Consider the following 57,671-nt stretch of genomic DNA (forward strand, 5'->3'; position numbering starts at 1 on the left):
AAAAAAAGAAAGCTCAGGCGCTACCAATAGCATTCTTAGCTTTTTGCTATTGATGTTGGCACTGTTGTTTATTATTGGTTTACTGTATTTAATGGTCTAAAGGTTTGTTGCCCTAAAGGCAGGTCTTACACTACTTCACTGTGCTTCGATTGTGAGTGTGCTATTTTTGATAGCATACTTATTGATTCGTAATAGGATTGATAAGTTACTTACATATCTGACTCAAGGAAGAGGTAACGATTATGTCCAATGTCGAAAGTAATGTCCGACCAGAGTATGACGGTGAGATTGAAAAAATCGCCAATTATGTACTCAACTACTCTATAGATAACGACTCCCCAAACAGCGATAATGCTTGGAATACCGCTCGCTACTGCCTTATGGATACGCTTGGCTGCGGACTACTGGCATTGCGCTTCCCTGAATGTACCAAGCATTTAGGTCCTGATTGTCCTGATCAAATTACCCCTAATGGCGCACGTGTCCCTGGTACCTCCTACCGCCTAGACCCTATAAAAGCCGCCTTTGATATCGGCTGCATTGTACGCTGGCTTGATTATAATGATACTTGGCTCGCTGCCGAATGGGGGCACCCTTCTGATAATTTAGGGGCGATTTTGGCGGTGGCGGATTATATCAGCCAGCAAAACGTCAGTCAGGGTCGTGCGCCGCTTATGATGAAAGCCGTATTAGAGGCCATGATTATGGCACATGAGATTCAAGGCGTGCTGGCATTAGACAACTCCTTTAACCGCGTGGGACTTGATCATGTCTTTTTAGTGAAGTTGGCGTCGACTGCCGTGGTTGCTAAATTATATGACTTGCCCCATGAGCGTGTTATGGCAGCTATCTCACAAGCGATTGTCGATGGTCAAGCGCTACGTACTTATCGTCATGCCCCCAATGCTGGCAGCCGTAAATCTTGGGCTGCAGGTGATGCGACCAGTCGCGCTGTGCGTTTAGTCGATATCACGCGCCGCGGTGAAATGGGCATTCCCTCTGCATTGACAGCGCCGCAATGGGGCTTTTATGATGTGCTCTTTAGTCATACCAATAAGGATTTGGCGCTCAAGCCTGAAAACGAGCGCCGCTTTACCTTTCAGCGCGAGTTTGGCAGCTATGTGATGGAGAATATCTTATTTAAGATAAGCTTCCCTGCTGAGTTCCATGCGCAAACTGCTTGTGAGGCGGCCGTTATCTTGCATCCACGTATCGATGACCGCATGGAAGATATTGAAAAAATCATCCTAACGACTCATGAGTCTGCTATTCGCATCATCTCAAAAGAAGGCACGCTGTCCAATCCTGCCGATCGCGATCATTGCTTACAATATATGGTCGCTGTGGCTTTACTCACCGGTGATTTGATGGCTGAAAACTATGAAGATGACTATCATGCCGAGCATCATATTTTGATTGATGGTCTGCGCCATAAGATGGTCGTTGAAGAAGATGCTGGTTATTCAAAAGACTATCATGATCCAAGTAAGCGCTCGATTGCCAATGCCATTCAGGTATTCTTTAAAGATGGCAGTAGTACCGACAAGGTGGCGATTGAATACCCTATCGGTCATAAACGCCGCCGTAATGAAGGCTTGCCGATATTGGAGGCCAAGTTTCGTGCCAGTCTTGCCACGCGGTTTATCGACAGTCGCTGTACAGAGATTTTTGCATTGTGTGGCGATCAGCAGCGCTTAGAGCAAACACCGGTGAACGAATTTATGGATTTATTGGTAACCTATTAAGCAATTGATTATTATTTTTGATTGTTACTTCAGTATTTACCACGGTATCGATTCCCCTGCCCAATCCACAAAACTCCCTGATTGGGCAGCACCCATCTTGCTGAGCACTTCAAGCAAGCATTCAGCACTGTAGGCTGGCGAAAACAACTGTCCGTCAGCTACGTTGCCCTGAAACGGAGCTGAAAGTTGCGTATTGACGGTGCCGGGCTGCATCACTACCACGCAGACGTCTTTAAGAGAGCGACTCCACTCGATACTCAGATTTTTCATACCCATATTGAGTGCCGCCTTACTCATACGGTAGCTGTACCAACCGCCAAGTTGATTGTCACTGATACTACCTACCCGCGCTGATATCGTCGCAAAAATCGCCGGCTTGTCTGAGCTGCGTTCAGATTTTGCCAATAGCGGCTTGATATGCTTGGCAATAAGCAAGCTTGCTAAAGCATTGACCTGCATGTTCTGTAAAAAAAACTCACTTTCAAGCTGCTGTAGTGCTTTTTCTGGCTGCTGCGTCTTGGTGTGCAGCAGCCCAGCACAATTAATCACCCAATCTATATAGGTGGTTTGCTGCTTAATCGTCTCAGCTGCTTGTTTGATACTTTGCTCGTCACAGATATCCATGGCTATCCAGTACAGATTCTCTGCTTCAAAATCAGGCACGCTTTTATGGTACGTGGCAAAGACGCGGATGTCAGTATTGCTGTTCGTACTGTTATGCGTACCAGTGCTGGCGTGTTCATTGGTCGCAGTTTGTACCAGTTGCTCAACCATGGCTTTACCGATACCACCTGTACCGCCAATGATAAAATAATTTTTAGTATTCATAAGGCGTTCATCCTTGTGAGTATTTATAGCGGTTATGACGCAATAGTAAACTACTTCCTACTATATTGATTCAATGTAAACCTATTTACCATAGGGGGAGTGTGTCACTTATAGTTAAAATATCTCAAAAACGCTACAGCGCTGCTGGTATAAATTTTTTGCAGCCTCTGTCTGCATAGGCACAGCAAGCAAGAAAAATTGATACCAGCAGTACCTAATGTGTCGATATTACTTTTCACTGACTATATCTTGAACACTGAGCAAATAATGAATGTTTGCAGCATTATTTTTATAAAACAGGATATGCACAAGAACAAAAAAGCCGCCATAACAGGCAGCTTTTTATACGTTTATTTTAATTGTTTAGCATTGCAGCATTAGTCTTCTCAGAGACTAATGCTGAGCCGGTTCTTTTGATACAGGAATCTCTTTCCCATCGCAATCAAACAATTTGCCTTCAGTAAAATAATCGCCTTCATATAGATCAACCATCACCACAGGACGCACCGAGCGGTCTTCTGTACCAGCAACGAATACGGACTGTTGGTCTGAATTACCTATTTTTAAGTGGTTAAATAACAAGTTTAGGGCAATAGCCATAATAGCCGCAGAGCTGATACCTGAATGGAAAATCGTAGCAAACCAGTCTGGGAATTGATCATAAAATGCTGGTGCAGCAATCGGTAGCATACCAAAACCAATAGAGGTCGCAACAATGATGAGGTTCATATTATTGGTGTAGCTGACTTGCGCAAGGGTACGAATACCACTGGCTGCAACCGTACCAAACAAGACGATACCGGCGCCGCCAAGTACAGCGGTAGGAACAGTAGCGATAACACGACCCATAATCGGCATCAAGCCCAAAACAACCAAGATAATACCGGCGTAAGCGACTACAAAACGGCTTTTAACACCCGTTACTGCAACTAGACCTACGTTTTGTGCAAAAGCACTTTGAGTAAATGAGCCGAATATAGGGGCAATCATACTGGCTGCCATGTCAGCTCGTAGTCCATTACCCAGACGTTTTGAATCGATATCCGTCTCAATAATATCGCCAACCGCCAAAATATCTGCTGACGTTTCAACCAAAATAACCAATACTACGATAAACATAGAGATAATTGCCGCAATCTCAAAGGTCGGCATACCAAAATGGAACGGTGTTGGCAAAGCAAAAATAGAGCCTGTCGTAATACCAGAGAAATCCACCAAGCCTAATGCCCAAGCAACAAAAGTACCAATGACCATCGCTAATAGAATTGATAAGCGACTGATTGCCGCATTACCAAGCTTACTTAGTAATAACACCATCGCTAGCGTGAAGCCAGCCAGACCAATATTGGTCATACTACCAAAGGTAGGTAAGTTGCTGTTGCCGCCCATTGCCCAGCGAGCAGCAACTGGCATCAAGGTCAAACCAATGGTAGTAATGACGGTGCCGGTGACCAATGGCGGAAAGAACTTGATAATCTGGGAGAAAATAGGCGTAATCAAAAAGCCCAGCGCAGAGGCGGCAATGACAGCACCAAACACAGAAGGTAGTCCGCCCCCCGTCGTCACAATCGCAACCACGGTTGCAACACTCGCAAATGATACACCTTGTACAAGTGGCAGCTGACAACCAAAGAATGGCACGCCAATCGTTTGCAATAAAGTCGCAATACCACCGATAAATAATGAGGCGGCAATTAATAAGCCGATTTCAGCGGGTAATAATCCAGCCGCCTGTCCAACAATCAATGGAACTGCAATAATACCGCCATACATGGTCAGTACATGTTGAAAGCCATAAGCAATATTGGCACCAATACCCAAATTTTCGTCTTCTGGGCGGGCAACTGCCGATTGAGAAGTAGATTTAATATCCATATTAAATAGCCGTCCTTCGTGTTCTGTTTCTGTTGTTGATATGTTCTAGGCTTGTTCTTCGACAACTCCTAGAATGGGACTCAAGATTATGATGAAACCAAATACGCTGCCTATATTACTAAAAAGGCCTATCATCCTTTTATTCGTCACTCTTTATTATTATTCAGATATTACGCTACTTTTGTTTATAACGGCAGATAGCGCTGTGTATAATCTGAATTTGACATTAGAATAGGTAGCGTATTTGATGAAAACATTTAAATCAGGATTCTAATGTGTTTTTAGCATACCGCTTATTTACGATAACTACCAGTTATTATTGACCATATGGTCAGGTTTTTTGTTAGTGAAACCAATATAGTTAAAATTAACACCGATAACTATCAGAAATAAAGCAATCATTGCCTTAATTTTTAACACATTTTATATATCATTTCACCATTGATTATACGGACATCAGACCATGCTATCGACCCAAGACCAATTGACTGAGCTTGTACGCACGCTTGAGACGCAGCAGCATGTCTTTGCCACCGACCCGCTACTCATTACTGAAAAACTGCAAAGTGAATACGGCACGCCACTACAAAAACTGCATCGCCGGGCATCACGAATAGACAACAATGGCGCGCTGGCAGGCGTGCTCGGTAAAATTGATGGTCGTATCAAAGGCATTATGGTTGTTATGAGCGTGGTCTGGTGTCTCTCGGGATTCTTGGGATTGTTCACCTTGTTACAGACCAATGTGGTGAACTTCTTTTATGTGTTGGTTTGCTTGCTGGGTTTTCATACCATCATGCTAGTAGGTTGGCTGATCATGACGCTCATCAATCAAGGCAAGCAAACGTCAAATTGGTTTGCCAGTTTTGTCAGTCCCAGTTATTTGATACGTGGTAAGGATGATGTGACCAAAGCGGCAGTCACTCTGTATGAGCGTCAATTGCAACATAGTGGTATGCGTTGGTATTTGGGCAGGTTTAGCCATCAGTTATGGCTGGCAACCTTAACAGGTATGCTGCTTGCGATTATTTTTCTGTTGATTGTGCGCCAATACAGCTTTAGTTGGGAGTCAACCCTGCTATCAGATCAGGCGCTGATTACTTTGACGCAGGTACTTGGCTGGCTGCCAAGCATGGTTGGATTTGATGTTCCGGACAGTACGGCTATCGTACAGAGCCGATTGGTGACTGATGCCATGCCTTTGTCTGTCGCGCGGCAATGGGCAGGATTGTTGGTTGGTAGCTTGTTGATGTACGGTATTGTGCCGCGCGCGGTCGCATGGGTGTTTTGTGCCTTGATGTTCCGTCGCAAAAAAATGCGTTTGGACATAAAGCTACCCTATTATCAAAAGATAATAAATTTTTGGCAGCGGCATGTGGTGGATGCTGATGACTTTCAACAAGCGCCCGCGCCTATTGCTCCAAAAGCGACTGTCAGTGCTGGCAAGAAACTGCTCGCCTTACTTGAATATCCAGCAGAGCAGGATAACTGGTGGCAGACAGGTCTCAATACAGGCAGCACCAATAATAGCAATATTGAGAATTTCGGTATTGTCGATGACCGTGATGATATGGCACGGTTAAAGGCTTATTTAGATGAACATCCGGTACAGGTATTGCTCGGTATTCATTTTAAAGCGCTACCTGACCGTGGTACGTTGCGTAAACTTGATCAAATCGCCAGTCATGCCAAGCATGGGCTGATTGTTCAACTGTTAGAGGATAATAGCCCAACTGGGCAGCATAGTACGGACAATGATGTCTTAGATGCTGGTTCAGACTCGCATTTAGAAAATCAGCATGTTCGTTATCAGCAGTGGCAAACCGCCCTATCTGCCCGCAACATCGGTTTAGTCAATAATTGATTGACTCGGCATACTGAGCTTATCATTGCTGATCATTCATTTAAGTAAGATGGTCAGTATTAATACCGAAATAGCACACAATTTGTTCTACAATAAAAGCTATGGTGCTTTTGGATATGAATAACCAATATAAGATTCTATTATGAATAATGACAATAATAATCAGGGCAATAATGAGCTGCATGACCAGCACAGCCAACAAAAACTCGATAAGCCTGTTGGTCTTTTTGCTGATAAAGCTTATGAAGTCGATGCTGAAGCAGCGCCAGTAGTCACACCAGTAACGACAGTAGCCAAGCAGCCACTAAGTGAGTCAGAAGAGCGCCGCTCGATAACAAAAAAAACCATTGCCAGTGGTAAAGCACTGAAACTGGCTGTTGTTGGGCATACCAATACCGGTAAGACCTCTATACTACGCACGCTATTACGTGACGTCTATTTTGGTGAAGTAAAAAACGAAGCGGCGACCACGCGCCATGTGGAGCGTGCTCAGCTGACTGACAGCCAAACTGGTGAAGTATTGGTCTCGCTATATGACACGCCAGGTTTAGAGGATGCCTCTGGACTGATGGACTGGCTTGAGGACAATACTGCCAGTCGCCGTGATGGTATTGAGCGCCTGCAACAGTTTTTGGCAGCAGATATCGCCACCAGTGATACTAATAACAGTGGACTTAACAGTAACTACGATGATTATAGCCAAGAGGCAAAAGTTATCCGTCAATTGCTGGCAAGTGATATGGCGATTTATGTCGTTGATGCACGAGAGCCTGTACTCGGTAAATATAAAGATGAGCTGGCTATTTTGTCTTGGGCTGCGATTCCTGTGATGCCTGTATTTAACTTTACAGACGCGCAAGATGCCAATATTGACGACTGGCAGACCATGCTGGCAAGACGTAATTTGCATATATCTACTCGTTTTGACTCCGTGGCTTTTGAATTTAACGATGAGATGCGCCTGTGGCAGAATCTTGCGACCATGCTCACTCACTCAGAGATGCTTGAGCAGTTGATGGCGCGTCGAACTGAAAACTGGGCGCAGTTATATGATGATGCCAACATTATTATTGCGGATTTTTTGTTAAATGTTGCCGCTTTTGTGCGTGAGATTGGCGAAGATGATGATCCCATGCCAGTATTAGAGCAAATGCAAGAAGCTGTTAGGCAAAGTGAGCGTGCTATGCAGCACAATCTACTGAATCTGTATAAGTTTTATGATAATGCAGTGGCAGCAACACCGCTTGAGCTCAAAGCCTATCAGCAAGACCCTTTTGACCCTGAACTGCTAAAAAGCTATGGTATTCGTACTACTTCTGGTGCGGCTGCGGGCGCGTTACTAGGGCTAGGTATTGATGCAGCAGCACTTGGTACCACCTTAGGATTGGGCGCTGCCATCGGTGGTATTGCAGGTGGGCTGCTGTCCAATACTGGTAGTATCGCTGATAAGATATCAGGGATTAAGCGGTTATATATTGACCCTGCAACTTTGACCTTGCTGGCGACTCGGGCGCTTGACTTACTGAATGCGCTACGCCATCGCGGTCATGCGGCAACAGATGCTACCCAGATGATATATAACGGTGAGTCGTCAATTGATAGCGATGACAATAGTAATGCCATCACGCCATGGGCAACGCATAAATTGCCAAGCGAGCTCAAAAAAGCCCGCGGTAAACCGCAATGGTCGTCACTTAGTAGCGGCAAGTCTGAACAAGCGCAGTTGTTACGAGCAGATATGGCATGGTCGATGGCAAGTAAGTTATCGTCATATCAGCGTCAGCCATGATAATGATACATGGCCATATTTAAGAGGATATATCTGGATATTTAGCTTTATTGCGAGGCTGGGCTTACTAATGCACTCAAGGCATCTGTACCGCGCACGTCGGTTTGCTGCAGGTATATTGGATATAGCGGATAATGGGTAAAGTTTTGCTCAATATCTTGCATTAATTGCTGTTGACGCTCAGCGCGATGACGCCAAAACGCATCGGATTGGGTCGGTAATATCAATTGATTGATTACAATCGCCGCTGGCATAAGCTTACTGTCTTCTAACTGCTCTATCGCCCGCTTGGTTTCAGCCAAGGGTAATACATCAGCCGTCATTACTAATACGATGGCGGTTTTTGCATGGTCATGTAGCAGCAATCCTGACTGACGAAACAGCTGTTTGCGTTTTTCGAGTACGGATACTGCTTGCTCCCAGCGGTCGGATTTTTTTTCGGCAAATGGATTTGGCACATCCTTATTTATGTCGTTTTGACTGCTGTTTATATTGTGACTGTCTAAATGATTCGCCACTGAGCGCAGTTTTGCCTGCCTTCGCTGCTGAGCGAGCAGCCCATCTGTCCATGCTCCCATCATCTCAGGCAAAACCAATAAACGCAGTGTATGTCCTGTAGGCGCTGTATCAAAAATAATGTGCTCATAGCCAGCATCTGCTGCTGCAACTAAGTGTTGGCACATGGATTCGAGCATCGCGGCTTCTTGAGCGCCCGGTGCTGATTTTGATAACCGCAAATGCTCACGAATTTTGGGCATCATGTCTGGATTGGCATAGGAGGTAATCGTGCGCTCCACTTGAGCGAAATGCTCATCGACGATGATATCAGGATTGAGTTCAATAGCATCTAGATAAGGAGTTACGACTGTTTTTTGGTTTTTTAGCGGGACGTTTAACACATCGCCCAAGCTGTGCGCCGGATCGGTTGAGACAATCAGCGTCTTTTTACCTTGATTAGCATAATAGCTGGCAAGTGCGGCGGCAGTGGTGGTTTTACCGACGCCGCCCTTGCCACCGATAAATATAATCGGCTGTGTTGCCAGTTGTTCTACCAATGCAGGTAAAGGGTGTAATGCCATACTTTTATCTCATTTTAATTAATTTAAAGCAAACTAGCAGCAACCTACATGGTCAAAAGGGCATCTATCCATACCCATGCGCGTATGCCATTCATGAAAATTTTCTAAAAATAACGGCTGTAACTCTAGGGTATAAAAGCTGGCAGGATTATCGATACCTAAGCTTTCAGCAAACATCAGTAGCATAAAAAAGTCTTCTTCATCACGCGCCGCGCGTGCCATTGTTTGACGATAAGGCGCATGATAAAACTCATTTAACCCAGCCGTAAACCTTTGCCACCATGGCTTAAGGTTTTTTGTAGATTTTGTTATATCTGTGTTGTCCATAATGACTCTTATTTTTCGTATACTTATTATCTATCATGCCTATAGAAGACAAAAAACGCCAGCAATTGCTGCTAGCGTTTTTATCGTATTTCAGTAAGTATCTAACTAGGTATTCAACATGGCTTAGAGGTTGTTTTTGCCTTTGTGTATCGACCACTCTTTGCGCAGTACCGATAGACTCTCAAACGTCACTAAAATCGTGGCTATCAAGATGATGATATCCATAATAATAAGCAACCAGTTACCGTCATTGAAAAAGGTTTTTAGCTGAATCAATAACGCAAACACCGTCATGACCAGTAAGAACGATAATGGCGCTAAGGTATACCATACAGGTCTGCCTTTACGTAACAAAATAACGGTCACAATCATCAAGGTTAATGCAGCCATTAGCTGATTCGTTGTGCCAAATAACGGCCAAATAATCATACCGCCAGCACCATCGATGCCACCAGCACCAAAGGCTAATAACAAACAGCTACCAACGGCAAGTAATGTTGCCACCACACTCTTATTCAGTACAGGCAGTTTATAAATCTCACCGAACTCTTGGAATATATAGCGTTGCAAACGTACCCCAGTATCCATCGTAGTACCAGCAAACAATGCTGCCATCACCGTCAACATCGTCTGTGATAAAACCATATCAATGCCAACACCTGCATTTAATATGGTCGCGCCGCCATCAATAAAAGCGCCAATAGAGCCGTCGCCAAATTTTTGATACACCGCTTGCCAATCGCCAAGGGTTGCAAAGCCTGCAGTTGCCGCAAGTATCGCGCCAAGTGCCAACATACCCTCACCCATGGCACCGAAGTAACCAACGAATCGTACATCTTCTTCTTTATCAATCTGCTTAGACGTCGTACCCGTCGCCACCAAACCATGAAAGCCTGAGATGGCGCCACAAGCAATGGTCACAAATAATAAAGGCAGCATAGATGGTGTACCGATTGGCAATGCTGTGTTTATTGCTGGCGCGACAATATTCGGCGTCGCAATAAAGATGGCAGCGTACAATAAAATCAGACCGACAAATAACTGCAAGCCATTGATGTAATCGCGTGGTTGCAACAGCATCCAGACTGGTAACAGAGACGCGATCGCCGCATAGACAAACAAAATAATAATCCAAACAGCATTGTCAGGTAATCCTAAGAATGTCTCAGGTAACACAATAGGGAACATAGGACCAAGATAGATAAGCCCATATAAAGCCGTGACCCCAATGATTGATACCCAAACCAGATTCATCTTATAGCGATAAATACATTGACCGATGATAAAGGCCACTATCAAAGCACCCCAAACTGGCAACACAGCGGATGGGGTTTTTATCATCATATTAGCAATAGCAACGCCGAATACCGCATTCACCATCAGTAATAATAAAAAGATAACGATCATCATTAAGCTGCGCACACGTGTACCCATGACCGTACCGGCAATCGAGCCAATCGACTGACCTCGATTGCGCATACTTGCCCAAATAGCAGACATATCGTGGACACCCGCCATAAAAATAGTACCTAATACCACCCAAATGATAGCAGGTACCCAGCCCCAAATAACCGCAATGGCAGGACCAATAATTGGCGCCGCCCCTGCGACTGAAGTAAAATGGTGTCCCCATAACACATATTTATTGGTGGGGATATAATCTACCCCATCCTTCATCGTATGCGCTGGCGTGGGGATACTATTATCCAATGCTAGAATTTTAGTAGCGATAAATTTTGAGTAAAACACATAACCGCAAAGCATAGCGGCAACAGCAAACACTAGCACGATTGCACTATTCATCTTATCTCTCCTTAGACAAGTAATGGGTAGCCTTATAAGTTCAAGCTTTTTAATTTAGAATATAAAAAATATGTTAAATTAGTCTTCGGCTAGTGACTCAGTGCACCCGCCCGTAAGCAATTTAACAGTTGATAGAAATCTTGTCATATCATCATCCATTAATGCCGCTGAACTCTATAGTTAGCAGACGTCATCAGTCATTATATGATATGGTGAATTTTTGGTTGGCAACCCATTTAAATACTAACCGATTTAACGACGAATGTAACGTTGGTTAAACATCGACAACAACAAATAAAGGAAGCACAATGGCGCATTATTTTGGGTTTGTACCTTCAGATAAATTAAAAGTATTAATCGTTGAAGCTGAGCAAATCATTGCATCGAATGAGGAAGTAGCATACTACCCGTATCGTGATGCTTTGACACATCAGACAGCGCGCGATCTTATTGATAATTTATTGGTGGGTCTGGTTGATATTATCCCAAATCCTGAACGCCAAGCGTCCATGCGTAAAGTGGTTGCCACCGTTGAGCGCGCGACTGATACCTTGCTTAATATTTTACTGGGTAAAGAAAACAATGAAGAAGTATTGCCAAGTTTTCATTTTCTAAGAGATCGGGCAACCTTTATCGATAATGAGGGTCTAAAACGCGTGGGTTTTAAACTCACAGAACAAGATACTGCCATCATTCAAAAAGGTTTTGCAGCCATCACTCCCGAACATGTGGATACCAAGATATTTAAAACGGCGCTTGAAACCATGAATGAACAGACTTTGACTCACTTTATCAGCCGCTTTGCCGAAACCTTGAAGCTGGGTATGATTAAACGTAAATCTGTACCCGTTGCTAAGGCAGCTATCGATAAAGGTATGAACATGGCACTCAATAAGCTGTTGCCTGATTTACCAGACAGCTCATTGAATCGTTTGGCGAACTATTACCGTCCTTTTATCGTAGAAAAGCCAGAATAAGTGCCAGCATTTGATTAATTTTGCCTTAAAAGTCAGATGGTATTGGGCATATTCACTAAAATTTGCTAAAATAAGCGGCACTTTTTACCAAAGGCATATCCGATGACCCAAATCAGCAATCAAGAAATTGAAAAAACATTACGCAACTCAGAATGCCTAATCAGCAGTATTGAAGTTGCTGCTGCTTATGAGCGTCTTGCCGCGCAGCTTAATCTGCATTATGCGGGTTTAAATCCAATTGTCATGGTTGTTATGAATGGTGGACTTATCCCAGCCGGTCAACTCTTAACTCACCTGACCTTTTATCATCGTATGCACTACATCCATGCCTCACGCTACCGTGATAACGAAGGTACTAATGAGCTTGACTGGAAATTCAAGCCTGACGTCAGCATTGCCGGCGAACATGTTTTACTGATTGATGATATTTTTGATGAAGGCATTACCTTAAAAACAATCGTTGAAGAGTTGGGTAAAGAAAACCCTTTGTCTATTGAGTCTTGTGTACTGCTCAATAAAGAACATGATCGCAAAGTTGCAGATTTTGATGTAGATTTTGTTGGTATTAACGTCGCTGATCGCTATGTTTACGGCTGTGGTATGGATTTCCATGGTTATTTGCGTCATTTGCCTGGTATTTATGCTATTAAAGAAGACAAAGTTTAGTCAATTTCCTGTTGACTATGTTAAGCAATAAAAAAGCACCCATTGGGTGCTTTTTTATTGCTAATTGCTAAGTGTATTTATTTACGTATAGTCATAGAAAAGTAATATCGATACATCACGTGCCGCTGATATCAATTTTTCTTGCTAGCGTAGCTACAGCAAGCAAGAAAAATTGATATCAGCGGCATCGTAGCGATTTTAAGGTGTTTTAACTATAGTTTTTGATAATAAGCGCAATCAATACCAATTAAAACTGTAATGCCAAACCAGTATGGCGCTCAGTCGGTGTCTGGATCGCCTTCTCAAAAGCATGTTTGGTACTATATATAGTCACTTGGTTTTTAGCGCGGGTCACTGCGGTATAAATAAGCTCTTTGCTTAGCAATCTTGCATGACTATTATCAAAAGTAATCGCCACATGATCAAACTCAGACCCTTGTGATTTATGAATGGTCATGGCATACGCTGTGGCAATGACTTCTTCATTTAGTAGATTGACAGCGATTCCTTGGGTTTTATTTTCAAAGAATACCTCAAGTCGGCTCCTATCATCACTTGTTTGCAAGCAAAAACCAATATCACCATTAAACAATCCAAGCTCATAGTTATTTTGCAGAACCATAATAGGACGACCATGAAACCATGTGTTTTGACCTAACGGTAGCTTGAGCTCAGTAATATGCCACTGGGTCAAATAGTTATTAATGTAGTGATCACCCCACTCGCCATTATGACCAGCAGTCAAAACTCTAAACTGGTTAAATGTCTGCATTAATGAAGTAATTGTACCCTTTACTGATTCTGGCATGGATTTTTCTATCGGATTTTTCAGAAGAATTGTTACTTTTGCCAAGTAGTTTGAGTAGTTTTTTGAGACTTTTGAAATTATTTTATTATTGCTTAGGCTATTTTTTATCTTGTCTTTTGAAAGAGTATTCATTGTTGCTTGAAATATATTTACATATTGAAAATTCAGTGCCTTATCCTGCCTTAGTAATTGCCAAATGGCTTGAGTATCTGCCTCTGCTTTGTTGATTTGATACGCAAGTTTACCAATACCAGAATCTGCGCTAAATCGGCGGCTTTCGGTTAGCTCCACATGTATAGGCTGCAGCCGCGCAATGCGGCACAAGTCAGCCAATACTGCCCCTGCATCTACCGCTGCCAACTGGTTCGCATCTCCTAACAATATGAGCCTTGCGCCTGGCTTTACCGCACTTACCAGATAATTTGCCAATTCAACCCCTAGCATAGAAGCCTCATCAACGATGATAATGTCTTCGCCGAGTGGATTATTGGCATCGTAACGAGGTTTGCCCGTTCGACCAATGCCTAATAAGCGATGAATCGTTTTGGCTTCTTGCAACTGAATGTCAATATCCGCAGCGTCTATAGCGGCTTGTAAAGACTCCTGCATTCGCTGGGCGGCCTTACCCGTCGGTGCTGCTAGCGCTAAACTGGCACTGTCAGTACTAAATCTGACACTTTTATCTCCATCACCCCTACTCTCAACGGCTTGTTGCAGTGCAATAACTAACTGAGCCACGGTATAAGTCTTACCTGTGCCTGGGCCACCAGTGATAATGCTAAATGCGCTATTGTTAGCCACGTCAATAGCCCTTATCTGATGCTCATGAAGGTTTTCTGGTATTGCTATTGTCAAAGGTTTTATCTGCTGATTTAAAATAGTATTAATTTTCTTTGCTAAGTTAAACTCTGCTTGCCATGCGCGGTGTAACCAAAAAGTCAGGGATATTTTTGGATTTTTTTCTTTTTCGTTGTTGCTTGCTTGATAGACAATGGGTTGTTTAATTTTGCTTAGGCTATTTTTATTTTCACTATTACTAGCCTCTGTATTAGCGTCATCAGCATTGACGTTAGCGAATAAAGCATGGTTATGGATTAACTCAATGAAAGCTGCGAATTCAGTATTTTTCAGTAACTGATAGAGCGCAGCAACCGTATCAAAACGCTTGACCAGTATCTCTTTTTCATGATTGCTAAGTGCCAGCTGCGCCCATATCTGAGCGCGCTTACCAAACAAGATATGTAGCAAACCAAATAGTGATGATTCATCTGTAACATCATCCTCTTGTTGCGTATCTATTTGAGCATCAATCAGCGCTAGGATTGGCGTTGCTAGCATCACTAACAACTGCTGCTGCCAAGCATATAGCGTGACTAATTCGCCATTGATTTGACCTTGCAGTGGCTTTTCATTTTCAGCTACCTCAATGGTTAATACCGTATGCCCTTCTTCCAGATGCGTCGCCAACATAATGAATAAAGCGCTAAATAAATGGCTGCTTTCTTCTTTATCGACTTGCTTGCTATCAGTATTAGCCGTTGCGTCAATTACTTTATAGGCTGAATATGTTTGCTGACGGCGCAGCAAAAAATAATCGCTGATGTTACTGGCCCAGCTTTCCTGTAAACCAATGGCTGCCCTGCTTTTATTGTTATTATTACTCATATACGCTTGTCTCTATTTTTATTCAGTTAGTCGTTATAGTTAATCGCTATAATAGGCATTTTTGTTGAACTTGTTATTTAAAACCCACTAATCTGGTTTGCCAAATAACGTATCCAAGGCTTTAATAAAATCGATTGGTATATCCCAAGTGACCAGTCCATAGCGATTATTACTGTTTAAGTCGCTGCTGTCAGACTTATCAACACTTTGTGATACACCAGTAGCTGTTTGAGAATCAGGATCATATACTCCCCGTAAAAATACATACTCAACCGCACCCAGATACTTGTCTTCATTGCCGGCATAATCACTAATTCTCATGGCAAGAAATCGATGTAACGCCACTTGATAAATCGCTGCCTGTAGCCAATATCCTGCTTTTGACATCGCCTTTTTGAGTGTATTTTCATCATAATCACTTAGGCTATTTCCCAAATAATTGCTTTTATAGTCGACTACGTAATACTTGCCAGCATGCTCATACACTAAGTCAATTTCGCCACGCAGATAACGATATAAATGCGTTTTGTTTTGCGGAACGAGCGTGACGTGTTTGTCGGCCTCATCAGGCAGATACTTTTGAAAAAGCGTATTAATATCTTGCGCTTTAAAGCGCTCTGACAGCCCCATATTAAACTCTAATTCAGCAAATCGCTGACTTGCATTGATAGAATGTAAAGGCTGGTTTGATGCCAATAATGGCGTATATAACACCTCTTCGATCCAACCAATCAATGCCTCATGCTTGATAGCGTCTATTGAGTCATGATCGATTAGGCTATTCTCTCCTGTCTTTTTCGCTTGTGATATGCGGATTTGCTGTTCAACGCTGCTATAGACCAAAGGCAACTGATAGCTACTAATGGCTCTATCAATGACTTGAGACCACTGTGATTTATTATTAAAATCAATCTTTTCAAATATCTCATGCAAGAACGTACCGGCATTGGCGCCCTTTATAAAACTAAAACGGATATCGTCCTCTAACTTGAGGCTTAACTCACTAACTGGTTCAATAGACTCATTACCACTATTGCTATTGCTATTAGATGACGGCTTGACCGATACCGAGGCTTCTGTCATGTCGATGTCTATAGCATCATCGATACGCTCATCCACTATAGCCATCGCCTGCGTGGACTCATCAAGCTGACGAGCTAGAGCAGTGAAACTGGTCTTGGCCCATCCATAAAAGTAATTGGTTTTCATGACCTCTGAAAAAGAAGAGTACTCAATAGTCTCTGTGGCAGGCTTATTAGCGTTTAACTTAGTAGTGGCAAGCTGATTGTCGTTTACGCTTGCTGCTTTAGCATCATTATTATCATAAAAATCATTGACGTTATGCCCTCTGATCATACCTATCGTGCCTTTTAGTCGATCAGGTAACTGATACTCGGCTGGCTGAGGTTTTTGTATATCAAACCAATTAAATACAGGCTTACGCTCCATTTCTTTAGAATTATTAGGATCACTTAATACGATATACAGTTGCTCACTGGCTCGAGTAAATGCGACATAAGCTAATCTTTTTCTCTCATCAAGGTTCTCTTCAGTCTCTAATTCAGCATAATAATCGCCATTTTGTACTGTCCCTTTGACAGGAGAAAACCTACGTTGATTACTATTAGCTTTATCTACATCAGTTGAATATATGTCTGAGTCAACACTATATAAATATAGTCCATATTTTTCACGATCTCCTGCCTTGTGACTAGCAGATCCCATACCCAATACATAGACAATGGGAAACTCGAGCCCTTTTGACTTATGAATAGTCATCAGCTGCACACCAGATTCCGTGGGTAGCGGATATTGCTTAGCCCAATCGCTGTTAGGGGCCGCATCTATATTTTGTCTGAACCAAGCCAATAACTCATGCTCGCCCATGCCTAGACCATACTGCGCCAAAACATCCATCACATGACGCAGATCCATGATATGACGATCGCCTTCTGAATGAGCGGCTAATGCTTGCCAAACGCCTTGTGGCTGCACAGGACTTTTATCGAGCAAATAATGCAATGCCGATAAAATTCCAAAGTGCTGCCAGCGCTGTGTCCCTTCTTTGAGATAGGAAATAAAGTCTTGATAGCTTTTTTTGTTATCATCAACCGCGTTAACTTCTCTGCTATTTGAACCAGCATGGAACGTACTAGCATGGAACGTATTAGCATAGTTTTCTGAAAGCCCTGACTCATGGTCAGTCATCATGGATTTGATGTCTTTGATACTCAGGCCATACAGGTGACTGGTCAATACTCGATTAATCATGTCATGTCGATACGGATAGAGCATGGCACTCAGCAGCGCCGCGACATCTTCTGCCATGATGGTTTCAAAAATACTGACATCACTGGTGGTCAAGGTTGGCACATTCAGTTTAACCAACTCATCCTCAACCCGTTTTAGATCTTTTTTGGTACGTGCTAGTACGCCGATATCACTGGGCTGAATTGGTTTACTGTTTAGTGTCTGACCACTGCTGAGTAAGGTCGCAATATGACGTGCTGTGATTTCATGCTCATCGTACTCAAGCTCTTTATCTTTGTCATAAGGCAAGTGCAATACGCTTACTGGCTGAGCAGAGAGGACGTCCGTCACCAATGCACTGTTCAGCATGTCTGGCTCATTAAACCAAGACAGCTGATTTTCTTCTTTATGTGCTTTAATGTGCTGGTAATAAATACCACTACCTAGCTGTGACAGCTTATTATCATCAGTCGCTGGTGCTGGCATACCAAACCAGCAATTTAGCGCATCAATCAAACTGGCATTTGAGCGGCGATTAATATCAAGTGTCCAAAGGCTACTTTTATCAAACTGGGCTTTCATATAATTATAGTTAGCGACATCACCGCCACGAAAGCCATAAATAGCTTGTTTCGGATCACCAACCAATAATAAAAACTCATGGCTGGCTTTATTGGTTGTTGACTTTTTATCATTGTTCGATTGTTCACGTTTATTTTTTGGCAAATAGATACTTTCAATCATAGTGGCTTGCTCGCCATTGATATCTTGCGACTCATCAATGAGAGCAATCGGATAATGATGACGAATATAACGTGCCAGCTTCTCTCCTTGCCGACCCGTTAACGCTTGGTTCAGGCGCACCATCTGTAGACTAAAAGTTGTCTCACCGCGCTCTTCTAAAATCACTGGCAGCCTGTCACGCACAGCGAGCACAATATGACGATTTAGATTGGCCAAAACAGTAATGACATAGTCATTAAACTGTTGGATATAACTATATAGCTTAAGCATCATCTGAACAGATTCAGTACTGATAAACCTCACCCTTCCTTGTTCTTTATCTTCTAAGAATCCAGAATCTTCTGAGTCATCATAAGTTGCCTGAAGTTGCTTCAAAAAGTTTAATTGCGGTTTGGATAAACTTTGAGAAAAAGAGAGATGCTTACTCTGAATAAGATCTTTAAAATCTTGATAAAAACCTAAATTTTTAGCGACACTTTTACGATTATTAAATCCTTCTTTTTTTCTAAAGTCCTTATCAAAGTAGGCCTGAATGTCATTAAAATCATAATCACAGAACCGATTTAAGAATTCTTCGTAATTGTGGATATTGAAGTCACTTACTACAATCTCATCAATCGGCGCGGAAACAAAGTTAAGCGAACGAGTCACAAAATTCTTATGGTCGCTCACTGCGGTCAGCTTTCCTTGCTGATCCATGAGCGCATACAGTTTAGGCTGCTCGTGATATAACCGGCTTTGAAACTGACGCAGCTCATCATGAATGATACTATCAGTCACTTGCTCAATACTACTGTCTTCAATAATCCCCATGCCTTGCTGATGACCCGTCTCACTGCTGTATTCAGTCAACCATTTTTGCGCCAAGCTATCGAGCGTACCCACAAACAGTTTATCCAATGTAGTCAATACCAGTGCAGTGCGTCGAATGGCTTCGGTCATTGGATAGCTATAGACATGATCCAGCAAATAACCGATTAAGTGTAGGTTAATAGGATCTTGCATGGAATCTTGTAATCGAGCATATTTGGCCTGATCTACTAGCCAATTCTCACGCGCTTTTTTTGCCTGTGCACGCTTTTCAGCAGCGGCTTTTTTGTCATGAACTTTGCCATAAACAACGTCTTGATTTAGTTCATCAGCGTCTGTTTGAGCACTCTTATCAGTGCCCGCCTTATTGTCCTTATCACTTTCAGGCGTCACCTGTAGCACGTCAGGATACAAGCTATCCTTATTAATGGTATCAGCACTCAGGTTATTGACCCATTGCAATAATTGATAAAAATCTACCAAACGGTCGTGAATACGCTGACGCATCTCAGCTGCGGCAGCTCGTGTAAAGGTAGTGGCAATAATTTGCTCTGGTGCACGTCTTGCTTCAATCAGCAAACGCAGCATAATCCCAGTAAGCGTCCACGTTTTGCCAGTACCCGCCGATGCTTCAATCAGATGCTTACCTGTCAGGTCAACATCGACCGCCGGTATCACGGTCACACTCGCCTTATCTTCCATATCCTCGCTTTTAGTCATGTGAGTAGATGTATCAAGCGAGTCATCGGAGAAATGCGGCTGCGTAGAAATATCAACGGTATAGCTGGTATCGGTCATAGGGGCATACACTTTTAATTATTATTAACTGAATCAAGAGGATAAAAAAGCCAAGAACTAAGCATCCAATCCGTCTAGTGCGGCAAACATTGGCCCATATAATGGCACTGCCAAAGTGGCTAACGACGCTGTTAAGGCGTTAAACGCATCCTGATCACGTAATACGTATTGCCAAATGGCATGCTGTGAGCAAGTATCGTATACCGTATCTACGTGATAGCTGGGTCTTAACCAATTTGAGAAGTCTGCTCGTTTTGGCCAGTAGCTGCTGCCCTCACCTTCTTCAGCTTTGAGGCACTGATCAAGATAACTGAGCGCATACTCCGGCAATAACGTAATCGGTACTTGACCTACCAGCTTGGCAAAAATTGCCCACTTTATCAGCTCAATCAGCGCGTCTTCATAGACGATAGGGCTGAGTTTAAAAGCAATTTTATCTTTATATTTATCTACTTGCGAGCTGGACTTATTAAAGCGCCAAATGCTCACCCCATCATTTAATACCACTTGCTCGGCAGTGGTGCGTCTGGCCACTTGCCAATATAGATGGGACAACCAAAACTTGAGTAAATGCTTAGGACTGGCAGAATTGGGCAATATATTCAACCACTGCTTGGGTGATTGTCCAGTGTCAGCCACGCCTGATGCTGCTATTAACACTGGTACTGAGCCTTTTATCTTAATAACCTTAGGCAATAGCGTAAGCAATGAGTCAGCGTTTTTATGAGTGTCTGCCTGATAGCTTGGCGCTTTGTTAATACTATTTAGCACCGCTGCTAGTTCTATCTGAACAGGATGCTCGGTAGTCGGCGTTAGTAGCTGTAAAACGCTATCTTCTTCACCGTCATTGGTCATATTGGTCTGAACAGCATCATCAAAGCCATTGGCGATTAATTGCTCTTTAAATTCGAGACATTGCTGTTGTAGCTTTTGTTTTTGATTGGGTATCGTGGTTTGACGGGCAACACCTGCTGGTATGATGTTTTGATACATCAGAATTTGGCTGTCTGGCTCAGCTATTTTGCCCATATTCTTATCGGCGGCATCGGTAGCCATCTCATGAATCAAGTGCGCTTTAATTTGATAGCTCGTCAGGCTGTCTAGGAATAGTGGCTCTTGATGTGCCATTGCTTGCTCTCCTTGCACCACATGCACTTTTTGAGTACGCAAAAAGGCTTTGGCAGGATGACGCACTTGATAGGCGAGCCGCCCTTCAACATCTATCTCACCAATGTTAAATACGGTATCAAACACGGTTTGGCTGAGCGCCTCAGCCACGTCGTTGGCATTACTGGTATCAGTAATACTGTCTAGCGCCAACATATCGACCAATGCAGACAAGGTTTGATTGTCTACTTGTCCCAGCTGACCCAAGCCTTGACCAAGTACCTGAGCGATTGATTCATATTGTGCGTTTGTGGGTAAATCAACCAGTGGTGAATGCTGACTGAATGTCCGATCCTTTAGGGTATTAAACACGGCATGCCAAAGCGGCGCAGGCGGAAATTGTTTTTTCTGAGCCAACTTGGTTTTGCGCATAGCCTTATTTAAGATAACGTCTAATTCATCGGCAGTATCAATAGGACTATTATCTTGTGTATCGACAGCCATCACGTTCTGATCAGAGAAAACTGGCGTGACAGACTTTTGCACTCTAACATAAGCGACATCAGTATCTTCAATTTCTGTTTCAAAAAGACTGTCATGAAAAGGCAATGCGGGATGTTCAGTCACCAGCCATTGCTTAATTAATTTGGGCAAATAGCGCTTGAGACTCTCGGTGGTTGAATCAATACTATCAGGCAAAGTCTCTAATGCCTCAAGCGAGCTCACCTGCCACTGCACCTCACCTTGTAAAAACTGTAGCAATTCACTCACTGGGTTGGCTGGCAGATGCTCATGAGTGTCAGTGAGACTTTGACCATTATAAAATATCCAGCAAGCACTGCGTGCGCACAACATCGCATCCAAAAATGCGCCATTGTCATCATCTTCACTGACTCTATCACCGCGACGCGATTTAGCGGCTTTTATCAAATCATAGCGATTATCACGATCACGCCCAGGAAACTCAGAGATGTCCATATTGAGCATCACCACCAACTCAAAAGGCACGTTTCTTAATGCACCAAATCGACCAAAGGTAATCACACCAGTCGGCTCAGCACTGACCTGCTGGCTTTCAAGCTCGTCTTCGATACTGTCTAACATAAAGCTTAATTTTAGCGGTAATTGCTCAACCCCCGCCAGTTTTTGTTCCACTTCAATGTTGTCGCTCGTATCATTAGCATACTGTCTATAATGGCGGTTGGCTCGCAAACTTGATTTAAAGCCGTTCATGGCGTTATAAATAGCGCGCATCGTACGTGTTTGATCAACATCGCCAAAGTAGCAATGAATCACTTGTGTCTCAATCTGATCCAGCCAATCTTCCGCTTTCATCTTTTGCATGTGATCATCGCGTCGTTCTACCAAACCCGTATAAATACGGCAAAGGGCTTCCACAATCATGGCATCATTGAGGCTCACTTGTGGCAGCGGCAAACTCATTTCGGGCATTGCAGTAGCAGGCCAATCATCTTGATCTAAAGGATATAGACAATCGCTCAACTTAGCCTCTGGCATGACCAAACCCAAAGTCAATCTGTCTAGCGCTTGCGCAAAGCTAAAACGGTAGTCATAGTCATTACTATCGAGCGTTTGCTTAAGATGACATTCATCAAACCCACGGATAAAACCTGCCTCTACCAACAAATCACAACCACGGCTCATTTGTTCATGAGTCAGTCCAAAACTTTCAAACAAGGGCGGCAGCATTAGCCAGTCCAAGACCTCAGCCGCTTCAAAACGAGCATTATGGCTGCCTAATAGCTTATAAAAACCAATAATCGCTTCCCATAACTGACGAATATAAGCATCGACCACCCCAGTCACTTTTGCAGGCAGCGTCAAACCATCTTGACCTTTGCCGCTAACGAAAATAGAGCCAATCAGTGCATGATGACGCTCAACATCAGGTAATAAAACTACAATATCGGATATATGGCGCTTTTTCGCGCTAGATTTGATAGGTTCGTTTAGCCAGCGTCCAATCATAATACGCAGCACTTCAAGCTGACGTTGCAAACTATGACACGAATGAATGCTCAGGCTATTATCTTCAGAAGATATTGCCCAAAAGCGGTCTTTTTCAAAGCGTTTATTTTCTAATACCTCGTCTTCGTACCATGGCGTCTCTTGATTCTCTTGATTCTCTTGATCAACGCTTGACGCTATTTGTTTACTGATGGCTTGAGAGACTTTTGCCGCGGTTGCTTGTTGGGTCGATTTTTCATCAAGCATCAACACATCGTTTTGCAAACGTCTTAATAAACTTGGGCTATTTTGTGCAGTTTGAGCGCTGTTAGTATTGTCAATATCAAAACTACTGTCATCGAAACCATTGTCGTCGAAATCATTGTCATCAAAACCACCCCCAGTCTCGTTATCAAAACCATCATCAAAGTTATCTTGCCAGTCCACCAGCGCGTTTTGATATTGCTCATTGCCCGACAGGTTGGCAAGCATGGCAAAGGTATCGCGCGATTGTTTGCCCAAACGCGACAGCAAACTGTGACCATAATCCCGTAAAAACACGCTTTCAGGATTGATAATCTGTTGGCGTTGTAGCCACGATTTATCGACGATATCCGCCCAAAATAGCTTTGACGGATTATAGTGTAACAACGTGATATCCATGTATTGTGATAAGCGCTGCAAAAAGTCGAGCTCAGTCTGTGGCAACTGCTGAATGGTAAAAATACGCAGCACTTTGGGCAATTGAGCTCGCTCATTCGCTTTGTTGTCTTTTAACGCTGACCAAAAAATATTTTCAAGCCCCACACGGTATTGATGAACATCGGCAAATAAATGCGCCCACAAATATCGTTGGGCAATTTCTAACTCAACATAATGCGCCACCAACCACTCAGGCGTGCCGCGCGCATACCTATCAAAGCGCAGTGACAACGCATCTTTATCCGCTATCATTTCATCTACATTGAGCGGCTTATTATGCGACCATAGCGCCAGCCAATCCTCACGGTGAGTTAAGTAACGGTTAAATACTCTCGCCAAATCACTTGCCAGCTGCCAAATGCGCGCATCTTGTTGTGCCTTATCCTTTATAATGCTTTGTCGCAAACTGTCTTGTCTTACATTGTCTTGCTCAACCCCAGCTTGTGGATCATTAATCAAAGACGCCAGCAGCGGATTCACCGGATGTTTTTCATCGGCAACAATCAACGCTTGGTAATAAGTCAAATAACCAAACAAGCGCCACTGCATCACTGTTGGTGACAACACCGCCACTTCAGGCACATTTAAGGTTGCCGCTTCAGAATCTGTCTCTAACAAATAGGCGTTATGACGGGTTAACACATCCTGCATGAGCGTCCATTGATACTGACCCCAAAACTGAGTACGCACCAACGTACTGATCCCAGCACGGCTGGCAATGGTTTTATCTAGCCAATCACCCAATACCATTGAGGGCACAATGACAATAAAAGGTTCAAAAACAGGCTGATTCTTGGACTGATATTGCACAAGAAGCTGCTCAACAAGATTTTCGGTACGGTGCGATTGAATAATGGTAAACATAGAGGATAATCTGATTGGAATAATAGAGTAAAATAAATAATAAGTACTGCTTGTGATGGGCGTAATGACAAGTGTCGTTATTAAGGCGTTTTATTAGAGAAGATGATAGAAATAACAAACATTTTGGCAGGTATTATGAAACACCAGCTATTGCTATTAACCACCATCTGAAAATAGCAGCCTGAAAATAGTAGGCTGAATCTATGAGCCTTATTACTGTTAATGCGCATGGTATCTAAACGAAGCTACTGAAAACACTCACCAATCCATGTTTGGCGGTCGTTACTACATGACATTTCTGCTAGCATGGCGGCATGGATCAAACTGCGGTAGCAAACACTACTATAAATGAGCTTATATTTCCTGTTGTAAAGCGAATGATAATCTGGCTATTAGTTTGCCATTGTTCGTTCACGTTTACCAGTATATAAACTATCGATAAACACACGCTGCGACAACAGATGTCGCCGTATTTTTACTTCAATTTTTAGTGACGAGATACCTTAATACTATGCCCTTGCGTCCCATTGATGCCATTTTTGTTCACCCTGAACGACGATTATATGTCGTATACTATCGTGGTGAGCTTTGGCAATTGCCACGTATGAAAATTGATGGTCAATCTTGGCAAAATAGACAGCCCTATACAGACGACAGTAGTGGACTCTATCTGAGTATCCATCAAGCCATAAGCGACCCTGTTTTGGCGCAAAAGCTGCGAACGCTAAACCTACCTATGGCAGTACGTGGCAGCACCTTAGCACGCTTCGAGGCATGGTGGGAAACTCATGGTTTTGACTGGCTTAAGGATAAACTAAGCACAGGGCAATCACCATTGGCTGCGCATCAAGCTGACACAAAAATGATTGACAATCAACCCTCTTCACCTTCAAACTACCTCTCCGCTCTGGCAAGTCGCGATAATACGACTACGCATAAAAACCCAGAGCAAAAAGCCATTGCCGTTGCCGTTGCAGAAGAAGTAACCGATATTTTTGCAGATATGCTGGCAGATTTAGCAGATGAAGTACTGCATCAACAGCGCTAAACCACATATAAACCAACAATAAGAAGATCGGTACCATATGAAAGACTACAAGCTGCTACTGGCTGGGCTCATTTTATTACTGCTTATTATCTTTATCGCCATCTTTACTTGGCTGTGGAGCAGTAACCGTAAAAATACAGATCCACTGCCCATTATCTCAAATGAGAGTGAATCGACTGCCTCAGTAGAAGAAGATGGAGAGACTGTTGCCAAAAGCACTTTGCACATACAAGCAGAAGAAAAACTACGAGCGCCTTTAGACGCTGTGATTTCAAGCTTTCAATCTCGTTATCCCAATGTAGAAATCATGATAAGCTATGTCGCTTCTGCTGCGCTTTTGACGCTATCAGATAACAAAGTAGCTGATAATGAGCCATCTTCATTTGTTGTTGATACCGACATCATTATTGCTGATGGCACTCTATCGGCAGCACGCCTAGCGCCCGTACAAGAAAAATTAAAAATAGCGCAAGATAAGCAAAACCGCAACAAGGCAGAAAATGGCATGGTAGAAGATATTATCGATGCAGACAGTAGTGCTGATGAAATCGCTGCTAAAGGTAAAACTGATAACACAGACACTCGTAACCTTGTGTCGTTTAGTTATGCTTTAAAAGACACGAAAAAAGTAGATGGTGTCATCTTAACCCAAAACCCTATTGCGCTTAACTTTCGAAATTTTTTACTCTCAAGTACAGGGCAAGATATATTGAGTAGACATGATTATGAAAATATCGATGGCTATCAAAATGAGGTGTCTGACTTGTTCAAACCAAACTCTAAAGGAAAACAAGCAACAGGTGAGCTGACGGTAAATGTCGCTGACGCTATAAGCATTGCTAAATAAATATAAGACGCTCTATTTACTCAGTATTTATTGCTTTTAAGAGTGCTTTTTTTTACAATATCACTCTATTATGCGCCTATAGCTCAACAGGATAGAGCAGTTGCCTCCTAAGCGATCGATCCGAGTTCGAGTCTTGGTGGGCGCACCAATTATTATATTCTTAGTTTGTTTTAAAGCCCCACAACCTTTTGGTTGTAAGGCTTTTTATTGTTTAATATGGTGTAATGGACAAAATCCATATCTTATATAACGTTTGAATGGCTCACTGTTTTGGCAGGTGACTTATCGCTATCCATCCGATAAAGATCTCAAGCCGCTCTTACTCTATATTCAACATCGATTTCGCCACAGCTTCGGCCACTTTAATGCCATCAATCCCTGCTGATAATATGCCACCTGCGTAGCCAGCGCCTTCGCCTGCTGGGAATAAGCCTTTGGTGTTAATGCTTTGGAATTCTTTATTGCGTTTAATACTTATTGGTGACGATGTTCTGGTTTCTACGCCAGTGAGTAAACCGTCGTCAGATGAAAATCCTTGGATTTTTTTATTAAACGCTGGAATGGCTTCACGTATGGCATCCACGGCAAAGTCAGGTAACGCTTTGCTTAAATCAGTTAAGGTAATGCCTGGTGTGTAAGACGGTTTTACATCGCCTAATTCTGAGTCTGGTTTACCTTTTAAGAAGTCGCCAATGGTTTGCGCTGGTGCACTGTAGTCTTTGCCGCCTAATTCAAACGCTAAGGTTTCTAGTTGTCTTTGTAATTCGATACCAGCAAGAGGGTGGTTTGGGTAATCTCGCTCTGGGTCGATGCCTACCACAATAGCACTGTTGGCGTTACGCTCGTTCCTTGAATATTGGCTCATGCCGTTAGTGACAACACGGCCTTCTTCTGATGCTGCTGCCACTACGGTGCCGCCTGGACACATACAGAAGCTATAAACAGAACGACCATTTTTACAATGATGAACCAGTTTGTAATCCGCAGCGCCAAGTATTTCGTTTCCAGCATTGTCACCAAAGCGTGCTTTGTCTATGGCTGACTGCTTATGTTCAATCCTAAAACCAATCGAGAAAGGTTTTGCTTCAACATATACGCCTTTATCATGGATCATCTCAAACGTGTCTCGGGCGCTATGGCCAACAGCAAGAATGACATGGTTGGTTTTTAAGGTTTCGCCACTATTAAGTGTCACGCCAGTTACTTTTGAGTCAGTGATATGCAAGTCGTCTACGCGAGTAGCAAAACGGACTTCACCACCGAGTTCTATGATCTCGGCACGCATTTTTTCTACCATGGTGACTAACTTATAAGTGCCTATGTGCGGTTTACTAACAAATAAAATTTCCTCTGGTGCGCCAGCTTTTACAAATTCTGTCATGACTTTACGGCCATAATGATTGGGATCTTTCACTTGGCTATATAATTTACCGTCAGAAAAGGTACCTGCTCCACCTTCACCGAACTGTACGTTTGATTCTGTGTTTAATTTACGCTGCCGCCAAAAGCCAAAGGTGTCTTTGGTGCGTTGTCTTACTTCATTACCGCGTTCAATGATAATAGGTTTAAAACCCATTTGGGCAAGGGTGAGTCCTGCCAATAAACCACAAGGACCAAAACCAATAACAACAGGACGTTCGGTTAAATCTTTTGGCGCTTGACCAACATATTTGTAGCTGGTATCTGGTGTTGCTTTAACATGGTTGTCTGACTCAAATTGAACCAGTAAATCATTGGCTAAATCCGAGTCGGTAGGTGTGATGTCTAGCGTATAAATTAATTGGATATTTCTTTTATTACGAGCATCATAACCACGTTTGAACATCACAAATGACGCCATTTGCTCAGCAGAAATTTTAAGTTTTGTCGTTATAGCAGTCGTTAGATCTTCAGGTGCATGATTTAATGGCAATTTAATTTCAGTTAAACGTATCATTGGTTACTCATAAACTCGTGTAGAAAACTGTCTCGTATTTTACTGGTACTGATACAAATAAGCGAATAAATATTTTACTGCTGTCATACGCTTATTGATGGTCTAATCAACCAGCTCTTTAGTGTCGTCATCGAATGGGATATTAAAAACTATCAAATGGATGGTAGGGCTGGCGTGGTTGTAATGAGCTTTCTTAGAATTAACTTAATAAGCATTCATATTTGAATGACTAGATGTTTAAATAACGGTTTAACACTCTTATATGACTGATTATCCTATGAATATGAGATTCGATTTTTATACGCCAAGCGAGATTGCAGATATTTTGGGCGAACGCCTAAAAACGCAGCGATTAGCGCTAAACCTAACACAAGCTACTCTAGCAGAAAAAGCAGGTGTTGGAGTCAGTACGGTTGCTCGTATTGAGGCGGGTCAAGGCGGTACACTAGATAATATTATTAGAGTCGCTATCGCACTTGGCATGATTAATCATTTTGCCCAACTTTTTGATATCACACCGACAAGTATCGAAGATATTATCGCCAAGCAAAATCCACGCCTGCGCGCCTCCAACAAAAGCGGTGAGTAACTCTATGTATCGACCAATATCTGTTGTCAATGTTTACTATCATTGTATTTAGACATAACCTCAAACCCTTTAAAATCCTTATGCACATACACATTTGTCTTTATTGATTACTTGTCATTGCCTAATAGTTACCACTACGATAGTGTTTAATAATATTAACTCACGGTAATCAAACATTATAATATCGGTATATTCCATTAGCGCCCGTACGATAGCCAAGCGCTATTTTTCACCACCTGATAAGGTTTGTATCATCAGTCTCTCTCAACTACTTCTCAATACCACCCCACCCTGCTTCTGGATAACGCTCGCCAGCAATATTACGGGGATTAAATAATTCATCCAGCTCATCTATTTGCTCGGACTTAAGCGTAATCTTTGCTGCTTGGGCATTTTCTATGAGATATTTTTCGTGAAGCGTACCCGCGATAGGAATGACATGCGGATGTTTATTTAGTAGCCATGCCAGACAAAGCTGGGCATTACTGTATTGCCATTCGGTAGTTAGCTTACTGAACTGCTTTACTATCTGCTGATTATTAGTCAGCGCTTCTCCGTTTAAGCGCGGTACAGCATGACGAAAATCATCTGCTGCCAGACTCTCAATATCAAGCTTACCGGTTAAAAAAGCTCGTCCCAATGGACTATAAGCGACAAAACTGACACCCAACTCACGACACGTCTCTAATAGCTCCTCTTCTGGTTGCCGCGACCAAAGCGAATACTCGCTTTGTACCGCTGTGATAGGATGAACAGCATGCGCTTGACGCAAAGTCGCACTCGAGACCTCTGAGAGACCGATACCGCGTATATCTCCTTGCTCCACTAAAGCGCCTAACGTCTGCATCATGTCTTCAATCGGCGTGTTGTGGTCACGGCGATGGCATTGACTTCCTCCCCTCCCTAAAAGTGAAGGGGATTCCTACTAAAGACGGCCAAGCCCGACCGCGAGTATATTTTTTGCTCCATTAACGTCCCGTTGATGGACAGTTTGACAAGAACTGCAAAACCATACTCTGACACCAAGCCCTGATCTACCTTTCGGACTGTCTTGGCGAGAGCCGCAACACGAGCAGGTTTGGGTTGTGTACGCTTCATTAACTTCAATATAGTGGCAACCTGCGTTCGCGCATTTGTAATCCAGTTGCCGCTTTATTTCAAACCAACCAGCGTCATAGACGGATTTGGCTAGTTTGCTTGAAGTGAATGATTTTGATTTTATCTTTCCAACAACGATTAAATTATTGGCTTTGACTAATTTATTGGTGAATTTATGAATCAGGTCTTGGCGGGTGTTTTTGATTTTTGCGTGAATGGCACGAACCCGCTTTTTGTTTTTAGCACGTTGGGCAATAGCCAGTTTTTCAGCGTATTGATGAGTCAGCTTAGTGGTCAAAACATCGCCATCACTACTGACTGCCGAATCTTTGCAGCCCAAATCAATACCAACCTTACCAGTACCGCATTTAGTCGTTGGAAACTCTTTAACCGTAATACAGGCGTACCAGTTGCCGCGAGAATCTTGCACCAGCTCGCAGGTATTGATGCTATAGAGCGCTAAGTTATAGCTGTCGCATACATCAATAGTGAGCTTTTTACCCTTAGCGAGGCTTAGCTGAATGGTAGATTTAAGGCTTTTCTTGCCTGATTGACCGGTTACTAGGTGTTTGATAGCGGTATTTTTAAAAGGAATCCAACCAAGATTCTTACGCTTTGATTTAGGATTATTGGTACGCCAGTTGAGTTTGGCTTTTTTGAATTGTTTGCGGCTCTTAGCATGGGTTTCAGTTATAGCTTGCAATGTTTGGCTGTGCAGATTTAGCAGCTCACCACTACCTTTTACATAAGTTGCAATATCATAAGCTGAAAAGAATTTACCAGTACGCTGCAAGTGCTTAAAACTAAGCTCATTGACGTAATTCCAGACAAAGTTAACCGATCCCGCTAAGATATTTAGCTGATTGGCGTGTTTGTCTTTGATGCGTAATTTGAGCGTCTTCATAAGATGATTATGATCTCAATGAGCTTGGTTAACAAGCTGTGTTCAATCTTATATGACAACGGTTGACACCTGATATCCACGCCCTAAAAGTGACGTGGTTTTACGGCGGTTTTTGATAAAACGACTCAATATTTACACCGCTAACTCACCATCTACTATGTACAACGCTACTCTCAGTATGATTATCAGCGAACGTTATCTCAATCAATACCTACGAATTGTTTGGTTCGAATCTTGCTCGATCAACTTTCAAAACAGACTCGCTTGCAAACAATACTAATGCTCCAAGTAATAAAAAAAATCCAAAAGCATAAAATGCAATATCAGCGCCATATTTATCGACAATCAAACCTGTAAAGATTACCGGAATACTAAACCCCATGTAAGCCATTAAAAAATAGCCAGCACTAGCACGAGCTTGCTCATTGCCAGCAGAGCGCGTTACTCCCAATAACCCGCCTAAATATACGAAACCATAACAACTACTGCTCGCTAAAAAAGCCGCTAAAAGAATTGCTGGTAGATTGGCATGCAGCGCACCCCAAGCAAGCAAAGTATAAGCAGGAATTAAAATCAGAATACCCAGTTTACATGATACCTGCGGGTCAAGCTTTCGAGCGATAGGCTGAAACAATAATCCGCAACTGATAGCAAGCATAGAGGATATTCCAGCATATCTAGCCAGTCCATGCGTGGCTAGTACTGAAGGGATGATTGATAAAACTAATCCGGTAGTCGCCCAACAAATCAAAATTCCGCCGCCATACCATATTACTTCACGATTAAAATATGGCAGCTTGAGCATTGATCCAAGTTTGTTCGAGCGCCCGTGCGCAGTCTCCTGTAATCGCCATACTAAAACTATTGATAAAAACGCACTTATTAACATGAGGAAAAAGCTAGCAGGTTGCTCTGTCTCATAAAATAACAAAGAAACTGTCGTTAATGCAGGCCCAAGACCAAAACCTATGGTTGTACTGGCAGTCACCCAAGTGGTAGCACGCGCCGTATCGGATGAGTCAATCAACTCAATCATATATGCGGTCGCTGTTGCTGCCATTAAGGCTGTGCCCACACCAAGCAACAATCGTGCTACTGCTAACGCCCTTGTATAAGGGTAAAACATCATCAGAGCAGTTGCCGCTATTGATAAACCTAAAGAAATTAAAATCGTCTTGCGTCTCCCAATTCTATCGGAGAGTCCACCAAAAGCTAATAATACCGGTATCACCCCTAACACATAAAAAGAGAATGCGACCGTGGTTGCTAAAACACCGTAGCCGTCATTACGTGCGTAAATAGCATAAAGTGGTCCTTGTATATTAACGCTAGTTGTTATCACACATAGTGCAAATGCCAGATATTTATTATATTTTCGAGTGCTCATATATAGCTGCTTTTAAAAAATTATCATTGAATTGATTGATATTAATAGTTGTCACCACTCAGGCTTTGTAGCCATATCACATCGTTTTAGGTTCAATGATTAAAACAAAAGCGCATTAGGTTATCTATATACAATCCCGTACAATTGAACAGAACTGTTTGGCATATGAAACCCATACAGTTCTTCTATTGAATTTATATATTCACGGGTTCGCTTGAAAAATATGAAACATCAATTAACACGAATTGAAATCGTCATGGCTGACGTTAAAGAAAAGATAGCAACCGTCGTCTATATGCCCGGAACACGCTTGCCCTCCGTACGGGCCGCAGCAAACAGTTACGGGTTTTCACCCTCAACGGTAGTTGAAGCTTACGAGCGCTTGCAAACAGAAGGTATTATTTACTCGCGTCCTGGCGCAGGGTTTTATGTTGCAGAGACAACAGCGCCGCTCTCATTAATAGAGTCAGGACACAATCTTGATCGCGCGGTAGATCCACTCTGGGTGTCGCGGCAATCGCTTGAGCCATCCGATAATGTACTGAAGCCGGGCTGTGGTTGGTTGCCACCAGATTGGCTTTTTGTGGAAGGTATGCGCCGCGGTTTACGACATGCGGCAAGAGGTGACACTACCGTCATCAGCGAGTATGCAACGCCGCTAGGATTGCCCGCGTTACGCCAATTACTGATACGGCGTATGGCAGGACTGGGCATCGATGCGCAGCCTTCACAAGTCATGCTGACAGAGTCTGGCACGCAAGCGATAGATTTAATCCTTCGCTTTTTATTGACCGCAGGCGATACCGTAGTCGTCGATGACCCTTGTTATTTTAACTTTCGAGCGCTATTGCGTGCTCATAGAGTCAAAGTCATTGGCGTGCCTTATACGCCGAGTGGTCCAGATGTAGATGCCTTTGCGAAAATTTTAGAAGAACACAAACCGCGCCTATATATTACCAATGCCGCCATCCATAACCCCACCGGTGCAACCTTATCACATGCTACGGCGTACCAAATATTGCAATTGGCTCAGACTGCTGGTTTATATATTATCTAAGACGATATTTTTGCTGATTTTGAAGTCACACCTGCGCCACGTCTTGCAGCATTAGACGGCTTATCACGCGTGTTTTATATTGGCAGTTTTTCTAAAACGTTATCGGCATCCTTGCGCTGCGGTTATATAGCCGCGCCGAATGAATGGGTTGAGAGTTTGCTCGATTTAAAAATAGCGACTGGTTTTGGCGGTGGGCAGTTAGCGGCAGCCGTGGTGCTATCAGCTTTAACGGATAGTGGTTATCGCAAACATATGACTACGATTCATACGCGACTTGCAAGCGCACGTTCTCATACGCTGCCACGCTTGGCAAAATTAGGAATTGTGCCGTGGCTGATACCGCAAGCAGGGATGTTTCTTTGGTGCCAGTTACCTGATGAAAATAGTGCAACCGAACTGGCCAATCGTTGTTTGTCACAAGGTGTAGTCTTAGCGCCCGGCAATGCTTTTAGTCAATCAAAAAATGCTGAGAATTTTATGCGTTTTAATGTGGCACAAATGAGTCATCCAAAAATATTTGAGGTATTGGCTCAAGCGTTGGTATAGCCAACAATACTTAGAAGTTTTCAGATACTTGATATCTTATCCAACATAACTGCTAACCATGCATTATTGTCTCCAATATATTGGTTGCCACACTCTATTATCTCAGCAGGTGATTGGACAGATTCATGATAATTATTAAGTTCGTTTTGGATTTCATCACGCCCATGCTCTACCATCTTGACCATACTCTCTTGGGTTACTTCAAAGTGACACTGCCAGCCGATAACAAAAGATCCAAGTTCTTTATGCATCGGTGTTTGGTAAATAAACCCTTGGTTAGCCCACGCATCTGATGTTGCAATAGCAGTTGCTCCCTTCGGACAGTCAAAACCATCGCCATGCCAATGAAATACAGTGAACGCTTGCTTGGGTAGTTTTTGTAGTAAAGGGTGACTCTTTCCTTCTTCTGTCAATTCAATAGGTAACCAGCCTATCTCTTTTACGCCAGAAGGCTTAACAGTGGCACCTAAACAATGAGCAATCAGCTGTGCCCCTAAACATATACCAATGACGTTCTTACTATTATCGATACTTTGTTGAATAAACTGTTTTTCATCGGCTAACCAAGGAAACTCTTGTTCATCGTGAATATTCATCGGTCCACCCATGACTATGAGCCAATCAAAAGTGTCTTGCTCTGGCAGTGATGCCTGACTATAAAATCGAGTATAGCTGATGGTATGGCCGTGGTTATTTGCCCACTGTTTAATAAAACCAAGATCTTCAAAATCAACATGAAGTAATGCATGAATACGTAGAGTCATAAAACACCTTTTTTTTAATTCTTACACTTTTTCACAACCGCAATTATTAAGCAGTACAAAGTCAAATACGGGTTATATAATTAATAGACCTCTTGCAAAAGTCATAGATTGAGCTCGAAATTAACGATACCAGCAAACAGCTTCATTCTAAGATCATAGCGCTGACGACGGTTGCGATATTTATGAGCCACGATTTTGAACAATTTGATCAAGCCTATTTTGTGTTCAACCATAATACGGAACTTTGCCAGATAATGATTCGCCTGTTTGCATATCTCTAATAACCGACCACCACGAGGTTTCTTAAATGGCGTGAAGGTTTGGTTATGTAGTTTTGCTATACCTTGATAACCACTATCTGCTAGATAGTTAGTATTCTCAGGTAACCAGTCAGGACAAGTATCTTTATAGAGCTTAAAATCGTGGATTGACCCTTTGCAGGTTTGCACATCAAGTATCAACCCTGTTTGCCAATGAACGATAACCTGCGCTTTTAATGTGTGCTGTTTTTTCTTACCGCTGTAATAGTCGCTTTGGTTTTTTTTGGACGCTCAATTGGGGTTTCGGTCGCATCAACGATGACTACCCGCCAATTGATATCGTCATCGACGCGACAGGGCAGCTTTTTGGGCAGTTCAAACTTGCCAGAATCAACCAGTACGTCTTCTACTTTACGAATAATGCGGCTGGCAGAAGACTCATGAATACCAAAGTCCATACTGATGTGGTATAGCGTTCGGTATTCACGCCAATAGGTAAGGGACAGTAATATCTGTTCCTCAAGACTAAGCGCACTTGGTCTGCCTGATTTGGTCTTGGCGGCTTCATATTGTTGCATAGCATCCAGCATTTCATGAAAGGTGGCTTTATGAATACCGGTATAGCGTTTGAAGCCTGCGTCATTTTGTTCGAGTAGCTTATCTATGTTTGGCATGATTCCTAGCCAGTTGTGAGTGTATTAGTTATTTTAAAACACTCTGCTACTTTTGCAAGAGGTCTAATAACTAATAACTAATAACTATTGATGTTTAAACGAACAATCATTTAGTCCCTCAGCTTATTTTCACCAGCAAGCACTTTGAGCGTTTGTCCCACTTCACTGCTATAAGTTTGTTTAAGTATGTCGCTGACAAATACCCATTCTGACTGACAGGATTCAGGTTTGGCAGTGATAATCATATATCCACGCTGATTCGGATTCATGTATTGCAAATCAGTAATCAATTGTGTCAGTACCGATTGTAATGTCGCTGGTGGAGTATTAGGGAGGTACTCTTCAAAACCTGGTGAGCTGACAGAACTGGTCGCAAATTCGACACCGACTGACTCACCATTTTTATTAGTCAAGTTGCTTGCCCACGCGTTGTGCGTGTCGCCAGACAATACCACTAGGTTTTTATTTAATTTTTTAGCAGCATTTAGTAGCAACTCACGTGCTGAACCATAACCGTCCCAAGCGTCGATATTATAAGGAACAAAAGGCTGTGATAAAATTGCTTGTTCTTGAACGGTTAGCTGTTCTGGAGTGGTGTCTGCTTTATGTGCCAATCCTAAATAATCACCAATAGTTAACCCAGCATTTGGATTGGCAAGGTTTAAAATGACTGGTGCAGGTAACATCATGCGTGCCATAAGTACTTGTTGACCAAATATCTGCCATTTTGCGGCTGATTGTTGCAGTTGACTCACTAGCCAGTTGCTTTGCCTTAGTCCTAACAATTGTCTTTCGGGGTCATTAGTGGCCAATGTAAAGGCATCTGCATCGATATATGGATTTCCAGTACCATCTACTTTGATAAAATCAGCATAATTAAGTTGCTCATCACGCCCAATGACTCGTGTGTCTAGCATATGCAGGCTTAGTAAATCACCAAAATCAAAGCGTCGATAGATTTCACTCTGTACCTCATTACGTATCGGCATCCACTCGTGGTAAGCGGTGACTGCTGCCAGCTTACGATCATCCCATTTTCCTTCAGTATTAGGCTGATGATTTTCGGCGCCGCCATCATAGGCATCGTTCGCCAATTCATGATCATCCCATACCGCAATCATGGGCACAGCAGCATGCAAAGCTTGCAAGTCTGGGTCTGTTTTATATTGGGCATAACGGGTGCGATACTCATTAATACCAACGATCTCCTTCTCTGGCATTACTTCACGGTCAATAGCCGATGCGTTTACCGAAGCATAGGCTGGCATGATCGCCCCTTGAGCATCCATACTGGTACGACCATATTCGTAGATATAGTCTCCTAAATGGATACAAACATCTAAATCATTGCGTTTGGCTGCATCCGCATATACATGAAAAAACCCTGCTGGATAGTTAGCACAGCTAAATACAGCCATTTTTGCGTGATTAACATTACCAACAGGCAAGGTCTTGGTTCGACCAATACCACTGGATTTTTTGTTTACTCTAAACTGGTAGTAATAAACGGTATTGGGCTCTAAAGAATCTACATCAACCTTAACGGTATAGTCATTTTTAGCGCTCGTAGTTACCTTGCCTTGCGCAACTATATTGCTCATTTGCTCGTCACGCGCTACAATCCATTCAACCGAAAATTGATGAGAACCTGTCTGTTGGGGCGTCACTCGTGTCCACAATATAACGCGATCAGATAAAGGGTCGCCACTGGCAACGCCATGTATAAAGCTAGCAACCTCATCATTCGTATGACTGCTATTTTTAGCATCATCACCACATCCTGTTAATCCTAAACCAGTCGCTCCTACCGCCGTCACACCAATCGTGTAGCCAAAACCTTGCATAAATCGCCGTCTACCCAGGCGTGTTGCATTTTGAATATTATTGTTGGGTGGGTGGTTAGAGGAGTTGGTATTAGTAGAGGATGTAGAAATAGGAGGGTTAACAGGTTGTTCTAGTGTATCAACAAAAACATTATGAATAACTTCTTTTGTTATCCCTTCATTTGCATCAACATCTTTTTCGATGTTTGTTTTTACAGTCTTATTTTTTACAGTCTTGTTATCGTGCCGACTCATGGTTCACCCTTATCTTTATTTACAGTTGTAAAAGTTTACAAATACTTTCACTGTAGCAACTCATCATTGATAGGGCTTATTATTTCTTATAAGTGTGTCATAAATATGACGACCGAACGGTTATCCTCCCTCTACCTAAATGCTTTACTGATGCCTATTGGGCTACATCTGAAACGCTGTGCCCGTTCATAGTGATAATCGTCAGGGTGGTCCTTGATATCTTGAGCTAAGGCTTCATCCTCTATTTTGTAGGGCTTGATGTCTCGAGTGGTTTTACTATGAAGACGCTTTTTCCACTTCTGGATAGTCGTGGGACTGATATCATAGAAAACGGCAGCTCCGGCAAAGGTCATGCCCTCATCTAGGCTTTTGAGGACTTGTTTACGACAATCTAGGGAGTAAGTCATGGTCATTTATAGCAGTAATCGTTTAGTTGATTTAATTTATAACATTGAGGTCAGGTGACTATGGTAGTGATAAGCCATATTAAGAGTATCAAAAACCTTCCGTCCAAAGCTTTGACATTTTAGTCAAGATTAAACTCCATACGCCTTGCTGTCGCTTGCATAGTTTGGCGATCTATCAGCTTCTCCACACAGTACAGACTGGCATGAATACCTGCGCTTATTCCTGCTGAAGCAAGCTGATATATTTGAGGTATAAGCTCATCCATAGAGTATTTGATCTGGTGTTCTTTTATGTCAATTATGGCTATGTCTGATACCAGCATATTTTTTAGAACACCACCGAATTATTATGTCCTGTAAAGCACTTTCACCACATGCCAGCCAAATTTGGTTTTCACTAAATGTGGGGTGAGGAGTTCGCCGCTAAAGCAGATTTTATCAAATGGCGGTACCATATCGCCTTGTTTAAACTCACCTAAGCTGCCGCCTTTTTTAGCTGATGGGCAGGTTGAGTATTTCTTAGCCAACACATCAAACATGTTGCCTTTTTTAAGCTTAGCAAGGATATCTTCAGCTTGTTCTTTGTCTTTTACTAAAATGTGTAATGCGCTAGCTGTACGAGCCATAAGGTAAACCCTTTATAAAATATCGATTATCGGGGCATTATATCACTACTTACCTTGGTTGCTAACCTCACTTGTCTGCGCTACTTCATCAAAAGTCATTATCTGCCTTTTGAGTGGCAGTACAATGAATCTAGCAGACGCCCATAAACAGTTTAATCTGAGCTAAAAGTAATTGGCAGCTTATGTACCGAGTGCTTATACAGTCGATTTATTAATCGCTGCTAGCCATTGTAACTTAGTCAGTGGAAGACAATGAACTGGTAGTTGTGTAAGAGGTTTAGTATTTATAATATTTTTTAAGCATTAGCTGATTCCATAAAAAATTGCTTGGCTACTCTACGTAGCCAAGCAATTTTAAATTTTATTATTATTGTGTTGTTTCTTATCGTTATTAGCTATCAAGCACGAATGCTATTTAAACAACGGTAACATGCAAGCGCACATCAACATTGCCACGAGTGGCATTAGAGTACGGGCAAACTTGATGAGCCGTCTCGATCAGATTTTGTGCTTGCGCTTCATCAATACCAGATACTTCGATAGACAGCTCTATATCTAAGTTATAGCTATTATCAGCCTTCATGCCAATACCGACTTGAGCAGATGTTTTCGAAGCAGTTACTGGTAGTTTCATTTGTTGTGCTGTCATGTTCAGCGCACTATCAAAACACGCGGCATAACCCATCGCAAACAGCTGTTCTGGATTCACACCTTCTTTGTCTTTTTCTTGAAATGATACCAAATCAAAACCGAGCGAACCATCATCAAGACCTGTATGCCCAGAACGACCACCAGTTGCTGTTGCACGAGTTTTATAAAATATTTTCATTATGTATTCCTTATTTGGATTTATTGAATATTGTTAAAATCAGACCTAATGCGTCGTGATAGGATTATTATAGAGGCGTAACCCACAATTCGTTAGAACAGTCCTACAAAACTCTTGCCTAATCCTCCAAAAATTTATACTATCAAGCAAACCTAAAAGTAAGCAAAATATCATGCAGACAAAAACCATTGAACAATTGCTTCAACTATTACCCAAAAACCAAACCATCGAATCTACTATTCCCAACTTATTCTTCTACTGTGCTGACAGACCAAGTAAAACCGTCAGCTATATTCAAGAGCCCAGTATATGTATCGTGCTGCAAGGCGAGCGTGAGATTTACTTAGGAAAAGATTGCCAAAAATTTGACAATAGCAACTTGATGTTTTGCCCTGTCGATATCCCTTTAAGTATGCATATTAAGCATGCTTCGTCAGATCACCCTGTCATTGTCTTATCAATGAAATTAAATCTTGTGATGATTCGAGAAATACTCGCTAGAATACCGCCTAAGCAACAAGTAAAAGAAGGTTACTTGGGAATAAAATGGCAATTAGATGACGCTATAATGGAAGCATTTGAGCGATTGTTAAACTTACTTGATTATCCAAATGATACTGATTTTTTGTCTTCTTTAATACAGCAAGAAATTTATTATCGCTTGCTCTCGGCACAACAAGGTCATAAGTTGCGACAGCTGGTCATCAACGGCAGTCATACCCACCGTATTGCACAAACAACCGATTGGCTAAAAGCGCATTTAGATGAACCAGTAGTGATTGCAGACTTAGCGAGCCGATGCGGTATGAGTGTCTCAGGGTTTCACCAACACTTTAAGGAGATGACACAGTTGAGTCCGCTACAGTATCAAAAAAAATTACGATTGATGGAAGCGAGGCGTCTGATTGTAATGAATGACTCTCAAATATCACAGGTTGCCATGCAAGTAGGCTATGAAAGTCCCAGCCAATTTAGCCGAGAATATAAACGATTATTTGGCAACAGTCCAAATAGTGATTTGAGTTGAAGGGTTGAAAAAACTGGTGAAGTTATTACTGCAAATGAGCATTTTTTGAAATGGTAATTTTCCAATTTAATGTCTTCCAAGTTAATGTCTACGAATTTGACAGCAAATGTCAGTTTAAGTCCTTACTATGAACTTGAAACTTCTGCTATAACGCGATAATCAGTCCTAAATAAAAGAAAGAGAAATACAAATATTATCAATCACTACTGGGGTTAATTTTTCTTGCTTGCTGTGCCTATACAGACAGAGGCTGCGAATAATTAACCCCAGTAGTGCTGTACTCCTTTAACAGTGGATCAACTATAGTGTTTTCGGTTTTTCTTATGTTAAAACCTGCTAACCACTTTAAGGTCAGCGTTTCGGCTGCTTTGATATGACTTTTGAGGATAAGCCCTAAACTTTACACTGCTTAAACTTTAGCGCTCTCTACCCAAGCAAACTCTTCCAAAATGCGCATCCATTGATCGTCTAACGCCGCTTTTAGCAACAATGGCTCACCCGTGACCGGATGGCTGAGCGCTAAACTCTGGGCATGTAGCAGCATGCGCGTGCAACCATAGTGAGTACGAAAAAATCGTGTGTGACGTATATCGCCGTGGCTGGTATCACCTACTATATGATGGAATACATGTCTCATGTGCCGACGCAGCTGATGCTTGCGCCCAGTCTCAGGTGTCAAGCGCACGAGACTATAGCGGCTCGTATCATGCTTTTTTGACACCGCAAATGGCAGCTCAACTTGTGCCAAACGTTGCCAATGGGTCACCGCCTCTTGAGCGGGTTTGTCTAAGTCGGCAAACTTATCGGCAATGGCATCGGGCTTAAAGCTCAAGGCATAATCAACGACTCCCTGCTCTGGCATATAGCCGCGCACCACAGCTAAATATTGTTTGGTAATGTTGTGTTCAGTAAAAGCCTCGGTAAGACTGCGCGCCACGGCTGGGCTTTTGGCAAACAACAACACGCCTGACGTAGGCTTGTCTAGCCTATGTACCGGAAATACATGGCAACCTACCGCATCACGGGTAAGTTGCATGGCAAAGCGCGTCTCGTCTTTATCCAGCCAACTGCGATGTACCAGTAGACCAGCCTCTTTATTAATCGCCACCAGAAACTCATCTTCATAGATAATGTCTATTTGATTAGTGATTTGATTAGCGATTTGATTGACGGTGCCGCTTTCGATATTCATGTTTTCAGTACCCATACTTTAGTTACTACAATGATATATCCGCTACCTTCTGTCTGCTATATATAGTCAAAATACCCTAAAAACGCTACGGTACTGCTGGTACAAATTTTTTGTAGCCTCTGTCTGCATGGGCACATCAAGCAAGAAAAATTGATATCAGCAGTACATAATGTGTTGATATTACTTTTCACTGGCTATATGTTCTTTTTATCGTACCCTATCAAGTCGCGTACAAAGATCTTTTAATAATTTCACTCATGTTTGCGCTGATATTGTTTGTCTATGCCATAATTTTTTCTATACATACACACACATCGGTGAGCCTGCGACAGGATCTATAATCACTTTGGCTTGTACGTCAAATATGTCAGCTAGCATGGTCTCAGTCATTACCTCAATAGGTGTTCCCATCATTTTTAATTCGCCTGACTTTAGAACCACCAATAAATCACAATATCTTGCTGCTTGGTTGAGGTCATGAAGCACAACGATAATGCTTTTGCCTTTTTCTTTTAATTCCCGAATAAGCTTCATAAGCTCTATTTGGTAGGAGATATCTAGATAAGTCGTGGGCTCATCTAGCATGATAATATCGGTATCCTGTGCTAAAACCATCGCGAGCCAAGCACGCTGCTGTTGACCGCCTGACAAAGCTTCAAGTGGCGTCTCGGCTAAAGATTGAATAGACATCTCATGCATAACGCTATCTACTATCTGGTTATCGGTAGCGCTCAGTTTGCCCCAATGTGAGACATAGGGTGTTCTGCCATACTCAACCAACTGTCTAACACTCAAGCCCTCAGGATTGGTCTGCGCTTGCGGCAATACCGATATCTGACGGGCAATCTGACGATTATTCAATTGCGCCATATCTTGTTGTCTGAGTAAAATACTGCCCGATTGAGGTTGAATCAGTCGGCATAAGCCTTTTAGTAGCGTAGATTTTCCGCAACCATTTGGACCAATCAGTCCCACAACTTTATTTTCTGGCAACTCAAGGCACAAGTTTTTAATAACACTTTGTCCACCATGATAGCCAAGCTGTAGTTCATTCACTGATAGCATTACCACCCCTTGTAGCGCGAAAGTAAAAAGATAAAATAAGGCGCACCAATCACTGAGGTCAAGACGCCAGCCGGTAGCTCAATGGGGGCAAATAAGCTGCGTGCCAATACATCTGCGGTGACTAAAATGATGGCGCCTATCAGTGCTGACGCTGGTAATAAGATGCGGTGCTGATGCCCAAAGAGCAATCGTGCGATATGCGGCGCGAGTAAACCGATAAAACTGACCGTCCCTGCCACCGATACTGCCAAACTAGCAATCACGACTGCGATGAGCAATGTGGTAAATTCTAGGGATTTTACTGACACGCCAAGATGATACGCTGTCTGCTCGCCAAGCCCCAGCACATCCAAGCGCCACGCTAAATACATACTAACGGCCATCAGTACGGCAAATATGACCGTTAGCATGGGGATATGCTGCCAGCTGCGACCCCACAAGCTACCAGTTAACCAAATCATCGCGGTGTTAATTTCAACGGGATAAATCACCAATAAAAAATTAATCCCACTGGCTAAAAAGGCACTAATGGCGACGCCAATCAGTGCCAAGCGTGCGGGCGTGGGCTGCGATATTTGTGCCAACAGCATAATAAAACTAAACGCCAGTAGTCCGCCAAGTAAGGCTGCGACAGACAACCACCACGTTGGGGCAGCAGGAAGCATAACCAGCAACAAAGTCGCGCAGAACCCTGCGCCAGCACTGATACCCATCAAGTCAGGTGATGCTAACGGGTTACGAATGACCCCTTGTACTAATGATCCTGATAGACCAAGACTTGCTCCCACTAAAATTGATAATAGCGTGCGCGGCAATCGGTGCTGCCAAACGATAAAATCCTGCTCACCGCCAAATCCTTGCTGTAAGTGTTGCCAAATTTGCCCTAGTGTTAATTCGCTGGCACCAAAAAATATGCTGCTCACACTTAAGGTGAATAGCATCACAATAATCAAGACCATCGCCCTACTTGCCGATTTACGAGAAAATAGTGAGTTTGAGCGAGATGAAGAAGCTTTAGTTTGTATCGTCATTCTTTGCTTACTTTTATTGCTTGATAGGATTTTGAGTCGCTTTTAGTTAACATACCTACAAATTTAGCAGTATTGATAAGCTATAAACGCTTATTAACCGGCTTTTATAGTGACCAATCGCTTATCTTAAACAGTCACTTATAAAGTATTTCAATCTTGCTTTTATTAGCTATCGAGTCGTCGCCTACATGCCAGCGCGATAAAAACCGGTGTTCCAATCAGCGCCGTTAGTAGCCCCACTGGTGTCTCTGCTGGATACGCAACCGCCCGTGACAAAACATCCGCCCATACCATCAATATACTACCAAGCAGCATGGATAATGGCAAAAGCTGCTCATAAGCCATATTCGATACCTGCTTTAATAGGCGCTTGGCAACATGCGGAATAATCAAACCCACAAAGGCAATAGGACCTGCTACCGCCACACTAATCGCCGTGAGTATCGTAATCAAGGCCCCGCACGACCACTGTAATGCACGCAAGTTTATCCCAAGGCTACTTGCCACATCATCGCCCAGCACCAAGACATTTAATTTAGGTGATAACCACCATCCATAACCCAAGGTCAGCAGCGATATAACCGCTAGGGTAGGAATAGACTCCCAGCGCGTATTGGCAATAGAGCCTGCCAGCCAATACAATACCCCATACGCTTGCTCATCCGTGGTAATCAGCGCCGCTCGCGTCAGACCGACCAGCAGCGCATTGATCGCTACGCCTGATAGAATCAGACGAACAGGATGCACCGGACGACCAGAAAAGTAACCCGCCAATCCTGCAACGAGGGCACAAGAAAGCACTGCGCCGACCATCGCTTGCAAAAAGGTCGACGTTAAAAAGGCAACCCCTAAACCAATAGAAGATAAGGCAACCACACAAGCTGCCCCTGCATTGATACCCAATACCGCAGGAGATGCCAGTGAATTTCGAGTAATCACTTGCATCAGCAGTCCAGCTACCGCCAAATTGGCACCAACAATAATCGCCACGAGCACACGCGGCAGGCGAATCTCCATTAATAATTGCGCGGTTAGCGACGCATGATCATCATGCTGCGTCAATAAGGACATTAAATCCGTGAGCGACAGTGAAAATTTTGAATACGCCGTCAATCCTTGCCAGCAGCCAAGCAGTAAAATAACTAATAACCCACACCACAATAGCGCCCGTGTTATCAGGCGCTTTGCAATAGCGGGTTTTGGCAAGACGGAAGATGAGCGGCTCAGTTGCTTATCAACCATAAAAGTCGCCTTGCTTTAAAAAGACAGTAGTGCCATGTCTCATTAATTTGACTCTTTTACAGAAGGACTTGAACCTTGTTTGCTTGGGCTCGATGCAATCTCAAGCAGCTCAGCTGTCATGTATTCAGCAGACTGCATACTGCGATTGAGCGCCCAGTAATTGGGATCGACTTCGATGACCTGATTCTTTTTAACCGCCGTTAGCTGATTAAATAGCGGCGAGGACTTCCATTCATCATAAATGGTATGATCGTTATAACGTCCAATCAATAACCAATCAGGATTAGCCGCCAATAACTGCTCCAAACTGGTTGCGATATACGCCTCACCTGTTTGCTCCGGAATCGGGCTTTTGATATTCAGATGATTAAGTAAGCTACCGGCATACGAGCTTGGACCATGCATCCACATACCTTTATCACTGATAATCGCAAACTGAACACTATGGTTAGCAAGGGGGGTTGTTGCCAATTGCGACTTTAACTCTGCCATCTTTTTTAGATGCGTGTTGATGACTTGAGACATTTTTTGATCTTGATGGACAATATGCCCGACCAATTGCGCCGTCTGGATATTCTCTACATAACTCTCGCCGCGACTTTTGAGTACAACCGACGGTGCAATGCGACTAAGCTCATCAGCGATGACGGTGTGGCGCTCATCATCGGCAATGATAAGGTCGGGTTTTAAATCAGCGATGGCCTCAAGGCTTGGCTGATATCGTGAACCGACAGAGGTGTAATCCGAGAGTTGTTTGGTGAACTCGGCAATAATACTGTCAGGCTTATTATCATCAGCAATACCAACTGGCGTAAGACCTAACGCTAACGCATCCCCTAAAAATGAGTATTCAAGCACCACAATACGCTTCGGGTCACTCGGATAGTCGCTCAGATTGGGCAAACGCGCTTTGATTTGTTCATCAGTCAGCAGAACAACGCCATTATTGTCGCTCAGGTCACGACTGTCACTTGATTGAGTAATAGCAGATTGTGAGGCGTCATTATCAGCATTCAAAGATGGCGTTGTCGCAACATTGTTTTTTTGATTGATAATAAAAACAATACCGCCAACCACAATCAATACGATGACCAGTACGGGTAAAATAAGCGTGAGCTTTGGACGTTGATTCATAAATAGCTTTTCTTAATTTCATTAGATGAATTGAGCATTAAATAAATAGAGCATTAAACGGATAGAGCATTAAACGGATAGAGCACTGAATACAAAACCATGACGTCAATTAAAGGCAGCAAATGCTTAAAATCGCTAACTATAGTTGATCCACTTTTAAAAGAATATAGCCCTGCTAGGATTCATGGTTCGCAGCCTCTGTCTACATAGGCACAGCAAGCAAGAAAAATGAATCCCAGTAGCGCGTTATAAGATTGCATTTCTTTTATATAGAACAGACTATATCATGGTTAAAATTAGTCTTTTGGAAGCCATCGTTAAAACGCATAGTTATACGTTAATAGCCACGTTCTAGGCGCACCAAGACCAATTTGGTTTTTGCCCGAGGTGCCATTGGTAGCCCCTAGCGCATAGTCTTTATCTAACGCATTATTTAGATTCAATTGCAGATTGTGTTTGCCCATACTATAGGCCGTCATTAAATCTACGGTCGTATAGCCAGCGAGCTCGACTGCCTCTGCATCTCCAGCGTAGCGGTCACTGATATAATTTACCCCGCCACCAATGCGCCATTGATCAGTAGGCTGATAAGCGGTCCATAATGAAAACGTCTGTTCTGGTACATCGTTTGGTGTCAGACCCGTTTTTTTATCTTCTGCATCCAAATAGCTATAGCCTGCCGACACATCCCAGTTATCACGCAGCTTGCCTCGCGCTTCTAACTCTAGCCCTTGATGACGGAACTCATCTTTGTCCGTCACTTCTCGATTGTCATTGGTTTTTGGGTCTTCTTTATCAATTCGATATAAAGAGGCGTTAAGCATAATATCGTCATTATTTAGATAGGTTTTCACCCCAATCTCTTTTAGATCGGTCTGATAAAGTGCGCCCAGTTTTGGACTGATAAAAATTCCAGAGAAAGGCAGCTGAAATGATCGCGCTACGGTGGCATAAGCGGAGGTGGTGTCGTTAAACTTATAGACGACGCCTGTTCGATAGCTGAATTTGTCGTCGTTAAGCTCACTATCTTTACCATTAGCGCTTTGACTTAAGCGCATATTGTCATAGCGAACGTTGCCGACAAGTGACCAGTCGCCAATATGATAGACATCTTGTACAAAGACACCGACGCTTTGGGTGCTGTTTTCACGAAATGGAGGGAAACCTGGATTAGGTGTTGGACCAGCGCTCGGGTTGGTTGCTGATGTAGGCGGTACATTTTTGTCAGTCGCAAGGGTTAAGTCAATGTCGATATCATTGTAATCAGCGCCAAATAACAGCTCATGATTGCCTTTATTCCAAGCAAGCTCAGATTGTAAGGTTTTGCTGGTGCGTGGATCATAGCCAAAATTATTGACAGTTCGTTGAACCTTATCATTGACCACATCAGCAGATGATTGACGGGTGCCTTTTTGCTCTAGATTGATATGGCTGTATGAAGCTCGGTTGGTCCAGGTCATGTCGTCATTAATATCGAACTCATGATTGACATTGGCATGCCAAGTATCTGAATCTTGGTAATCATTGGTGCCGCCATAAAAAGTATTAGAGGGCACATCAACAGGCTTGCCATTTTTGGACGGAACACCGCGATAAGGCACAAGGTGTTGACGCATAAAATCAAGCGAGAAATCAAGCGTTTGCTCGTCAGTCGGCTGCCAGCGCACTGTTGGGGCGATAAAGACATCGTTTGAATCGACATGATCGACATAGGAATCACTACGTCGATACTCGGCATTGATACGGGCATTGACAGTATCAGATAATTTGTGCGAGCTATCGACGCGCGCCACAGCTAAGCCATCGCTGCCCACTTGCGCTTGTATTTTATCGAAGTCATCGCCTTCCGCTTTTTTACTGACTAAGTTGATAATGCCGCCCGCACTACCGCGACCATACAACGCGCCCGCTGGACCTTTGACCACTTCTACGCGCTCGACATTGGCGAGGCTACGATAGGACTGCAATTTGCCATCATCACGCATGCCATCGCTATAGACATCGTTTAAACCATTAAACCCGCGTATCACAAACTCGTCTCGGCTGCCCTCACCAAGCGTATTATTCAAACCGGCGACGCCTTTCATCGCGTCCATCACCCGTACCGCACCTCTATCCTCTAGCTCCGTTTTGGTGACCACCGATACCGATTGCGGCACATCTAGCCACTCGGTATTGGTTTTCGTCCCTGACGTTGGGGCGTAAGCAGCATAACCTTCATAGGTTTTAGCCGTGACCACAATCGGCGCAAGCGTTGTTGATGGCGGTATTGTTGATGGCTGTATAGATGTCTCTTGAGCGCCAACCTGCTGACTCACTGTCAGGGTTAGACCAGTCGTTATCATTGTCAGGAATAATTGGGCACGAACCGCAGTCACTAAGCGTTTAGGTTGATGGTGAAGCATAGTTAGATCCATAGAATGTTTAAGGAATGAGCAAGGTTGCCAGTTGCTGAGTATCAATAATTATTGATCAGTATTTATTAATACTTATACATACAAACGATAATAATTTTGCAAATGATAACTATTACTGTTTATAATTGCAACGCTTTAGTAACACTATTAATCTTTAACTGACACAAATAAACGCTAAATACTTGGAATTGTTATGATTATTATTTTTAAACGTTCTGCACTTTGTCTGGCGATGCTTTGTATTTATCAGCAAAGCAGTGCTGAGGTGACGCCCATTAGCAATAAAACGAGCGCTCAGGTACGCTCAGACAGTTCTATCACAAGCACTATCACAAGCACTATCACAAGCAGTGCCATTGATTCAGACAATCCCAATAATAAAGCAGCAACGCAAGCGCTTTCTGTTACCGCAGCGCCAATCGTCGTTACTGCAGAGACGTTAGGCAATTCCAGTAGTAATGAGGTAAAAGCATTTGCTGGTAATCGTACGGTTATTGACAATAAATTTATCAAAAAAACAGTGAGTAACTCCATTGACGGGGCGCTACAGTTTATCCCAGGTGTCAAAATCGATGATGAAACGGGCACTGGCGTGTTGCCTAATATCTCTATCCGCGGTTTACATGCCAGCCGTAGTGGACAGGCGCAGTTTTTGATGGATGGTATTCCTTTAACCTTGGCGCCTTACGGTCATACCGGTCAGTCTATCTTTCCGGCAACCCTTGACAACCTTGAGCGCATCGATGTTGTGCGCGGCGGGGCTGCGACCCAATATGGACCAAATAATGTCGGCGGCGTGATTAACCTGATTACCAAACCTATCGCCAAAGAGACTCAAACTGAAATTGGCACCAATTTAACGGTCTTTGAGCAAAATGGTAAGCCATTGACCAGTTTATATGCCCGTCACAGTCGCTGGTTAAATGATGATTTTGGCGTACAGCTAGAAGCCAATGGCATTAAAGGCGATAGCTTTAGAGACCACTCAGACACTGAAGTCACTAACCTGCAAGCCAAAGCGCTTTGGTATATCGATAACAATCAAGAACTAGAAGGATTTTTACAATACTATGATGCCGATACAGAAATGCCGGGTGCACTCTCGCCTTCTGCCTATGAGCAAGATATCGAACAGAGCCAGCGCCCATTTGAAGCCTATCAAGGCAAATCAACGCGCTGGCATGCTAAGTACAAAAACTACTTAGACATCGGCGACCAAGCGGTCTTAGATCTCACCACTTTTGGACATCACGCCACGCGTAACTTTGAATGGGGATTTAATTCACAAGCAAACAAACAAGGCGTACATTGGGCAGACCCTGCTATTGCAGCAGATAGCCTGCGTACCTCCCCTCGTGAGTTTGACGTCTATGGCGTAGAGCCGAAGTTTTCTATGAAGCTTGGTGATAGCAAAAATATCAAACATCATCTCATCAGTGGCGTGCGCTATGTCAATGAAGATATCGATTATAAACTGACACAAACCAAACTTGCGGATGGGACGACGACCACGCCGCGTGATTGGAACCTACAAACGGATGCGTGGGCCGCTTATCTTAGCGACGAGATGAGCTTTCTGGATGAGCGTCTAAAAGTTACTCCTGGCATACGTTATGAGAATGCAAAAATGACGTTTAATGATGCTGGTGATAACACGCAAACAGACAACACCATTACGGAATGGCTACCTGGACTAACAACGTCTTATGCCTTAAATAAATCAGATGACAAGCTATGGCTGATTTATGCCAACGCGCAGAAGTCGCTAAGAACGCCGCAAATTGCCAATATTCGCGGTAATGGTGAAGAAGGCAGCGAGCTTGCATGGAACTATGAAGTGGGCACACGCTATACCACCGACAATCTGCAAGCAAATTTGGGACTGTACCGCATAGATTTCAAAGATCAGCTGCAATGGAACAGTCGCGATCAAAGCTTTGATAATGTGGGACGTACGCTGCATCAAGGCTTAGAGACTGCGATTACTTATAGCCCAGAAACCTTCAAAAATATAGATGTAGGTCTTAGTTACAACTATCTAGACGCCACGTTGCAAGAAGGAAAAGATAAAGGCAATCAGTTGCCATACAGCTCGCCGCATCAGTTGGGCTGGCATGCCAGTTATAAACATCAAGATTACAACACCACTTTATCGGGTGTGTACTATGACAAAGCCTATGCTGATAATGCCAATACGGTAGCAGAAAGCAAAGACGGCGGTAACGGAGAGACACCTGCTTATCAAGTTTGGAACTTGAGTCTACAAAAAACACTACAAGACACGAAGAACGAAAAGCTATCTGTTCAATTTGGGATTAATAACTTATTTGATGAACAGTATTATTTCCGAGGTATCGATACCAGTCCTGTCGGTCGCTATCCTGCACCAGGGCGTTCATACAAGTTAGGGCTAAACTATCAGTTTTAGGCAGTAACAAATTCTGAATACTGAGACCCTCAGCAAATCACAACGAGAAAAGTAAATCTGAAATAGATTTACTTTTCTCTCATCAATTTTTATGTCTTAAAAATATTAGCCAGCCGCTATGTTAGATATAGAGAATCGCTTAACCCCTAACTCAAAACACTCTATGACAAGCTTTTGTTATTTTTTAGTAACTAAAAGGGCAACATCTTAATTATACACTTGTAATGATTCTCATTATCATTACAATCGGGTAAATATTAAAAACCCTACTGCTATTTATCTTCAAGTATAAGAGAAAAATCTTTATGTATGATTCTACGGTTCTAATTTCTCATGTCGTTAACGATGCAGTCATTGAGGGCTTCATCCCCGCCTTACTAGAGTTGATGAATACACCTGCCAGCCAATTGATTATCATGACCGATCATAAAGACAGCCACATGGATGCATTAATAAATATGCCTTTTGGGGCGCAAATCAGTATCCTTGAATGCGATGTATTTAATCCTTTAGCTATCATTGATACCTTGAATAACTATCATATCCTGCCCAATCTGGTCTTTAGCAATAGCGACCATCTACAAGCCTCAACGGCTGTCGTCGCTGACTTCTTTAATCTGCCGAGTAAAGACTGGCGTCACTGCATTGTATTCAAAGACAAACATTTAACTAGAAAACAGCTAGATTCTGCTGATTTGTACAAACCTACCTATCAATTACTAAGCGCCAAAGATTTAAACCTTGATACTCTCACGATTGGTTTTCCTGTCGTCGCCAAGCCCAAGCAAGGCGTCGCCAGTATGCACGTTCAACTCTGTATGGACAAAAATGAACTCATCACTTATTGCCAAGATTTTTGGCAATCCACAACAATACCTATTCTGCTTGAGTCCTACATTTCTGGAACCTTGATTACTTTAGAGACACTTGGCGATGGCGAGACATTGGTGGCTGTGGGCGGCTTTGAGGTAACGTTGACTGAGCCGCCGCATTTCGTAGAGCTAGACGCTGTGTGGAATACGCCGTTATGTCTGCAATACCGTGATACTTGTTTGTCGATTCTGCAAGATATTGGCGTTGGGCTTGGTGTCTGTCATAGTGAATTTATTGTCACTCCCAAAGGAGAGGTGCATTTAGTAGAAATCAATTATCGCAGCATCGGTGATGGTAGAGAGTTTTTATTGAATGATATGGCGCACTATTCTTGGTTTGATACCATTGTTAGATTGCATCAAGGTGTAAAAATTGCTGAGTTAGAGGCAGAGTTCGGTCAGCTTGCCATTAATACTCATGCACGCATTCATTACATTACTACCCCTCAATCAGGCACGATTCGCTCTGCGCCTGCCTCATTTAAGAAACAAACCCAACAAAGTGTCATTATCCATCAACCCCTAAAAAAAAAGCATCAAACCATCCAGCGGACTCACTCTAACAAAGACTATTTGAGCCGGCTACTGGCTTATTCAGACTGCGCTAACACAGTGGATGCAGTGCTAAAAGATGCCATAAAAGATTTGCAGTGGCAGTTTGAATCATAAGCGCTGTAATGATGTGCTACTGGTATAAATGTTTTCTGCTTGCTGTGCCTACGCAGACAGAGGCTACAAAAAATTTATACCAGTAGCACTGAATCGCTTTTAAATTGAATCGACTATCAACACCCCCTTTACACATTTGAATCATTTATATTTTGAGAGTTTATGATGGATAAACAATATATTACTAAGCGCTTTATCAACACTTGTATCCGTGAAGATGTCTATGGACTGCTGTCCAATAATTCGATTATCGAAACAGAGTTTGATATTCCTGATCTGCCAGAAGAGCTTAAAGCCCAAAAGTTCTGGCTTCAAATAACCGCCCCTGAGCAAACAGACTGGTTGCCTATTACACCTAGTGATTGTATGCAGTATTGGCAACTTGTAACCCCAATTTGGCTTCAGAAAACGATTCAAAAACCGTTAAACAGTTACGCTATAAAGAGTGATTATAATGATTTTATAGCCGTCCTCAAACAGTCCCCAAATGCCTCCGATACGGCGCTCGATAGTTATCTATTTGAGCTTGATTGTGCCACGGAACACCGAGCTTTGGCCCGCCAAGGTTTTGCATCTCAACGTCGCTATCTTGAGCGCAATATTAATGAATACCCAAGTTGGTCTGAGCGTTTGCTGTATGCCGATCAAGTCGCCTCGTATTTAGACCATCCTTATTACCCCACTGCTCGAGCCAAGCTCGGTCTTGATGAGGCGGATATCGCATCTTATAGTCCAGAGTTTGCGCCGACATTTACCCTATATTGGGTCGCTGTCTCTAAAGCGCTAGCTACCGTATGCGCTGAGCTGCCTAGTATTTGGCCAAGCTTTGCAGACGTGGGTCTCGATAGCAACCTGCAACAGACGCACCAACTGTTCCCCGTCCATCCTTTAACCCTCCCTTTACTCCAACAAAATGCACTCAAGAACGACGCCCCTCAAATTATATTTGCACCCAAGCCTGCTGTGAGAGTGCAACCGACTTTATCTGTTCGCACTGTGGCTTGCTGTGATGCCCCAAATATTCATATCAAAGTACCGCTCATAGTCCGAACATTAGGTAATAAGAACGTTCGCTTGATTAAATCCTCAACCATTTATGATGGCTATTGGTTTCAACAAACATTAGAGGCGATTGAGAAAAACGACAACGCGCTTCGAGGATATTACTCTCATTGCGATGAAGCAATCGGGGGACATATGGGCGACGATAGAACCCTAGCCTTTATCGTCAGACGCTATGATGATACTAAATTAGCCAACAAAACACCTGTACCAGTAGCGGCATTGGGTAGCATCATGCCTGATGGTCGTCCCTTCATTAACCACTTAATTGAACAGTTTTATGAAGGAGATAGTCAGGTTTGGCTAAAGAATTATATTCAATTGTTATGCCATGTCCATTTGAATTTATGGATTAAATATGGCATTGCATTAGAGTCTAATCAGCAAAATGCCATTATTTTATTTGACAGCAATGCCCGCAATGACAGCAACATGACTTTACTAATGAAAGATAATGATGCCGCTCGAATTTATCCAAAACTATTTAATGACGCCATGCTGCAATCAGGTTTAGCCAGCCTTATAGACATTGGAGATATCAAAGACCCACGCATAGTAGTCGATGACGAGTTGGCTTTGGCTCAAATGTTTTTGACCATTACCATACAGCTAGACATTGTTGCCATTATCGAGATGATGAGCAAACATGACATTATTAATCGTCATGAGGCGTATCAAACCCTAACAGCGTGCATTAATGCGACATTACAAAGCCTATCAGCGCAAGGGTATGATACCCATCTTGCCAGACAAGTCTTGCTAGAAGACAAGAACTGGTATATCAAATACCTATTGTATGCCGGTAGCCTATTATCAAAGGAACAATCTGGTGCCACAGATATCAATAAGTTCTATGGCAAATCAGCGCCCAACACCCTAAGACTTATGCAGCTACACAAGCAGGATTCCTAATGAGCTATCGGATTATGGTGACTATTGTCCTGTTTTGTCACTACATGTCAGCTTTTTCTGCTTTAGGCATGCCTCTGTTTTTACCTCTCATGCTTCAAGAGCTGGATGCGCCACTGCAATCGAGCTGGGTTGGTTTGCTATTTATACTACCAACACTGATGACCGCTATCGCTGCCAGATTCTGGGGTCATTTTGCCGATACCTATGGTCGCAAGACGTCGCTGTTGCGAGCGGAGCTGGGATTGGCTATTGGCTTCTTGATATGCGGATTTTCTCAGTCTTTATGGCAGCTCATTATAGGGCTGAGTATTCAGGGACTATTTGGCGGAACGATGGCTGCCTCAAACGCGTATTTGGCAACCAGCATTACTGATAAAAATGCCTTAAAGCAAGTCTTAAACTTCACCCAATTTTCAGCACGGCTTGCCTTAATCACGGCTCCTATTGGGCTAGGATTTTTGGTATACCATTACGAGGTGCTGAGTTTATATCGCGTTTTGGCCATACTGCCTTTATTGGCATTCCTATTAAGCTGTTGGCTAAAAAAAGACGTCGTTTCAGCAGTCAATGTCGTCAAAAAAGCAAATACTATTGAGTTAGCAAAAACAGCCGCAAATACTCAGGTTCATAGACCTATCGATATACCAACTCCGACATCTAACGCTTATACAGAAACGACAAGCGGTAAGAAAGTTAAAAGCTATAAACAAGAGGCGCATCACTCGGTGCAAAGGATAACGGGCGCTACTTTTTTTACCAATCCTTATCTATTTCTATCGTTACTGCAGTTTTTCTTAGCCTTTTGTATGGTAGCCACTTTCCCTTACTTTCTACCCTTTGCAAAAACGTTCGGGCTTAGCACCTCTCAAATAGGTCAGTTATATGCCATGCCTCATGTCATTTATCTTATCTGCCAACTGCTGAGTGGACGCTTAAGGATTCAAATGCCAACCCCATCGCTCACACTTGGGTTTGCGGTACTAGCCGTCGCCGCTTTGTTACATTTAAGTGATTATCTGGCCTTGATTTGGTTGGCTAGGGTGCTATTTGGCGCAGGTATGTTTATGTGTTACCAAAGCCTTCATGCTCAAATGGCCAGCACTAACCAATCTAAGCATAGCGGCAAAATATTCTCCAGGTACGATGCGCTATCGAAATGGGGCGGCGTGTTAGCAGGTTTGTCTGTCACTTTATTTGTCCCAATGTTTGGCCTGTTATTTCCTTTTGTCATCTCAGCGGTGATGGCGGTTATTGCGATGATAACCATCAAAATGCATCAGGATTATGCAACGAGCGCGAAAAACCATACCTACTCTAAAAACATCTAAAAAAAGATATAACTTATGAAACCAAATAACTTATTATCAATTAAGCCAATACCAAATTGCTTACTACATAGCGAACCAGTAGCAACTAACCCAGTACCAAATCTGCTGTCACAGTACCACCAGTACAAATCTGAGCAGCACGCTATCATGAACATCATCAATTGCTATCTTCGTGAATTTGCGATTCCCAATCAAGACATGAGTATCGATGAGGCTCATGACGACTTGTCGCTTTGTTTACTTTATGACCGAGCTTGCCCTAATGAGCGACTACTGACTATTAGATTTCCGGTGGCTAACGACCCCTCTCACTCTGCCAGAATCGTATTGCCAGTGGCTTATTTTAGTCGCTTAGGGAAATGTCAGCTGAGTGGATCTCCTTGGTTAAAAACAGACAACCAACCTTGGGTGTGTCTAAATATTTATCAATTAATCGACTATATCCATAACTATATTGCGACTCGTTATCAATTAGACATCAATCAAGAGATAAAAGATCAGATTGTTAATAGCATTAATATGACAACCGCTTTTCTACACTCTTCTACTCACAACTGTCAGAGTATTCAGCGTGACAAACTTAGTCATAGCCACATTCCTAATGCCCACATTCCTAATGCCCACATCCCTAATAACTATATCTACAGCGAGCAAGCATTACTTTGGGGTCATGCTTACCATCCGTCTCCTAAGAGCCGACAAGGAGTCAACATGACTGCTTTATTGGCGCACTCGCCCGAAACCCAAAGTCAATTTGCCTTATTTTGGTTTAAAATTGATCCCTCTTTAGTTACGTATATCGGTGAACACGCCAAGACAGTACTTAGCGATATTGCTCATGCCTTATTAAGTGAGTCTGCTGACTCGTTAGACCCTATAAGTCAAGACGATTGGGTTTACTATCCCTGTCATCCATGGGAAGCAGCAGGCATCTTGGCGAACCTAATCATCAAACGGGCAATGGCATCAGGCTATGTGGTGCCGCTTGGTATCGCTGGCAAGTCCGTCTCCCCAACGTCATCAGTACGTACTTTATATCATGACCAGCTGTCACATTTTATCAAATGCTCTATCCACGTTCGTTTGACCAACTGCATCCGCAAAAATGCATGGTATGAGCTACATAGCGCCGTTTATCTAAACGGTATTTTAGAAAAAATTTATCACAGCAAACGCCTGACTGACCCCACTTTTAAGCTGATGTTAGAACCAGCTGCCGCGACTGTTGATATGGCGTCCAAGTTCCCTGATGAAGATGCTAAATCCATTCAATTTATCACAGAAGCCTTTGGGATTTTGTTTCGAGAATCTTTTACTGCGGATGAAATCAAGTATCTGACGCCCCAAGTTGCTGCGGCCTTATTTACTGAGGACAGGTTTGGAGACAGTGTCATTGAGCGGCAATTACAGCAGCGTCGCTCCCACACCGGTCAAATTAAAGGTGAAATACCATCTTACGATACCTTAGCCTGTTTATGGTTAGATCGTTATGCCCACATTTTAATTGACGGTACCTTTGATTATTTTTTTAACCACGGCATTGTGTTCGAACCACATTTACAAAACACCGTTA

Annotated in this window: 38 protein-coding genes, 1 tRNA gene and 3 pseudogenes (2 of these 42 running past the window's edge); 17 read left to right on the forward strand and 25 right to left on the reverse strand. The window is 42.9% G+C overall.

The window, feature by feature from the left end; all coding sequences use genetic code 11:
* Window positions 1-100 carry the final stretch of a GNAT family N-acetyltransferase gene (locus JMW90_RS00645; protein ID WP_201561196.1) on the forward strand. Its footprint begins 491 nt before the window's first position, so the window shows 100 of its 591 coding nt (coding positions 492-591); its start codon lies off the left edge, out of view; its stop codon occupies window positions 98-100.
* A 142-nt stretch (window positions 101-242) separates the two neighbouring features.
* Window positions 243-1,745, forward strand: coding sequence for a bifunctional 2-methylcitrate dehydratase/aconitate hydratase (locus JMW90_RS00650; protein WP_201561197.1), 1,503 nt, complete (start codon window positions 243-245; stop codon window positions 1,743-1,745).
* 36 nt (window positions 1,746-1,781) lie between these two features.
* Here the strand turns inward: JMW90_RS00650 and JMW90_RS00655 are convergent, their stop codons facing one another.
* Window positions 1,782-2,573 (reverse strand): SDR family oxidoreductase, encoded by a 792-nt coding sequence (locus tag JMW90_RS00655; RefSeq protein WP_201561198.1) that lies wholly within the window; start codon window positions 2,571-2,573, stop codon window positions 1,782-1,784.
* A gap of 393 nt (window positions 2,574-2,966) precedes the next feature.
* On the reverse strand, window positions 2,967-4,448 hold the full coding sequence (locus JMW90_RS00660) for a nucleobase:cation symporter-2 family protein (protein WP_201561199.1): 1,482 nt from the start codon (window positions 4,446-4,448) through the stop codon (window positions 2,967-2,969).
* Window positions 4,449-4,911: 463 nt separating this feature from the next.
* On the opposite strand from JMW90_RS00660, the gene JMW90_RS00665 reads away from it, so the two are divergent.
* Both JMW90_RS00665 and JMW90_RS00670 read left to right on the forward strand, forming a co-directional pair.
* Window positions 4,912-6,312 (forward strand): DUF2868 domain-containing protein, encoded by a 1,401-nt coding sequence (locus JMW90_RS00665; protein ID WP_201561200.1) that lies wholly within the window; start codon window positions 4,912-4,914, stop codon window positions 6,310-6,312.
* A 142-nt stretch (window positions 6,313-6,454) separates the two neighbouring features.
* On the forward strand, window positions 6,455-8,101 hold the full coding sequence (locus JMW90_RS00670) for a DUF3482 domain-containing protein (protein ID WP_201561201.1): 1,647 nt from the start codon (window positions 6,455-6,457) through the stop codon (window positions 8,099-8,101).
* Window positions 8,102-8,148: 47 nt separating this feature from the next.
* Here JMW90_RS00670 and JMW90_RS00675 read toward each other — a convergent pair whose 3' ends face one another.
* The 3 genes from JMW90_RS00675 to JMW90_RS00685 form a co-directional block, all read right to left on the reverse strand.
* The gene (locus JMW90_RS00675) at window positions 8,149-9,180 is read right to left on the reverse strand and encodes an ArsA family ATPase (protein WP_201561202.1); all 1,032 of its coding nucleotides are present in this window, start codon (window positions 9,178-9,180) and stop codon (window positions 8,149-8,151) included.
* A gap of 33 nt (window positions 9,181-9,213) precedes the next feature.
* The gene (locus JMW90_RS00680) at window positions 9,214-9,507 is read right to left on the reverse strand and encodes a cory-CC-star protein (RefSeq protein WP_201561203.1); all 294 of its coding nucleotides are present in this window, start codon (window positions 9,505-9,507) and stop codon (window positions 9,214-9,216) included.
* 123 nt (window positions 9,508-9,630) lie between these two features.
* Window positions 9,631-11,310, reverse strand: coding sequence for a carbon starvation CstA family protein (locus JMW90_RS00685; protein WP_201561204.1), 1,680 nt, complete (start codon window positions 11,308-11,310; stop codon window positions 9,631-9,633).
* Between the two features lie 308 nt (window positions 11,311-11,618).
* Here JMW90_RS00685 and JMW90_RS00690 point away from each other — a divergent pair, with 308 nt between their 5' ends.
* Both JMW90_RS00690 and JMW90_RS00695 read left to right on the forward strand, forming a co-directional pair.
* Window positions 11,619-12,287 (forward strand): hypothetical protein, encoded by a 669-nt coding sequence (locus JMW90_RS00690; RefSeq protein WP_201561205.1) that lies wholly within the window; start codon window positions 11,619-11,621, stop codon window positions 12,285-12,287.
* A 102-nt stretch (window positions 12,288-12,389) separates the two neighbouring features.
* A complete protein-coding gene (locus JMW90_RS00695) occupies window positions 12,390-12,953 on the forward strand; it encodes a hypoxanthine-guanine phosphoribosyltransferase (RefSeq protein ID WP_201561206.1) in 564 nt (187 codons plus the stop codon).
* 247 nt (window positions 12,954-13,200) lie between these two features.
* Here JMW90_RS00695 and recD read toward each other — a convergent pair whose 3' ends face one another.
* From recD to JMW90_RS00710, 3 genes are all read right to left on the reverse strand, one after another.
* On the reverse strand, window positions 13,201-15,426 hold the full coding sequence (recD, locus tag JMW90_RS00700) for an exodeoxyribonuclease V subunit alpha (RefSeq protein WP_201561207.1): 2,226 nt from the start codon (window positions 15,424-15,426) through the stop codon (window positions 13,201-13,203).
* Between the two features lie 87 nt (window positions 15,427-15,513).
* On the reverse strand, window positions 15,514-19,950 hold the full coding sequence (locus tag JMW90_RS00705; protein WP_417715097.1) for a UvrD-helicase domain-containing protein: 4,437 nt from the start codon (window positions 19,948-19,950) through the stop codon (window positions 15,514-15,516).
* A gap of 135 nt (window positions 19,951-20,085) precedes the next feature.
* Window positions 20,086-24,669 (reverse strand): exodeoxyribonuclease V subunit gamma, encoded by a 4,584-nt coding sequence (locus JMW90_RS00710; protein WP_201561209.1) that lies wholly within the window; start codon window positions 24,667-24,669, stop codon window positions 20,086-20,088.
* Window positions 24,670-25,180: 511 nt separating this feature from the next.
* On the opposite strand from JMW90_RS00710, the gene JMW90_RS00715 reads away from it, so the two are divergent.
* The 3 genes from JMW90_RS00715 to JMW90_RS00725 all read left to right on the forward strand — a co-directional run bounded on the left by JMW90_RS00715 (window position 25,181) and on the right by JMW90_RS00725 (window position 26,712).
* On the forward strand, window positions 25,181-25,717 hold the full coding sequence (locus JMW90_RS00715) for a hypothetical protein (RefSeq protein ID WP_201561210.1): 537 nt from the start codon (window positions 25,181-25,183) through the stop codon (window positions 25,715-25,717).
* A 37-nt stretch (window positions 25,718-25,754) separates the two neighbouring features.
* Window positions 25,755-26,564 (forward strand): hypothetical protein, encoded by an 810-nt coding sequence (locus JMW90_RS00720; protein ID WP_201561211.1) that lies wholly within the window; start codon window positions 25,755-25,757, stop codon window positions 26,562-26,564.
* Between the two features lie 72 nt (window positions 26,565-26,636).
* Window positions 26,637-26,712, forward strand: a tRNA-Arg gene (locus JMW90_RS00725).
* A gap of 171 nt (window positions 26,713-26,883) precedes the next feature.
* Here the strand turns inward: JMW90_RS00725 and JMW90_RS00730 are convergent.
* Window positions 26,884-28,500, reverse strand: a complete 1,617-nt coding sequence (locus JMW90_RS00730; protein WP_201561212.1) for an NAD(P)/FAD-dependent oxidoreductase — start codon at window positions 28,498-28,500, stop codon at window positions 26,884-26,886.
* Window positions 28,501-28,762: 262 nt separating this feature from the next.
* Between JMW90_RS00730 and JMW90_RS00735 the strand changes: the two genes are divergently transcribed.
* Window positions 28,763-29,089, forward strand: coding sequence for a helix-turn-helix domain-containing protein (locus JMW90_RS00735; RefSeq protein WP_201561213.1), 327 nt, complete (start codon window positions 28,763-28,765; stop codon window positions 29,087-29,089).
* Window positions 29,090-29,357: 268 nt separating this feature from the next.
* Here JMW90_RS00735 and JMW90_RS00740 read toward each other — a convergent pair whose 3' ends face one another.
* From JMW90_RS00740 to JMW90_RS00750, 3 genes and pseudogenes are all read right to left on the reverse strand, one after another.
* On the reverse strand, window positions 29,358-29,939 hold the full coding sequence (locus tag JMW90_RS00740) for an aldo/keto reductase (protein ID WP_201561214.1): 582 nt from the start codon (window positions 29,937-29,939) through the stop codon (window positions 29,358-29,360).
* A gap of 22 nt (window positions 29,940-29,961) precedes the next feature.
* Window positions 29,962-31,091, reverse strand: a pseudogene (locus tag JMW90_RS00745) (RNA-guided endonuclease InsQ/TnpB family protein).
* A 211-nt stretch (window positions 31,092-31,302) separates the two neighbouring features.
* A complete protein-coding gene (locus JMW90_RS00750) occupies window positions 31,303-32,478 on the reverse strand; it encodes an MFS transporter (RefSeq protein ID WP_201561216.1) in 1,176 nt (391 codons plus the stop codon).
* A 223-nt stretch (window positions 32,479-32,701) separates the two neighbouring features.
* Between JMW90_RS00750 and JMW90_RS00755 the strand changes: the two are divergent.
* Window positions 32,702-34,081: pseudogene (locus tag JMW90_RS00755) on the forward strand (aminotransferase-like domain-containing protein).
* 20 nt (window positions 34,082-34,101) lie between these two features.
* Here the strand turns inward: JMW90_RS00755 and JMW90_RS00760 are convergent.
* The 7 genes and pseudogenes from JMW90_RS00760 to JMW90_RS00790 all read right to left on the reverse strand — a co-directional run bounded on the left by JMW90_RS00760 (window position 34,102) and on the right by JMW90_RS00790 (window position 39,719).
* The gene (locus tag JMW90_RS00760) at window positions 34,102-34,845 is read right to left on the reverse strand and encodes a type 1 glutamine amidotransferase (protein ID WP_201561217.1); all 744 of its coding nucleotides are present in this window, start codon (window positions 34,843-34,845) and stop codon (window positions 34,102-34,104) included.
* A gap of 101 nt (window positions 34,846-34,946) precedes the next feature.
* Window positions 34,947-35,330: pseudogene (locus tag JMW90_RS00765) on the reverse strand (transposase family protein); the annotation flags it as partial.
* 8 nt (window positions 35,331-35,338) lie between these two features.
* Window positions 35,339-35,779 carry a transposase family protein gene (locus tag JMW90_RS00770; protein ID WP_201561218.1) on the reverse strand — a complete coding sequence of 147 codons (441 nt, stop codon included), beginning with the start codon at window positions 35,777-35,779 and terminating at the stop codon, window positions 35,339-35,341.
* Between the two features lie 110 nt (window positions 35,780-35,889).
* Window positions 35,890-37,857: an alkaline phosphatase D family protein gene (locus JMW90_RS00775; protein WP_201561219.1), complete on the reverse strand. Its 1,968-nt coding sequence runs from the start codon at window positions 37,855-37,857 to the stop codon at window positions 35,890-35,892.
* A 131-nt stretch (window positions 37,858-37,988) separates the two neighbouring features.
* Window positions 37,989-38,270, reverse strand: coding sequence for an IS630 transposase-related protein (locus JMW90_RS00780; protein ID WP_338103756.1), 282 nt, complete (start codon window positions 38,268-38,270; stop codon window positions 37,989-37,991).
* A gap of 341 nt (window positions 38,271-38,611) precedes the next feature.
* Window positions 38,612-38,890: a peptidylprolyl isomerase gene (locus JMW90_RS00785; RefSeq protein ID WP_011514138.1), complete on the reverse strand. Its 279-nt coding sequence runs from the start codon at window positions 38,888-38,890 to the stop codon at window positions 38,612-38,614.
* Between the two features lie 415 nt (window positions 38,891-39,305).
* Complete coding sequence (locus JMW90_RS00790) at window positions 39,306-39,719, reverse strand: organic hydroperoxide resistance protein (protein ID WP_201561220.1); 414 nt, start codon at window positions 39,717-39,719, stop codon at window positions 39,306-39,308.
* Window positions 39,720-39,891: 172 nt separating this feature from the next.
* Between JMW90_RS00790 and JMW90_RS00795 the strand changes: the two genes are divergently transcribed.
* Window positions 39,892-40,746: an AraC family transcriptional regulator gene (locus JMW90_RS00795; protein WP_201561221.1), complete on the forward strand. Its 855-nt coding sequence runs from the start codon at window positions 39,892-39,894 to the stop codon at window positions 40,744-40,746.
* Between the two features lie 409 nt (window positions 40,747-41,155).
* On the opposite strand, the gene truC is transcribed toward JMW90_RS00795, so the two are convergent.
* The 6 genes from truC to JMW90_RS00825 all read right to left on the reverse strand — a co-directional run bounded on the left by truC (window position 41,156) and on the right by JMW90_RS00825 (window position 48,815).
* Window positions 41,156-41,938, reverse strand: a complete 783-nt coding sequence (truC, locus tag JMW90_RS00800) for a tRNA pseudouridine(65) synthase TruC (protein ID WP_201561292.1) — start codon at window positions 41,936-41,938, stop codon at window positions 41,156-41,158.
* Between the two features lie 297 nt (window positions 41,939-42,235).
* Window positions 42,236-43,003: a Fe(3+) dicitrate ABC transporter ATP-binding protein FecE gene (fecE, locus tag JMW90_RS00805; protein ID WP_201561222.1), complete on the reverse strand. Its 768-nt coding sequence runs from the start codon at window positions 43,001-43,003 to the stop codon at window positions 42,236-42,238.
* The gene (locus tag JMW90_RS00810) at window positions 43,003-44,034 is read right to left on the reverse strand and encodes a FecCD family ABC transporter permease (RefSeq protein WP_265089206.1); all 1,032 of its coding nucleotides are present in this window, start codon (window positions 44,032-44,034) and stop codon (window positions 43,003-43,005) included. Before JMW90_RS00810 ends, fecE begins: the two co-directional genes overlap by 1 nt.
* A 165-nt stretch (window positions 44,035-44,199) precedes the next feature.
* On the reverse strand, window positions 44,200-45,276 hold the full coding sequence (locus JMW90_RS00815) for a FecCD family ABC transporter permease (protein ID WP_201561223.1): 1,077 nt from the start codon (window positions 45,274-45,276) through the stop codon (window positions 44,200-44,202).
* 42 nt (window positions 45,277-45,318) lie between these two features.
* Window positions 45,319-46,410 carry an ABC transporter substrate-binding protein gene (locus tag JMW90_RS00820; RefSeq protein ID WP_201561224.1) on the reverse strand — a complete coding sequence of 364 codons (1,092 nt, stop codon included), beginning with the start codon at window positions 46,408-46,410 and terminating at the stop codon, window positions 45,319-45,321.
* Window positions 46,411-46,727: 317 nt separating this feature from the next.
* Window positions 46,728-48,815 carry a TonB-dependent receptor gene (locus JMW90_RS00825; RefSeq protein ID WP_227691806.1) on the reverse strand — a complete coding sequence of 696 codons (2,088 nt, stop codon included), beginning with the start codon at window positions 48,813-48,815 and terminating at the stop codon, window positions 46,728-46,730.
* A 205-nt stretch (window positions 48,816-49,020) separates the two neighbouring features.
* On the opposite strand from JMW90_RS00825, the gene JMW90_RS00830 reads away from it, so the two are divergent.
* From JMW90_RS00830 to JMW90_RS00850, 5 genes are all read left to right on the forward strand, one after another.
* Window positions 49,021-51,255 carry a TonB-dependent receptor family protein gene (locus JMW90_RS00830; RefSeq protein ID WP_227691807.1) on the forward strand — a complete coding sequence of 745 codons (2,235 nt, stop codon included), beginning with the start codon at window positions 49,021-49,023 and terminating at the stop codon, window positions 51,253-51,255.
* Between the two features lie 305 nt (window positions 51,256-51,560).
* The gene (locus JMW90_RS00835; protein ID WP_201561226.1) at window positions 51,561-52,796 is read left to right on the forward strand and encodes an ATP-grasp domain-containing protein; all 1,236 of its coding nucleotides are present in this window, start codon (window positions 51,561-51,563) and stop codon (window positions 52,794-52,796) included.
* 162 nt (window positions 52,797-52,958) lie between these two features.
* Complete coding sequence (locus JMW90_RS00840) at window positions 52,959-54,770, forward strand: IucA/IucC family protein (protein WP_227691808.1); 1,812 nt, start codon at window positions 52,959-52,961, stop codon at window positions 54,768-54,770.
* A 44-nt stretch (window positions 54,771-54,814) separates the two neighbouring features.
* On the forward strand, window positions 54,815-56,098 hold the full coding sequence (locus tag JMW90_RS00845; protein WP_379607317.1) for an MFS transporter: 1,284 nt from the start codon (window positions 54,815-54,817) through the stop codon (window positions 56,096-56,098).
* Window positions 56,099-56,113: 15 nt separating this feature from the next.
* Window positions 56,114-57,671, forward strand: the 5' portion of a protein-coding gene (locus JMW90_RS00850; protein WP_201561228.1) for an IucA/IucC family protein. It continues 542 nt past the right edge of the window; only the first 1,558 of its 2,100 coding nucleotides appear in the window; the start codon lies at window positions 56,114-56,116; its stop codon lies beyond the right edge, outside the window.

This window comes from Psychrobacter glacincola, assembly GCF_904846215.1.
Taxonomy (GTDB): domain Bacteria; phylum Pseudomonadota; class Gammaproteobacteria; order Pseudomonadales; family Moraxellaceae; genus Psychrobacter; species Psychrobacter glacincola.

Excerpts from the sequence above, each read along its gene's own strand:
- JMW90_RS00650 (WP_201561197.1), top strand. The coding sequence starts at position 243 with ATGTCCAATGTCGAAAGTAATGTCCGACCAGAGTATGACGGTGAGATT.
- JMW90_RS00655 (WP_201561198.1), bottom strand. The coding sequence starts at position 2,573 with ATGAATACTAAAAATTATTTTATCATTGGCGGTACAGGTGGTATCGGT.
- JMW90_RS00660 (WP_201561199.1), bottom strand. The coding sequence starts at position 4,448 with ATGGATATTAAATCTACTTCTCAATCGGCAGTTGCCCGCCCAGAAGAC.
- JMW90_RS00665 (WP_201561200.1), top strand. The coding sequence starts at position 4,912 with ATGCTATCGACCCAAGACCAATTGACTGAGCTTGTACGCACGCTTGAG.
- JMW90_RS00670 (WP_201561201.1), top strand. The coding sequence starts at position 6,455 with ATGAATAATGACAATAATAATCAGGGCAATAATGAGCTGCATGACCAG.
- JMW90_RS00675 (WP_201561202.1), bottom strand. The coding sequence starts at position 9,180 with ATGGCATTACACCCTTTACCTGCATTGGTAGAACAACTGGCAACACAG.
- JMW90_RS00680 (WP_201561203.1), bottom strand. The coding sequence starts at position 9,507 with ATGGACAACACAGATATAACAAAATCTACAAAAAACCTTAAGCCATGG.
- JMW90_RS00685 (WP_201561204.1), bottom strand. The coding sequence starts at position 11,310 with ATGAATAGTGCAATCGTGCTAGTGTTTGCTGTTGCCGCTATGCTTTGC.
- JMW90_RS00690 (WP_201561205.1), top strand. The coding sequence starts at position 11,619 with ATGGCGCATTATTTTGGGTTTGTACCTTCAGATAAATTAAAAGTATTA.
- JMW90_RS00695 (WP_201561206.1), top strand. The coding sequence starts at position 12,390 with ATGACCCAAATCAGCAATCAAGAAATTGAAAAAACATTACGCAACTCA.
- recD (WP_201561207.1), bottom strand. The coding sequence starts at position 15,426 with ATGAGTAATAATAACAATAAAAGCAGGGCAGCCATTGGTTTACAGGAA.
- JMW90_RS00705 (WP_417715097.1), bottom strand. The coding sequence starts at position 19,950 with ATGACTAAAAGCGAGGATATGGAAGATAAGGCGAGTGTGACCGTGATA.
- JMW90_RS00710 (WP_201561209.1), bottom strand. The coding sequence starts at position 24,669 with ATGTTTACCATTATTCAATCGCACCGTACCGAAAATCTTGTTGAGCAG.
- JMW90_RS00715 (WP_201561210.1), top strand. The coding sequence starts at position 25,181 with ATGCCCTTGCGTCCCATTGATGCCATTTTTGTTCACCCTGAACGACGA.
- JMW90_RS00720 (WP_201561211.1), top strand. The coding sequence starts at position 25,755 with ATGAAAGACTACAAGCTGCTACTGGCTGGGCTCATTTTATTACTGCTT.
- JMW90_RS00730 (WP_201561212.1), bottom strand. The coding sequence starts at position 28,500 with ATGATACGTTTAACTGAAATTAAATTGCCATTAAATCATGCACCTGAA.
- JMW90_RS00735 (WP_201561213.1), top strand. The coding sequence starts at position 28,763 with ATGACTGATTATCCTATGAATATGAGATTCGATTTTTATACGCCAAGC.
- JMW90_RS00740 (WP_201561214.1), bottom strand. The coding sequence starts at position 29,939 with ATGATGCAGACGTTAGGCGCTTTAGTGGAGCAAGGAGATATACGCGGT.
- JMW90_RS00750 (WP_201561216.1), bottom strand. The coding sequence starts at position 32,478 with ATGAGCACTCGAAAATATAATAAATATCTGGCATTTGCACTATGTGTG.
- JMW90_RS00760 (WP_201561217.1), bottom strand. The coding sequence starts at position 34,845 with ATGACTCTACGTATTCATGCATTACTTCATGTTGATTTTGAAGATCTT.
- JMW90_RS00770 (WP_201561218.1), bottom strand. The coding sequence starts at position 35,779 with ATGCCAAACATAGATAAGCTACTCGAACAAAATGACGCAGGCTTCAAA.
- JMW90_RS00775 (WP_201561219.1), bottom strand. The coding sequence starts at position 37,857 with ATGAGTCGGCACGATAACAAGACTGTAAAAAATAAGACTGTAAAAACA.
- JMW90_RS00780 (WP_338103756.1), bottom strand. The coding sequence starts at position 38,270 with ATGACCATGACTTACTCCCTAGATTGTCGTAAACAAGTCCTCAAAAGC.
- JMW90_RS00785 (WP_011514138.1), bottom strand. The coding sequence starts at position 38,890 with ATGGCTCGTACAGCTAGCGCATTACACATTTTAGTAAAAGACAAAGAA.
- JMW90_RS00790 (WP_201561220.1), bottom strand. The coding sequence starts at position 39,719 with ATGAAAATATTTTATAAAACTCGTGCAACAGCAACTGGTGGTCGTTCT.
- JMW90_RS00795 (WP_201561221.1), top strand. The coding sequence starts at position 39,892 with ATGCAGACAAAAACCATTGAACAATTGCTTCAACTATTACCCAAAAAC.
- truC (WP_201561292.1), bottom strand. The coding sequence starts at position 41,938 with ATGAATATCGAAAGCGGCACCGTCAATCAAATCGCTAATCAAATCACT.
- fecE (WP_201561222.1), bottom strand. The coding sequence starts at position 43,003 with ATGCTATCAGTGAATGAACTACAGCTTGGCTATCATGGTGGACAAAGT.
- JMW90_RS00810 (WP_265089206.1), bottom strand. The coding sequence starts at position 44,034 with ATGACGATACAAACTAAAGCTTCTTCATCTCGCTCAAACTCACTATTT.
- JMW90_RS00815 (WP_201561223.1), bottom strand. The coding sequence starts at position 45,276 with ATGGTTGATAAGCAACTGAGCCGCTCATCTTCCGTCTTGCCAAAACCC.
- JMW90_RS00820 (WP_201561224.1), bottom strand. The coding sequence starts at position 46,410 with ATGAATCAACGTCCAAAGCTCACGCTTATTTTACCCGTACTGGTCATC.
- JMW90_RS00825 (WP_227691806.1), bottom strand. The coding sequence starts at position 48,815 with ATGCTTCACCATCAACCTAAACGCTTAGTGACTGCGGTTCGTGCCCAA.
- JMW90_RS00830 (WP_227691807.1), top strand. The coding sequence starts at position 49,021 with ATGATTATTATTTTTAAACGTTCTGCACTTTGTCTGGCGATGCTTTGT.
- JMW90_RS00835 (WP_201561226.1), top strand. The coding sequence starts at position 51,561 with ATGTATGATTCTACGGTTCTAATTTCTCATGTCGTTAACGATGCAGTC.
- JMW90_RS00840 (WP_227691808.1), top strand. The coding sequence starts at position 52,959 with ATGATGGATAAACAATATATTACTAAGCGCTTTATCAACACTTGTATC.
- JMW90_RS00845 (WP_379607317.1), top strand. The coding sequence starts at position 54,815 with ATGTCAGCTTTTTCTGCTTTAGGCATGCCTCTGTTTTTACCTCTCATG.